Annotated in this window: 63 protein-coding genes (1 of these 63 only partly in view); 42 read left to right on the forward strand and 21 right to left on the reverse strand. The window is 42.6% G+C overall.

The window, feature by feature from the left end:
- Nucleotides 1-1,250, forward strand: the 3' portion of a protein-coding gene (gene ade, locus NYE53_RS07900; RefSeq protein WP_339248071.1) for an adenine deaminase. 484 nt of this gene lie to the left of the window's left edge; only the last 1,250 of its 1,734 coding nucleotides appear in the window; its start codon lies off the left edge, out of view; the stop codon is at nucleotides 1,248-1,250.
- A gap of 33 nt (nucleotides 1,251-1,283) precedes the next feature.
- Here ade and rnjA read toward each other — a convergent pair whose 3' ends face one another.
- Together rnjA and rnpZA are read right to left on the reverse strand one after the other, a co-directional pair.
- Nucleotides 1,284-2,951 (reverse strand): ribonuclease J1, encoded by a 1,668-nt coding sequence (gene rnjA / locus NYE53_RS07905; RefSeq protein WP_003245660.1) that lies wholly within the window; start codon nucleotides 2,949-2,951, stop codon nucleotides 1,284-1,286.
- Between the two features lie 5 nt (nucleotides 2,952-2,956).
- Nucleotides 2,957-3,166, reverse strand: a complete 210-nt coding sequence (rnpZA, locus tag NYE53_RS07910) for an RNA polymerase subunit omega 1 (protein ID WP_003222303.1) — start codon at nucleotides 3,164-3,166, stop codon at nucleotides 2,957-2,959.
- Between the two features lie 385 nt (nucleotides 3,167-3,551).
- Here rnpZA and NYE53_RS07915 point away from each other — a divergent pair, with 385 nt between their 5' ends.
- Nucleotides 3,552-4,325 carry a Cof-type HAD-IIB family hydrolase gene (locus NYE53_RS07915; protein WP_339248074.1) on the forward strand — a complete coding sequence of 258 codons (774 nt, stop codon included), beginning with the start codon at nucleotides 3,552-3,554 and terminating at the stop codon, nucleotides 4,323-4,325.
- 35 nt (nucleotides 4,326-4,360) lie between these two features.
- Here NYE53_RS07915 and def read toward each other — a convergent pair whose 3' ends face one another.
- Nucleotides 4,361-4,915 carry a peptide deformylase gene (gene def, locus NYE53_RS07920; RefSeq protein ID WP_003245474.1) on the reverse strand — a complete coding sequence of 185 codons (555 nt, stop codon included), beginning with the start codon at nucleotides 4,913-4,915 and terminating at the stop codon, nucleotides 4,361-4,363.
- A gap of 109 nt (nucleotides 4,916-5,024) precedes the next feature.
- On the reverse strand, nucleotides 5,025-5,183 hold the full coding sequence (locus NYE53_RS07925) for a YjcZ family sporulation protein (protein ID WP_014476697.1): 159 nt from the start codon (nucleotides 5,181-5,183) through the stop codon (nucleotides 5,025-5,027).
- Between the two features lie 213 nt (nucleotides 5,184-5,396).
- Here NYE53_RS07925 and NYE53_RS07930 point away from each other — a divergent pair, with 213 nt between their 5' ends.
- From NYE53_RS07930 to lpdA, 5 genes are all read left to right on the forward strand, one after another.
- Nucleotides 5,397-6,068: a YkyA family protein gene (locus NYE53_RS07930; protein ID WP_339248077.1), complete on the forward strand. Its 672-nt coding sequence runs from the start codon at nucleotides 5,397-5,399 to the stop codon at nucleotides 6,066-6,068.
- Nucleotides 6,069-6,491: 423 nt separating this feature from the next.
- Nucleotides 6,492-7,607 (forward strand): pyruvate dehydrogenase (acetyl-transferring) E1 component subunit alpha, encoded by a 1,116-nt coding sequence (pdhA, locus tag NYE53_RS07935; RefSeq protein WP_003222294.1) that lies wholly within the window; start codon nucleotides 6,492-6,494, stop codon nucleotides 7,605-7,607.
- Nucleotides 7,608-7,610: 3 nt separating this feature from the next.
- On the forward strand, nucleotides 7,611-8,588 hold the full coding sequence (gene pdhB / locus NYE53_RS07940) for a pyruvate dehydrogenase complex E1 component subunit beta (protein ID WP_014113660.1): 978 nt from the start codon (nucleotides 7,611-7,613) through the stop codon (nucleotides 8,586-8,588).
- 114 nt (nucleotides 8,589-8,702) lie between these two features.
- On the forward strand, nucleotides 8,703-10,031 hold the full coding sequence (gene pdhC / locus NYE53_RS07945; protein ID WP_003232311.1) for a pyruvate dehydrogenase complex dihydrolipoyllysine-residue acetyltransferase: 1,329 nt from the start codon (nucleotides 8,703-8,705) through the stop codon (nucleotides 10,029-10,031).
- Nucleotides 10,032-10,035: 4 nt separating this feature from the next.
- Nucleotides 10,036-11,448 (forward strand): dihydrolipoyl dehydrogenase, encoded by a 1,413-nt coding sequence (lpdA, locus tag NYE53_RS07950; protein WP_003232309.1) that lies wholly within the window; start codon nucleotides 10,036-10,038, stop codon nucleotides 11,446-11,448.
- Nucleotides 11,449-11,492: 44 nt separating this feature from the next.
- Here lpdA and slp read toward each other — a convergent pair whose 3' ends face one another.
- Nucleotides 11,493-11,867: a peptidoglycan-associated lipoprotein Slp gene (slp, locus tag NYE53_RS07955; protein WP_003245672.1), complete on the reverse strand. Its 375-nt coding sequence runs from the start codon at nucleotides 11,865-11,867 to the stop codon at nucleotides 11,493-11,495.
- A gap of 418 nt (nucleotides 11,868-12,285) precedes the next feature.
- Here slp and NYE53_RS07960 point away from each other — a divergent pair, with 418 nt between their 5' ends.
- Nucleotides 12,286-12,405, forward strand: a complete 120-nt coding sequence (locus NYE53_RS07960) for a GapA-binding peptide SR1P (protein ID WP_003232305.1) — start codon at nucleotides 12,286-12,288, stop codon at nucleotides 12,403-12,405.
- A 38-nt stretch (nucleotides 12,406-12,443) separates the two neighbouring features.
- Here NYE53_RS07960 and speA read toward each other — a convergent pair whose 3' ends face one another.
- Nucleotides 12,444-13,916 carry an arginine decarboxylase gene (speA, locus tag NYE53_RS07965; RefSeq protein WP_014479695.1) on the reverse strand — a complete coding sequence of 491 codons (1,473 nt, stop codon included), beginning with the start codon at nucleotides 13,914-13,916 and terminating at the stop codon, nucleotides 12,444-12,446.
- A gap of 184 nt (nucleotides 13,917-14,100) precedes the next feature.
- Between speA and NYE53_RS07970 the strand changes: the two genes are divergently transcribed.
- Nucleotides 14,101-14,367 (forward strand): UPF0223 family protein, encoded by a 267-nt coding sequence (locus tag NYE53_RS07970; protein ID WP_339248080.1) that lies wholly within the window; start codon nucleotides 14,101-14,103, stop codon nucleotides 14,365-14,367.
- Nucleotides 14,368-14,399: 32 nt separating this feature from the next.
- On the opposite strand, the gene NYE53_RS07975 is transcribed toward NYE53_RS07970, so the two are convergent.
- Nucleotides 14,400-15,038, reverse strand: coding sequence for a YktB family protein (locus tag NYE53_RS07975; protein WP_014479697.1), 639 nt, complete (start codon nucleotides 15,036-15,038; stop codon nucleotides 14,400-14,402).
- 239 nt (nucleotides 15,039-15,277) lie between these two features.
- Here NYE53_RS07975 and NYE53_RS07980 point away from each other — a divergent pair, with 239 nt between their 5' ends.
- The 3 genes from NYE53_RS07980 to NYE53_RS07990 all read left to right on the forward strand — a co-directional run bounded on the left by NYE53_RS07980 (nucleotide 15,278) and on the right by NYE53_RS07990 (nucleotide 16,857).
- Nucleotides 15,278-15,466, forward strand: a complete 189-nt coding sequence (locus NYE53_RS07980) for a hypothetical protein (protein WP_009967148.1) — start codon at nucleotides 15,278-15,280, stop codon at nucleotides 15,464-15,466.
- Nucleotides 15,467-15,605: 139 nt separating this feature from the next.
- Nucleotides 15,606-16,403 (forward strand): inositol-1-monophosphatase, encoded by a 798-nt coding sequence (suhB, locus tag NYE53_RS07985; RefSeq protein ID WP_339248082.1) that lies wholly within the window; start codon nucleotides 15,606-15,608, stop codon nucleotides 16,401-16,403.
- A gap of 25 nt (nucleotides 16,404-16,428) precedes the next feature.
- Entirely contained in the window at nucleotides 16,429-16,857 is a 429-nt protein-coding gene (locus NYE53_RS07990; protein ID WP_128738609.1) for a GNAT family N-acetyltransferase, read from the forward strand.
- Nucleotides 16,858-16,934: 77 nt separating this feature from the next.
- Here NYE53_RS07990 and NYE53_RS07995 read toward each other — a convergent pair whose 3' ends face one another.
- The 3 genes from NYE53_RS07995 to nprE all read right to left on the reverse strand — a co-directional run bounded on the left by NYE53_RS07995 (nucleotide 16,935) and on the right by nprE (nucleotide 21,078).
- Entirely contained in the window at nucleotides 16,935-17,849 is a 915-nt protein-coding gene (locus tag NYE53_RS07995) for a class I SAM-dependent methyltransferase (protein WP_339248085.1), read from the reverse strand.
- Nucleotides 17,850-18,218: 369 nt separating this feature from the next.
- Nucleotides 18,219-19,408 (reverse strand): IS3 family transposase gene (locus NYE53_RS08000; protein ID WP_339245518.1). Its coding sequence is split into 2 segments (ribosomal slippage): nucleotides 18,219-19,108 and nucleotides 19,108-19,408, totalling 1,191 coding nucleotides; the frame shifts between segments, so codons are not numbered across the junction.
- Between the two features lie 104 nt (nucleotides 19,409-19,512).
- Nucleotides 19,513-21,078, reverse strand: a complete 1,566-nt coding sequence (gene nprE, locus NYE53_RS08005; RefSeq protein WP_339248087.1) for a neutral metalloprotease NprE — start codon at nucleotides 21,076-21,078, stop codon at nucleotides 19,513-19,515.
- 284 nt (nucleotides 21,079-21,362) lie between these two features.
- On the opposite strand from nprE, the gene NYE53_RS08010 reads away from it, so the two are divergent.
- Genes NYE53_RS08010 through sigQ form a run of 4 tightly spaced genes read left to right on the forward strand, consistent with a single transcriptional unit; the run spans nucleotide 21,363 to nucleotide 24,376 of the window.
- Nucleotides 21,363-23,303 (forward strand): hypothetical protein, encoded by a 1,941-nt coding sequence (locus tag NYE53_RS08010; RefSeq protein WP_339248090.1) that lies wholly within the window; start codon nucleotides 21,363-21,365, stop codon nucleotides 23,301-23,303.
- On the forward strand, nucleotides 23,293-23,562 hold the full coding sequence (locus tag NYE53_RS08015; protein ID WP_003232287.1) for a hypothetical protein: 270 nt from the start codon (nucleotides 23,293-23,295) through the stop codon (nucleotides 23,560-23,562). The genes NYE53_RS08010 and NYE53_RS08015 overlap by 11 nt, the downstream gene beginning before the upstream one ends.
- Nucleotides 23,562-24,083, forward strand: coding sequence for an RNA polymerase sigma factor YlaC (gene ylaC / locus NYE53_RS08020; RefSeq protein ID WP_015252163.1), 522 nt, complete (start codon nucleotides 23,562-23,564; stop codon nucleotides 24,081-24,083). Before NYE53_RS08015 ends, ylaC begins: the two co-directional genes overlap by 1 nt.
- Nucleotides 24,080-24,376, forward strand: a complete 297-nt coding sequence (sigQ, locus tag NYE53_RS08025; protein ID WP_015252162.1) for an anti-SigP sigma factor SigQ — start codon at nucleotides 24,080-24,082, stop codon at nucleotides 24,374-24,376. Before ylaC ends, sigQ begins: the two co-directional genes overlap by 4 nt.
- Before the next feature lie 39 nt (nucleotides 24,377-24,415).
- On the opposite strand, the gene NYE53_RS08030 is transcribed toward sigQ, so the two are convergent.
- Nucleotides 24,416-25,027: a hypothetical protein gene (locus NYE53_RS08030; protein ID WP_015252161.1), complete on the reverse strand. Its 612-nt coding sequence runs from the start codon at nucleotides 25,025-25,027 to the stop codon at nucleotides 24,416-24,418.
- Between the two features lie 271 nt (nucleotides 25,028-25,298).
- A complete protein-coding gene (locus NYE53_RS08035; protein WP_003245500.1) occupies nucleotides 25,299-25,487 on the reverse strand; it encodes a YlaF family protein in 189 nt (62 codons plus the stop codon).
- A 112-nt stretch (nucleotides 25,488-25,599) separates the two neighbouring features.
- On the opposite strand from NYE53_RS08035, the gene typA reads away from it, so the two are divergent.
- Nucleotides 25,600-27,438, forward strand: coding sequence for a translational GTPase TypA (gene typA / locus NYE53_RS08040; RefSeq protein WP_251187076.1), 1,839 nt, complete (start codon nucleotides 25,600-25,602; stop codon nucleotides 27,436-27,438).
- A gap of 56 nt (nucleotides 27,439-27,494) precedes the next feature.
- Nucleotides 27,495-27,812, forward strand: coding sequence for a YlaH-like family protein (locus NYE53_RS08045; RefSeq protein WP_003232274.1), 318 nt, complete (start codon nucleotides 27,495-27,497; stop codon nucleotides 27,810-27,812).
- A 55-nt stretch (nucleotides 27,813-27,867) separates the two neighbouring features.
- Here the strand turns inward: NYE53_RS08045 and NYE53_RS08050 are convergent, their stop codons facing one another.
- Nucleotides 27,868-28,077: a YlaI family protein gene (locus tag NYE53_RS08050; protein ID WP_003232271.1), complete on the reverse strand. Its 210-nt coding sequence runs from the start codon at nucleotides 28,075-28,077 to the stop codon at nucleotides 27,868-27,870.
- Nucleotides 28,078-28,159: 82 nt separating this feature from the next.
- On the reverse strand, nucleotides 28,160-28,789 hold the full coding sequence (locus NYE53_RS08055; RefSeq protein ID WP_003232269.1) for a YhcN/YlaJ family sporulation lipoprotein: 630 nt from the start codon (nucleotides 28,787-28,789) through the stop codon (nucleotides 28,160-28,162).
- Nucleotides 28,790-28,943: 154 nt separating this feature from the next.
- Here NYE53_RS08055 and NYE53_RS08060 point away from each other — a divergent pair, with 154 nt between their 5' ends.
- A complete protein-coding gene (locus NYE53_RS08060) occupies nucleotides 28,944-30,272 on the forward strand; it encodes a PhoH family protein (protein WP_003245272.1) in 1,329 nt (442 codons plus the stop codon).
- 3 nt (nucleotides 30,273-30,275) lie between these two features.
- Here the strand turns inward: NYE53_RS08060 and NYE53_RS08065 are convergent, their stop codons facing one another.
- Nucleotides 30,276-30,761 carry a hypothetical protein gene (locus NYE53_RS08065; protein WP_015383578.1) on the reverse strand — a complete coding sequence of 162 codons (486 nt, stop codon included), beginning with the start codon at nucleotides 30,759-30,761 and terminating at the stop codon, nucleotides 30,276-30,278.
- A 102-nt stretch (nucleotides 30,762-30,863) separates the two neighbouring features.
- Between NYE53_RS08065 and glsA the strand changes: the two genes are divergently transcribed.
- From glsA to pyc, 4 genes are all read left to right on the forward strand, one after another.
- On the forward strand, nucleotides 30,864-31,793 hold the full coding sequence (gene glsA / locus NYE53_RS08070; RefSeq protein ID WP_003232263.1) for a glutaminase A: 930 nt from the start codon (nucleotides 30,864-30,866) through the stop codon (nucleotides 31,791-31,793).
- A gap of 97 nt (nucleotides 31,794-31,890) precedes the next feature.
- On the forward strand, nucleotides 31,891-32,172 hold the full coding sequence (locus tag NYE53_RS08075; protein ID WP_003245286.1) for a YlaN family protein: 282 nt from the start codon (nucleotides 31,891-31,893) through the stop codon (nucleotides 32,170-32,172).
- A gap of 205 nt (nucleotides 32,173-32,377) precedes the next feature.
- Nucleotides 32,378-33,589: a cell division protein FtsW gene (gene ftsW, locus NYE53_RS08080; protein ID WP_251187077.1), complete on the forward strand. Its 1,212-nt coding sequence runs from the start codon at nucleotides 32,378-32,380 to the stop codon at nucleotides 33,587-33,589.
- 74 nt (nucleotides 33,590-33,663) lie between these two features.
- Nucleotides 33,664-37,110: a pyruvate carboxylase gene (pyc, locus tag NYE53_RS08085; protein ID WP_019712514.1), complete on the forward strand. Its 3,447-nt coding sequence runs from the start codon at nucleotides 33,664-33,666 to the stop codon at nucleotides 37,108-37,110.
- 403 nt (nucleotides 37,111-37,513) lie between these two features.
- Here pyc and ctaA read toward each other — a convergent pair whose 3' ends face one another.
- On the reverse strand, nucleotides 37,514-38,434 hold the full coding sequence (gene ctaA, locus NYE53_RS08090; RefSeq protein ID WP_014476717.1) for a heme A synthase CtaA: 921 nt from the start codon (nucleotides 38,432-38,434) through the stop codon (nucleotides 37,514-37,516).
- A gap of 354 nt (nucleotides 38,435-38,788) precedes the next feature.
- Here ctaA and cyoE point away from each other — a divergent pair, with 354 nt between their 5' ends.
- From cyoE to ctaG, 6 genes are all read left to right on the forward strand, one after another.
- A complete protein-coding gene (gene cyoE, locus NYE53_RS08095) occupies nucleotides 38,789-39,706 on the forward strand; it encodes a heme o synthase (protein WP_003232250.1) in 918 nt (305 codons plus the stop codon).
- Between the two features lie 239 nt (nucleotides 39,707-39,945).
- Nucleotides 39,946-41,016, forward strand: a complete 1,071-nt coding sequence (gene coxB, locus NYE53_RS08100) for a cytochrome c oxidase subunit II (RefSeq protein WP_014663859.1) — start codon at nucleotides 39,946-39,948, stop codon at nucleotides 41,014-41,016.
- 32 nt (nucleotides 41,017-41,048) lie between these two features.
- Entirely contained in the window at nucleotides 41,049-42,917 is a 1,869-nt protein-coding gene (gene ctaD, locus NYE53_RS08105; RefSeq protein ID WP_021479350.1) for a cytochrome c oxidase subunit I, read from the forward strand.
- The gene (ctaE, locus tag NYE53_RS08110; RefSeq protein WP_003232244.1) at nucleotides 42,917-43,540 is read left to right on the forward strand and encodes a cytochrome c oxidase subunit III; all 624 of its coding nucleotides are present in this window, start codon (nucleotides 42,917-42,919) and stop codon (nucleotides 43,538-43,540) included. Before ctaD ends, ctaE begins: the two co-directional genes overlap by 1 nt.
- Before the next feature lie 2 nt (nucleotides 43,541-43,542).
- Entirely contained in the window at nucleotides 43,543-43,875 is a 333-nt protein-coding gene (gene ctaF, locus NYE53_RS08115) for a cytochrome c oxidase subunit IVB (RefSeq protein WP_003232242.1), read from the forward strand.
- A gap of 26 nt (nucleotides 43,876-43,901) precedes the next feature.
- On the forward strand, nucleotides 43,902-44,795 hold the full coding sequence (ctaG, locus tag NYE53_RS08120) for a cytochrome c oxidase assembly factor CtaG (protein WP_339248093.1): 894 nt from the start codon (nucleotides 43,902-43,904) through the stop codon (nucleotides 44,793-44,795).
- A gap of 31 nt (nucleotides 44,796-44,826) precedes the next feature.
- Here the strand turns inward: ctaG and NYE53_RS08125 are convergent, their stop codons facing one another.
- Nucleotides 44,827-45,189 carry a YugN family protein gene (locus NYE53_RS08125; protein ID WP_003232238.1) on the reverse strand — a complete coding sequence of 121 codons (363 nt, stop codon included), beginning with the start codon at nucleotides 45,187-45,189 and terminating at the stop codon, nucleotides 44,827-44,829.
- A gap of 139 nt (nucleotides 45,190-45,328) precedes the next feature.
- On the opposite strand from NYE53_RS08125, the gene NYE53_RS08130 reads away from it, so the two are divergent.
- From NYE53_RS08130 to coaD, 8 genes are all read left to right on the forward strand, one after another.
- The gene (locus NYE53_RS08130; protein ID WP_003221362.1) at nucleotides 45,329-45,775 is read left to right on the forward strand and encodes a CBS domain-containing protein; all 447 of its coding nucleotides are present in this window, start codon (nucleotides 45,329-45,331) and stop codon (nucleotides 45,773-45,775) included.
- An 83-nt stretch (nucleotides 45,776-45,858) separates the two neighbouring features.
- Complete coding sequence (locus tag NYE53_RS08135) at nucleotides 45,859-46,899, forward strand: CAP domain-containing protein (protein WP_339248095.1); 1,041 nt, start codon at nucleotides 45,859-45,861, stop codon at nucleotides 46,897-46,899.
- A 230-nt stretch (nucleotides 46,900-47,129) separates the two neighbouring features.
- Nucleotides 47,130-47,528, forward strand: coding sequence for a YlbD family protein (locus NYE53_RS08140; protein WP_032725642.1), 399 nt, complete (start codon nucleotides 47,130-47,132; stop codon nucleotides 47,526-47,528).
- A gap of 15 nt (nucleotides 47,529-47,543) precedes the next feature.
- Entirely contained in the window at nucleotides 47,544-47,783 is a 240-nt protein-coding gene (locus NYE53_RS08145) for a YlbE-like family protein (protein ID WP_003232231.1), read from the forward strand.
- 115 nt (nucleotides 47,784-47,898) lie between these two features.
- Nucleotides 47,899-48,348, forward strand: a complete 450-nt coding sequence (ricF, locus tag NYE53_RS08150) for a regulatory iron-sulfur-containing complex subunit RicF (protein ID WP_003221370.1) — start codon at nucleotides 47,899-47,901, stop codon at nucleotides 48,346-48,348.
- Between the two features lie 54 nt (nucleotides 48,349-48,402).
- Complete coding sequence (locus NYE53_RS08155) at nucleotides 48,403-48,675, forward strand: YlbG family protein (protein WP_015715839.1); 273 nt, start codon at nucleotides 48,403-48,405, stop codon at nucleotides 48,673-48,675.
- Nucleotides 48,676-48,997: 322 nt separating this feature from the next.
- The gene (rsmD, locus tag NYE53_RS08160; protein ID WP_339248097.1) at nucleotides 48,998-49,552 is read left to right on the forward strand and encodes a 16S rRNA (guanine(966)-N(2))-methyltransferase RsmD; all 555 of its coding nucleotides are present in this window, start codon (nucleotides 48,998-49,000) and stop codon (nucleotides 49,550-49,552) included.
- Between the two features lie 4 nt (nucleotides 49,553-49,556).
- Complete coding sequence (gene coaD, locus NYE53_RS08165) at nucleotides 49,557-50,042, forward strand: pantetheine-phosphate adenylyltransferase (RefSeq protein WP_003245283.1); 486 nt, start codon at nucleotides 49,557-49,559, stop codon at nucleotides 50,040-50,042.
- Between the two features lie 9 nt (nucleotides 50,043-50,051).
- Here coaD and spoVV read toward each other — a convergent pair whose 3' ends face one another.
- Nucleotides 50,052-51,278, reverse strand: a complete 1,227-nt coding sequence (spoVV, locus tag NYE53_RS08170; RefSeq protein ID WP_187956126.1) for a dipicolinic acid transporter SpoVV — start codon at nucleotides 51,276-51,278, stop codon at nucleotides 50,052-50,054.
- Between the two features lie 180 nt (nucleotides 51,279-51,458).
- Between spoVV and NYE53_RS08175 the strand changes: the two genes are divergently transcribed.
- Together NYE53_RS08175 and ddcP are read left to right on the forward strand one after the other, a co-directional pair.
- Nucleotides 51,459-52,241: a patatin family protein gene (locus tag NYE53_RS08175; protein WP_003232221.1), complete on the forward strand. Its 783-nt coding sequence runs from the start codon at nucleotides 51,459-51,461 to the stop codon at nucleotides 52,239-52,241.
- Nucleotide 52,242: 1 nt separating this feature from the next.
- Nucleotides 52,243-53,268, forward strand: coding sequence for a protease DdcP (gene ddcP / locus NYE53_RS08180; RefSeq protein ID WP_326224034.1), 1,026 nt, complete (start codon nucleotides 52,243-52,245; stop codon nucleotides 53,266-53,268).
- A 16-nt stretch (nucleotides 53,269-53,284) separates the two neighbouring features.
- Here ddcP and NYE53_RS08185 read toward each other — a convergent pair whose 3' ends face one another.
- Together NYE53_RS08185 and NYE53_RS08190 are read right to left on the reverse strand one after the other, a co-directional pair.
- Nucleotides 53,285-54,532: a nucleotidyltransferase gene (locus tag NYE53_RS08185; protein ID WP_326224035.1), complete on the reverse strand. Its 1,248-nt coding sequence runs from the start codon at nucleotides 54,530-54,532 to the stop codon at nucleotides 53,285-53,287.
- Complete coding sequence (locus NYE53_RS08190) at nucleotides 54,529-54,714, reverse strand: hypothetical protein (RefSeq protein ID WP_014476732.1); 186 nt, start codon at nucleotides 54,712-54,714, stop codon at nucleotides 54,529-54,531. The genes NYE53_RS08185 and NYE53_RS08190 overlap by 4 nt, the downstream gene beginning before the upstream one ends.
- Nucleotides 54,715-54,741: 27 nt before the next feature.
- On the opposite strand from NYE53_RS08190, the gene NYE53_RS08195 reads away from it, so the two are divergent.
- The 3 genes from NYE53_RS08195 (at nucleotide 54,742) to gerR (ending at nucleotide 56,188) form a co-directional block, all read left to right on the forward strand.
- On the forward strand, nucleotides 54,742-55,260 hold the full coding sequence (locus NYE53_RS08195) for a DUF177 domain-containing protein (protein WP_014479718.1): 519 nt from the start codon (nucleotides 54,742-54,744) through the stop codon (nucleotides 55,258-55,260).
- A 21-nt stretch (nucleotides 55,261-55,281) separates the two neighbouring features.
- A complete protein-coding gene (gene rpmF / locus NYE53_RS08200) occupies nucleotides 55,282-55,461 on the forward strand; it encodes a 50S ribosomal protein L32 (protein WP_003154457.1) in 180 nt (59 codons plus the stop codon).
- 145 nt (nucleotides 55,462-55,606) lie between these two features.
- The gene (gene gerR, locus NYE53_RS08205) at nucleotides 55,607-56,188 is read left to right on the forward strand and encodes a sporulation specific transcriptional regulator GerR (protein ID WP_015715842.1); all 582 of its coding nucleotides are present in this window, start codon (nucleotides 55,607-55,609) and stop codon (nucleotides 56,186-56,188) included.
- A gap of 56 nt (nucleotides 56,189-56,244) precedes the next feature.
- Here the strand turns inward: gerR and NYE53_RS08210 are convergent, their stop codons facing one another.
- Nucleotides 56,245-56,727 carry an N-acetyltransferase gene (locus NYE53_RS08210; protein WP_014476736.1) on the reverse strand — a complete coding sequence of 161 codons (483 nt, stop codon included), beginning with the start codon at nucleotides 56,725-56,727 and terminating at the stop codon, nucleotides 56,245-56,247.
- Nucleotides 56,728-56,854: the final 127 nt, after the last annotated feature.

Here is a 56,854-nt window from a genome sequence, read left to right on the forward strand (position 1 = left end):
AAGAAGTATTAGGGCTGGCTGAAGTTATGGATTATGTGTCGGTTCAGCAGGCTGAAGAAGACATGGTTCAGAAACTGCTCGATGCCCGTGTGGCAGGAAAAAGGATAGACGGTCATTTAGCTGGTTTATCAACAGACCTCATTAACATTTACAGAACCGCCTTTGTCTTAAACGACCATGAAGTAACATCGAAGGAAGAAGCCCTTGATCGAATCAGAAGGGGCATGTATGTCATGATGCGTGAAGGATCAGTCGCCAAAAACACGCTCAATGTGCTGCCGGCGGTGAATGAAAAGAACGCACGCCGGTTCTTTTTTTGTACGGATGATAAGCATGTGGATGATTTATTGTCAGAGGGAAGTGTAAACCATCAGGTAAAAATGGCGATTCAAGCTGGACTTGATCCGTTTTTAGCCTATCAATTAGGAAGCCTCAATGCGGCCGAATGCTACGGATTAGATACAAAGGGAGCGATTGCCCCGGGTTTTGACGCTGATTTGCTCTTTGTATCTGATCTGGAAAATGTCACTGTCACAATGACGATGGTAAAAGGGCAGACTGTTGCTGAAGACAGCAAAGCGGTCTATCAGGATCATGCTTCAACTGCAGCACCAGATCAGGCACTGCTTGATTCTGTTAAGCTTGCTGCTCCTCTTAACAAACAGGATTTTCATATGCCAATCGATTCAGAGCAGCAAATCAATGTCATTCAAATCATACCAAATCAGCTTGAAACACGATTAGTACAAGTTCCGGCTCCTGATGCCCGCGAATTTGAGCCAGACACTGGGCTTGATTTGTTAAAGATAGCAGTTGTTGAGCGGCATAAAGGATTAAAAGAAACCGGACTTGGTGTTGTGAAAGGTTTTGGATTCAAGAGCGGAGCGATTGCCACAACCATTTCACACGACTCCCATAATATTATTGCCGTCGGAACGAATGATGAGGATATCGCGGCGGCAGTTAATAAGCTGCAGGAAATTGGCGGAGGATTAACGATTATAAAAAATGGGGAAGAGCTCCATTCAGTACCGCTGCCGATTGCAGGGTTATTATCCGACCAATCTGCAGAACAAGTGAATCAAAGCTTGCTGACGCTGCATGATAAATTGCCGTTAATCGGTTTCACAGGCGGATTTAATCCATTTTTGACATTGTCGTTTTTAGCGTTGCCTGTCATTCCTGATATTAAAATGACGACAACGGGCTTATTCGATGTAAAATCATTTCAACACATATCACTGCAATAAAAAGAGGCACTCCCTAAGGGAGTGCCTCTTTTTTTAAACCTCCATAATGATCGGCAGGATCATTGGACGGCGCTTTGTTTTTTCGTACAAGAAAGGTGCAAGCGTGTCTGTAATCTCGTTTTTGATTTCAGACCATTGAGTCGTTTTTCGTTCCATTACTTTTTGTAAGTGATTTGAAATGAGCTCTTGAGCGTCGTTGATCAAGTCACCAGATTCTCTCATGTACACAAATCCTCTGGAAATCAAATCAGGACCCGCTGAAATCTTGAAGTCGTCCATGTCAATGCTGACAACAACGATGACAAGTCCTTCTTCAGAGAGAATTCTGCGATCACGAAGTACGATATTGCCAATATCACCGATACCGCTTCCGTCAATGTACACTGAACCGGACGGGATTTTTCCTGCAACTGAAGCCTCATCGCCTTTAAGCGCTAATACTTCACCATTATCCATGATAAAGCAGTTTTCCTCTGGGATGCCACAATCTGTTGCAAGCTTGACATGCATCTTTTGCATTCTGTACTCACCGTGAATCGGCATGAAGAATTTAGGCTTGATTAAACGAAGCATCAGCTTCTGTTCTTCCTGTCCGCCGTGACCGGATGTATGGATATCGTTAAGAGGGCCGTGAATAACCTCAGCACCCGCACGATACAGCTGGTTGATTGTTCGACTCACGCTGATTGTGTTGCCTGGGATAGGGGATGAAGAAAATACGACTGTATCCCCAGGATTGATTGAAATTTGGCGGTGTGTCCCGTTTGCAATTCTTGATAACGCCGCCATTGGTTCCCCTTGGCTTCCTGTACATAAAATTGTTACTTTATTAGCAGGCATACGATTGATTTCGTTATGCTCAATAAACGTATTTTTAGGACAGTTAATATAACCGAGTGTCTGTCCAATTTCGATAGCCGATTCCATACTGCGTCCAAATACGGCAACTTTTCTTCCATTTTGTACAGCAGCTTCAATTACCTGCTGCAAGCGGTGAATATTCGACGCAAATGTAGCGAAGATAATTCGGCCGTCCACCTTGCGGAAAATGTCATGAATGCTTTCTCCTACACGGCGCTCAGACATGGTAAACTCCGGATTTTCACTGTTTGTGCTGTCTGAAAGAAGGCACAAAACGCCTTCTTTACCGATTTCGGCCATTTTCGTTAAGTTTGCCGGCTCGCCGACTGGAGTAAAGTCGAATTTAAAATCCCCAGTATGTACGATGTTTCCGGGCGGCGTTTTTACAACAATGCCGTAGGAATCCGGAATACTGTGTGTTGTTCTGAAGAATGACACAGCCGTTTTGCGGAACTTTACAATATCATCCTCACCGATAATGTTCAGTTTTGTCTGTCTTAATAATCCATGCTCTTCAAGTTTATTCCGAAGTAAGCCGATCGCGAGTTTTCCGCCGTATACAGGAATATTCACTTGTCTGAGCAGGTATGGAATACCGCCGATGTGGTCTTCGTGCCCGTGGGTGATAAAAAGCCCTTTAATTTTATCTTCGTTTTTGACTAAATACGTATAATCAGGGATGACGTAGTCAATTCCGAGCAGTTCGTCCTCGGGAAACTTGATCCCCGCATCAATCAGTACAATTTCATCCTGGAATTGCACCGCGTACGTATTTTTACCGATTTCGCCCAAACCTCCGAGGGCGAAAACAGCAGTCTGATCATTTTTTACAAATTTCATACCGCTCATAACTCCAATACTTTAAAATTTTCGCTCTGTTGTTCATATTCTAAGAATGCACCATCAACAGGTGTAATAAACTCAATATTAAATTTCTTTTCTTTCAGCTTTGTTCTGACGTCACGCTCAGATACGCCTTCAATATAAAGTGAATCTGTCTTTTCCCGAACAGGTACTTCGTCAGCCTTCTCTTGATAAAATACCTTATAAATCATTCCAAATCTCTCCTTAAATGCCGTATGTTAGACTCGCTCATTCTATTATATTCGAAAACGGAATATAAGGAAAGCCTTGAGCAAAATAAGGATCTCTCAAAAAGTGAAAGATCCCTTGTCAGGCAATTGCTTTCTTGCGGAGCATTCCGTTCCATTGTCTTCTGAGTTTTTTTCTTAATTTACGCAGCATTAGCCAGTTCCTCCTTTATTAAAATATTTGTCCCAGAGTTCTTTTATACAAATAGTATACGGAGATTGAGGAAGACTTTTCGTGGTTATTAATGGAATTTAATATGATTTTTGAACGAAATAGTTTGCTGAATGACAATCTTTTTGTATGATGAGGGTGGGAATTGCAGACCAAGACGATAAAGGGGAAGTTGCGATGGATTCAAAATTAATCTTTTTTGATATTGACGGCACAATATATGATCATGATAAGAATATACCGGAAAGTACGAGAAAAACCGTGGCGGAGCTGCAGCGCCAAGGGCATCATGTGTTTATTGCCAGCGGTCGGTCTCCATTTTTGGTTAAGCCGATTTTGGAGGAGCTGGGCATCCACTCATTTATTTCCTACAATGGACAGTTTGTTGTCTTTGAAAATCAAGTGATTTATAAAAATCCGCTGCCTGAAGATGCAATCAGACGATTATTAAAGCAGGCGGATGAAGGCAAGCATCCTGTTGTGTTTTTGGCCGAGGACACGATGAAAGCGACTGTTGCGGATCACCCTCATGTACTCGAGGGAATCGGCAGCCTTAAAACCGATTACCCAGAGACCGATGACCTTTTTTATGAAGGAAAAGAAATTTTTCAGCTTCTTTTATTTTGTGAGGATGAAGAAGAAAAAGCTTATGCCGCTTTTCCTGAGTTTGATCTAGTTCGCTGGCATGAGCTATCGACTGATGTTCTGCCGCACGGAGGTTCGAAGGCAGAAGGAATCAAAAAAGTGATTGAGCGTCTTCCGTTTGATATCGGCGATACATATGCTTTCGGCGACGGATTAAATGATCTGCAAATGATTGAATATGTAGGGACAGGCGTTGCTATGGGAAATGCTGTTCCCGAACTGAAAGAAATCGCGGACTTTGTAACAAAGCCGGTGGACGAGGATGGAATTGCATACGCTGTCAAAGAATTGGGCCTTTTAAAATAAAGAAACGGCTGGCATTGTGCCAGCCGTTTTTTCTTTTAGCGCTCAATTGCGATTGCATTTTCAGGTTCTTTGAAAGGATTTTCCTTATCAATATGATCATAGAACATAACGCCGTTCAAATGATCGATCTCATGCTGAAACACAATAGCCGGAAATCCTTTTAAACGAATATCAATATTTTCGCCTTCTAGTGTTGTTCCTTTTACTCTGATGCGAGCATAGCGGGGAACATAACCGGGAATCGCTTCATCTACAGAGAGGCAGCCCTCGCCGCTTGTTAAGTAGCTTTTTTCAACTGAATGGCTCACGATCTTAGGATTAAACAGAGCATAGCTGTATAATTTACCGGAAGCATCTTCCGCATGAACGGCGATCATTCGTTTTTTGATATTAATTTGAGGAGCTGCGAGCCCTACGCCAGGGCGCAGCTTGTATTTTTCGGCTAATTCCGGATTTTGGCTGTTTTTAACAAATTCGATCATGTCGGCCAGCTGCTGTTTTTCTGCATCAGTTGGAGGCAGCTCAACAGGTTCGGCAGTCTCTCTAAGGGCTGGATGGCCGTCACGTACGATGTTTTCCATAGTAATCAAGAAACTTCACTCCTAAAGCTTAATATGTAAATTATATCGGATTTCTTCACAAAGGTGCAACGAAACGAATGACCAGCCGTATATGGCTGGTCAATTTCATGCTGTGTGGTTAGCAACAGCCTCCGCCTAAATAAGCAGCTCCGACAATGATTAACAGAATGAATAAAACAACGATTAGCGCAAAGGTGCGACCGTAGCCATATCCGTAGCCACCATATCCGTAACCACCATAACTGCAGCAGCCTCCGCCGTAACCATATCCATACATATTACATAACCTCCTCTTTTAATTACGCCAGAGCCTTTATAAGTAGGCATAGCGTCTAATATAACCTATGTAAAAACAAAAAAGTTGTATGGTCATCTGTCCTGATTTTTCACTTTTTTGATTTAATTTCAGTATTGCATTAATACAGCACGGCTATTGCCAAATGTCCCCATGGATTCTATAGTAGAAATTGTCAAGATTGGGGGATTTAACGTGAAAGACGCAATAAAACGGCGGCCTGGAATGAAGATCGGAGCTTTTTGTGCCATGGCACTGATATTAACAGGATGCATGGGACAGGACCCGGTTGATTCACTTCATCATTCATTAGAAAAAGCCGCGGAATCGGAAAAGCCGTTTCAAGAAGAACAAAAAACACTCAAAGAATTAGAGGCCAAAGAAAATCAGCTTTACGATAGTGTTATGAAGCTCAATATGGATGATTATAAAAAAATTGTTGCTTTATCTGATGAGGCGCTTGAAAATGTCAGCAAGCGCGAAGAACACCTAAAGCTTGAAAATGAAAGCATGAAAAAATCGGAAACGGAATTTGAGGAAGCAAAAACGTCAGCGGAACATATTAAGGAAAAAGACATAAAAGAAAAGGCCGATGCCGCAGCAAACCATATGGAGAAAAGATATACATCATATGGCACCATGTATAAAGAGTATAAAAAAGCGCTTGAGCTTAATAAAAAACTGTATATGCAGCTGAAAGACAAAGATTTGACAAGAGATGATCTGGATCAGCAGATCGATAAAGTCAATGCTTCTTATGAAAAGATCCTTAAATATAGCGGAGAATTTAATGAACAAACCGAAAAATATAATAAAGCCCGGGAAGATTTATATGATGCTGCAGGCTATCGTGTGAAAAAGAGCTGACTCGATCAGCTCTTTTTTTGAATGAAATGCGATTCGGATTTCGTTCAAAATTTTCATTTCTATTGTAGTACAGCATAGTAAGGTATACTAGTACAGTTTTGGGTGCGGTTGGCATCTGTTTTTTTGTTGAAAATGTAAAGCGAATACATTTATTGAAAATCAGCGATGAAAACGATTGACGGTTCTTCTTTATTTGGTGTAAACTAATCCATGTTAAGCGGTGTTGTATTAGTTTTTTACAACTTCGAAATAATACAGTTCAAAGCAGAGTGTAACTATCCTACATAAAAGGTTTTGGCAAACTGGGGATCGGCTAAAATATAATACGACTTACTGCTGATACTTTAGGGTACCCTAAGTTTGTATGTATAAAAGGAATGCACGTCTAATGACTGTTTAAAAGAAAGGAAGAGGTGACTTAGTATGGCTGCAAAAACGAAAAAAGCTATCGTTGACAGTAAGAAGCAATTTGATGCCATTAAAAAGCAGTTCGAAACGTTCCAAATTTTAAATGAAAAGGGAGAAGTCGTGAATGAAGCGGCGATGCCTGATTTAACTGATGATCAATTAAAAGAGCTAATGCGCCGCATGGTATTTACGCGTGTGCTTGACCAACGCTCTATCTCATTAAACCGTCAAGGACGTCTCGGATTTTACGCTCCTACTGCGGGTCAAGAAGCTTCTCAGATTGCAACGCATTTCGCGCTTGAAAAAGAAGACTTTGTTCTTCCTGGATACCGTGATGTGCCTCAGTTAATTTGGCACGGCCTTCCATTATATCAAGCGTTTCTTTTCTCTCGCGGACATTTCAGAGGAAACCAAATGCCTGATGATGTGAATGCCCTTTCTCCACAAATCATTATCGGTGCTCAATACATTCAAACTGCCGGTGTTGCGCTAGGTCTTAAAAAACGCGGTAAGAAAGCTGTCGCAATCACTTACACTGGTGACGGCGGAGCTTCTCAAGGGGACTTCTACGAAGGAATTAACTTTGCCGGAGCTTATAAAGCACCTGCAATCTTCGTGGTGCAAAACAACCGTTACGCGATTTCAACTCCTGTTGAAAAACAATCTGCAGCTGAAACAATTGCACAAAAAGCTGTAGCTGCCGGTATTGTCGGCGTACAAGTAGACGGAATGGATCCGCTTGCTGTATACGCAGCAACTGCTGAAGCACGCGAGCGCGCAATCAACGGCGAAGGTCCAACACTAATTGAAACACTTACATTCCGTTATGGCCCGCATACAATGGCTGGTGACGATCCTACTAAATATCGTACAAAAGAAATCGAAAATGAGTGGGAACAAAAAGATCCGCTTGTACGTTTCCGTGCGTTCCTTGAAAACAAAGGCTTATGGTCTGAAGAAGAAGAAGCAAAAGTAATTGAGGATGCGAAAGAAGAAATTAAGCAAGCGATCAAAAAAGCTGATGCTGAACCGAAGCAAAAAGTAACTGATTTAATGAAAATCATGTACGAAAAAATGCCTCACAACCTTGAGGAGCAATTTGAAATTTATACACAGAAGGAGTCGAAGTAAGCCATGGCGCAAATGACAATGATTCAAGCAATCACGGATGCGTTACGCACAGAACTGAAAAATGACGAAAATGTCTTAGTTTTCGGAGAAGACGTTGGTGTAAACGGCGGCGTATTCCGTGCGACAGAAGGATTGCAAAAAGAATTCGGTGAAGACCGTGTGTTTGACACGCCACTTGCTGAATCTGGTATCGGCGGTCTTGCCCTTGGTTTAGGCTTAAACGGCTTCCGTCCGGTAATGGAAATCCAATTCTTCGGATTTGTTTATGAAGTAATGGATTCAGTTTCTGGCCAAATGGCTCGTATGCGCTACCGTTCTGGCGGACGCTGGACTTCACCTGTAACAATTCGTTCTCCATTCGGCGGCGGTGTTCATACTCCTGAACTTCACGCTGACAGCTTGGAAGGTCTTGTTGCACAACAGCCTGGTATCAAAGTTGTGATTCCATCAACTCCTTACGATGCCAAAGGACTTTTAATTTCTGCGATCAGAGACAATGATCCTGTTGTCTTCTTAGAGCATATGAAGCTTTACCGTTCTTTCCGTCAGGAAGTTCCTGAAGAAGAATACACAATTGAGCTTGGAAAAGCTGACGTGAAACGTGAAGGTACTGATCTTTCAATCATTACTTACGGCGCAATGGTTCATGAATCATTAAAAGCTGCTGAGGAGCTTGAAAAAGACGGCATTTCTGCTGAAGTTGTCGACCTTCGTACAGTAAGCCCACTTGATATCGATACAATTATCGCTTCTGTAGAAAAAACAGGACGCGCGATTGTCGTTCAAGAGGCACAAAAACAAGCCGGTATTGCTGCAAACGTAGTAGCAGAAATTAATGACCGTGCGATCCTGAGCTTGGAAGCACCTGTACTTCGCGTGGCTGCGCCAGATACAGTATTTCCTTTCTCTCAAGCGGAGAGCGTATGGCTTCCAAACCATAAAGACGTTCTTGAAACAGCAAGAAAAGTGCTTGAATTTTAATCAAACTGCATAATCGAGAGGGAAGCTGAACGTTTTCCCTCTATTATATATCTGTTTTCAATGCTTACGATGTAAACTTTAAAATTGCTTAATCAAACTAGGAGGTCGAGAACTGTGGCATTTGAATTTAAACTTCCAGATATCGGGGAAGGTATCCACGAAGGCGAAATCGTAAAATGGTTTGTCAAGCCTAACGACGAGGTAGACGAAGATGATGTACTGGCTGAAGTCCAAAATGATAAAGCAGTAGTAGAAATTCCTTCACCTGTTAAAGGAAAAGTATTAGAATTAAAAGTTGAAGAGGGAACGGTTGCAACTGTTGGACAAACGATTATTACGTTTGATGCACCTGGTTACGAAGATCTTCAATTTAAAGGCAGCGACGAGTCTGACGATGCGAAAACTGAAGCACAAGTTCAGTCAACTGCAGAAGCTGGACAAGACGTTGCGAAAGAAGAGCAAGCTCAAGAGCCTGCAAAAGCTACTGGCGCAGGACAGCAGGATCAAGCTGAAGTTGACCCGAACAAACGCGTGATCGCTATGCCTTCCGTACGTAAATATGCTCGTGAAAAAGGCGTAGACATCCGTAAGGTTACTGGTTCAGGCAACAACGGACGTGTTGTAAAAGAAGATATCGACAGCTTTGTAAACGGAGGAGCGCAAGAAGCTGCACCGCAAGAAACAGCTGCACCACAAGAAACAGCTGCTAAACCGGCTGCTGCACCAGCTCCAGAGGGCGAATTCCCAGAAACACGCGAAAAAATGAGCGGTATCCGTAAAGCAATTGCAAAAGCGATGGTTAACTCTAAACACACTGCTCCTCACGTAACGTTAATGGACGAAGTGGACGTAACAAACCTTGTTGCACATCGTAAACAGTTCAAACAAGTTGCTGCTGATCAAGGAATCAAGCTGACTTACTTGCCTTACGTTGTAAAAGCTCTTACATCTGCACTGAAAAAATTCCCTGTTTTAAACACGTCAATTGACGATAAAACAGATGAAGTCATCCAAAAACATTACTTCAACATCGGTATCGCTGCTGACACTGAAAAAGGCTTGCTTGTACCGGTTGTGAAAAATGCAGATCGTAAATCTGTCTTTGAAATTTCTGATGAGATCAATGGCCTTGCAACAAAAGCTCGTGAAGGCAAGCTTGCTCCAGCTGAAATGAAAGGCGCATCTTGCACAATTACAAACATCGGTTCTGCCGGCGGACAATGGTTCACTCCGGTTATCAACCATCCAGAAGTTGCGATTCTTGGTATCGGACGCATTGCAGAAAAAGCGATTGTTCGTGATGGCGAAATCGTAGCAGCTCCAGTCTTAGCTCTTTCTCTCAGCTTCGACCACCGTATGATCGACGGAGCAACTGCGCAAAATGCATTAAATCACATCAAGCGTTTACTGAACGATCCACAATTAATTTTAATGGAGGCGTAATGTTATGGTAGTAGGAGATTTCCCTATTGAAACAGATACTCTTGTAATTGGTGCGGGACCTGGCGGCTATGTAGCTGCCATCCGCGCTGCACAGCTTGGACAAAAAGTAACAGTCGTTGAAAAAGCAACTCTTGGAGGCGTTTGTCTGAACGTTGGATGTATCCCTTCAAAAGCGCTGATCAATGCAGGTCACCGTTATGAGAATGCAAAACATTCTGATGACATGGGAATCACTGCTGAGAATGTAACAGTTGATTTCACAAAAGTTCAAGAATGGAAAGCTTCTGTTGTCAACAAGCTTACTGGCGGTGTAGCAGGTCTTCTTAAAGGCAACAAAGTAGATGTTGTAAAAGGTGAAGCTTACTTTGTAGACAGCAATTCAGTTCGTGTTATGGATGAGAACTCTGCTCAAACATACACGTTCAAAAATGCAATCATCGCTACTGGATCTCGTCCTATCGAATTGCCAAACTTCAAATATAGTGAGCGTGTCCTGAATTCAACTGGCGCTTTGGCTCTTAAAGAAATTCCTAAAAAGCTCGTTGTTATCGGCGGCGGATACATCGGAACTGAACTTGGAACTGCGTATGCTAACTTCGGTACTGAACTTGTTATTCTTGAAGGCGGAGATGAAATTCTTCCTGGCTTCGAAAAACAAATGAGTTCTCTTGTTACACGCAGACTGAAGAAAAAAGGCAACGTTGAAATCCATACAAACGCGATGGCTAAAGGCGTTGAAGAAAGACCAGACGGCGTAACAGTTACTTTCGAAGTAAAAGGCGAAGAAAAAACTGTTGATGCTGATTACGTATTGATTACAGTAGGACGCCGTCCAAACACTGATGAGCTTGGTCTTGAGCAAGTCGGTATCGAAATGACGGACCGCGGTATCGTGAAAACTGACAAACAGTGCCGCACAAACGTACCTAACATTTATGCAATCGGTGATATCATCGAAGGACCGCCGCTTGCTCATAAAGCATCTTACGAAGGTAAAATCGCTGCAGAAGCTATCGCTGGAGAGCCTGCAGAAATCGATTACCTTGGTATTCCTGCGGTTGTTTTCTCTGAGCCTGAACTTGCATCAGTTGGTTACACTGAAGCACAGGCGAAAGAAGAAGGTCTTGACATTGTGGCTGCTAAATTCCCATTTGCAGCAAACGGCCGCGCGCTTTCTCTTAACGAAACAGACGGCTTCATGAAGCTGATCACTCGTAAAGAGGACGGTCTTGTGATCGGTGCGCAAATCGCCGGAGCAAGTGCTTCTGATATGATTTCTGAATTAAGCTTAGCGATTGAAGGCGGCATGACTGCTGAAGATATCGCAATGACAATTCACGCTCACCCAACATTGGGCGAAATCACAATGGAAGCTGCTGAAGTGGCAATCGGAAGTCCGATTCACATCGTAAAATAATTTTCATATCAAAAACAGCCCCGCTTTGAGCGAGGGCTGTTTTTTTATTTTGACAGCACATGCTGTAATGGTTTAATGATGTCTTCTTTCTTTTTCACACATCCCTCGATTTTCACCACGACATGGCGCTGATCAACAACCATAAGGGTAGGGACAGTTTCAATCTCATCTTCCCAGCCTTCTTTTTTATCATAGACCTTCATTTTATCTATTTGCTCGGGATAATCTTTTTCTAAATCAAGCAGTGCATCGTAATAAGGCGCTTCCTGGTCTATTTGGTTCTCATCAGAAAAAAACAGGATTTGTGTATGATGAATGTTGTCAATCCGGCTTTTTTTCATCGGATTGATGGTGGAAAGCGTACAGCCCGATAAAGCAAATACTATTATCAGCATGGGGAATACCGCGCGATATCGCATCTATCTTCTCCTCTGTATAAACAGTAGTAAACTAGCTTTAGTTTATCACGAGAGGCGGCTTAATCTGCTTCTTGTTACCTAATTGTTATATAATTGAAACCGTTTTTAAAGTGAGATTACATATTATATCAATCGTTTAAAATAGCAACCTGGGGTATATTGAATTTTTTGCTGCATTCTTGGATGAAAGTTCAAGAAAACGTGAAATTACATCATGTGCTGTGGCATATATATCGAGTAAAGCTTCTGTATGAAGAAGATAGTGTATGATGAAAAATGGAAAAACAAGGTGAATATGATGAGATGAAATAAAATGTGTTATACAGTTTGTTGTTGACATTTTAAATGTGACATATTAATATAATAACAACAAAAGAAATTAAGCGTTTTCAAATTTCAAAGAAATGGGGAATAAGAGATGGGTACGATTGTTTGCCAAGATTGCAACGAAGCCATTCATTACTTTGAAGATGAGAAAGTGACAACATTATACGGAACATGCTGCGGACAATGTCAATGTCCTGTTGATGAAGAGTAAAAAAAGCATGCGGCTTTAAGCCGCATGCTTTTTATTTTTTATTGAATTGCTTTTTGTTCTTTGATGACCCGGATCATATGTAAAGTCGAGTCCTCAGGTCCTTGAACAGGGAGGCCTGCGTCAAGGTTTTTAAAAATGTAGCTGATGTTTTCTTCTGTAATAATTTCTCCTGGGATGAAGATTGGAATACCAGGCGGATATACCATGACAAATTCAGCAATAATCCGTCCGGATGCTTCTTTTAATGGGATGACTTCCGTATTTGCATAGAAAGCATCACGCGGAGTCATTGCCAATAAAGGTATTTCTGGAAGCAGAACCTCAGTTTGCTGATGTGTTACATCTTGTTCTGACATTTGCTGTGCGATCTCAGTTAAAGCCTCTACAAGCCGGTCTGCATCATTTTGGCTGTCACCAGGAGTGAAAATACACAAAATATTGTACAGATCAGAAAGCTCAACCTCAATATTAAAGGATTCACGAAGCCATTTTTCCACGTCATGTCCTGTCAGGCCAAGACTTTTCACAGAAATAATCAATTTTGTCGGATCATAGCTGTAAGCTGCTTTCGAACCAAGAATCTCAGAACCGACACAATAAATGCCTTCAATCTGGTTGAGGCGATCTCTCGTCTGATTGGCAAGCTTTAGTGTTTCCTCAGCAAGCTGGTGGCCTTCTGTTGCAAGGCGTTTTCTGGCAACATCCAAAGAAGCAAGAAGCAAGTAAGAAGTTGACGTAGTTGTCAGCATGCTCAGGATGGATTGCACTCTGTCTTTTGATACAAGGCCCTCTCTCATGTTTAAAATCGAACTTTGCGTGAGTGATCCGCCCAGCTTGTGTACACTTGTCGCTGCTATGTCCGCTCCTGCCTGCATAGCCGATAGCGGCAATTCGTCGTGAAAATGAATGTGAACGCCGTGTGCTTCATCCACAAGCACTGGCACATCAAACGAATGAGCGAGTTCTACGATGCTTTTTAAGTCGGCTGCAACACCGAAATATGTCGGGTTGATGACGAGAAGCCCTTTTGCATCCGGATGTTCGGTAAGCGCCCGTTTAGCAGATTCAAGTGTAATGCCGTGGGAGATGCCCAATTCATTGTCAATTTCAGGATGAATAAAAATTGGAACCGCTCCGGAAAATACAATAGCTGTCATAATTGATTTATGAACATTTCTTGGAATAATAATTTTATCGCCAGGTCCGCAAACAGCCATTACCATTGTCATGATGGCGCCGCTTGTTCCTTGAACAGAAAAAAATGTATGATCCGCTCCAAATGCTTCAGCGGCCAGATCTTGTGCTTGTTTAATAATGCCTTTTGGCGCGTGCAGATCGTCTAATGGTTCAATATTAATCAAATCTATGCTTAACGCGTTTTCACCGATAAATTGTCTGAATTCTGGGTCCATTCCTGCCCCTTTTTTATGGCCGGGAATGTGGAATTGAACAGGCTGTCTGCTTGCATGCTTTTTCAGTCCTGTGTATAAGGGTGTTTCATGTTGCGACAATTGTTTTCCCACCTTTGTAATCATACCTATGCATAATAGTGTGTATTAAAATCAGTTTCTCAACCGTTTTTTAGACGTAAAACAAATGAATTATATTATGAACTTGAAAGAATGTAAAGAACAATTTATGATCAAATGAAGATGCTTTCTCTTAAGGGAAGTAAATCTATAAGGAGTGAAGAAAATGGAGTATCAATATCCGATGAATGAAGATTGGACAACCGAAGAAGCAGTGGATGTGATTGCATTTTTCCAGCAGGTTGAGCTTGCATATGAAAAAGGGGCGGATCGTGAAGAACTGCTTAAAGCTTACCGCCGTTTCAAAGAAATTGTACCGGGGAAGGCCGAGGAAAAAAAGATATGCGACGAGTTTGAGGAACAAAGTACATATTCTCCTTATCGCACGGTCAAACAGGCGAAAGAATCTGATCACGCGAAGATTAAGATGTAAGAAAAAGAGCCGGGGGGTATCCCGGCTCTTTTTTATGCTTGTGATACTTTTTGGGTGAGACGGTACAGAAAAGCAAGCTGCTTAAAGGCATCGTCGATACGCTGAAGGAATTCCTGGTTATTCATATTCAGCACTTCTTCTTTTTGGAGCTGGATGCCGCATAACAGCTCAGCTTTCTTTACAGTCTGCAAACGCTCAAACAGTGTCTTCAGCTGTTCCTTGTCCATTTCAGACTGTTTATGTACTCCCGGTTTTGTGTGATCTGCAGACCAAACGAAGCTGTCAGGGATATTTTTCGTAATGGTTTCTTGGTTCATTTCAAGCAATTTGCCGTATTCTTCTTTGATAGGGGATTCATAAATAATCGCAAACCACACAAAGACGTGGCTTTCCCATAAACCAATTTGGAAATGCGGCAGTTTTTTATAGCCTCTTTTGCTGTTTGCGAACGCCACCCAGCTGTCAGCAGGGGGATTGACGGATCTTCTTGCATGCTTTGCCACATGCGGAAACATTTCATCTCCGGTTAAAGCTGATAAAGTTGGGGCAAAATGTTCGCCTAGAGCTGTAAGCTTCGGACGGACCGTCTCTTTTAATACTTCCATGCGCGCGTCTAAGCCTTCTATTGTAAACGTGTTAAAGTCCTCTTCAGTGAAACGCATTTGTGTCATGATTTTCCTCCTTCATGCTAAGTATACATATTTTATCACAGTTCATACGAGCTTCAAAAAGATTGAGTGCGTTTGAAGTAAGGGGAAATGTGGTAATAAACGAATAGGTAAACACACAATTTTCAGAATCATGTTGCGCGTAAATAGAACAATCATACGATATAAGAAGTAATCATTGTTGAATGGCAAAATGGGATGCTTTTTTACAAACAAATGATCTCTGGAAGGGGCGAAAGACAATGAGGCAAGTTGTAAAAGAGGGATTTAAGGAAGAGAAAAACAATCGTGTTGCTGTCTGGAGACTAGAGGTTGATTATGAATTGGCAACCCTATATGAAGCAATGCAGAAAGAAAATGAAGAGCAGATTGAACAAAGCAAAAACAAACTTGAGCGACTTAGAAAAGAATGGATTCGTCTTAACGGGTAAAAAAGCGATAGTGAAAACGAACCGCATGAATGGTTCGTTTTTACGTGAGAAGGGATATTTTTCATTTTCCTTGCTTTTTCATTGCCGTTATCAGTATCCTATAAAATAAAAGGTCTACATAGAAGAGAGGTACGAACGAATGACAAATTGGACGGAAATTGATGAGATTGCAAAGAAATGGATAAGAGAAGCAGGCGCGAGAATTAAACAATCCATGCATGAAAGCCTGACAATTGAAACGAAATCAAATCCGAATGATTTAGTCACCAATATTGACAAAGAAACCGAAAAGTTTTTCATTGATCGAATTCAAGAAACATTTCCGGGACATCGGATACTCGGTGAAGAGGGGCAAGGAGACAAAATCCACTCACTTGAGGGAGTCGTATGGATTATTGATCCGATTGATGGGACGATGAATTTTGTGCACCAGCAAAGAAATTTTGCGATTTCCATTGGGGTTTTTGAAAACGGTGAAGGGAAAATCGGTTTAATTTATGATGTGGTGCACGATGAGCTGTATCACGCATTTAGCGGCAGAGGGGCTTATATGAATGAAACGAAGCTGGCTCCTTTAAAAGAAACCGTCATTGAAGAAGCGATTCTTGCCATTAATGCAACATGGGTAACGGAAAACAGAAGAATTGATCAAAGTGTGTTAGCGCCACTTGTGAAAAGAGTCAGAGGCACACGTTCCTACGGTTCTGCCGCTTTAGAGCTGGCAAATGTCGCGGCAGGAAGAATAGATGCTTACATCACGATGCGGCTTGCGCCATGGGACTACGCAGCTGGCTGTGTGCTGTTAAATGAAGTAGGAGGCATCTATACGACCATTGAAGGAGAGCCGTTTACCTTTTTAGAAAACCACAGTGTGCTAGCCGGAAACCCATTTATACATAAAACGATATTTGAACAGTATCTTCATGCTGGTAAGTAGGCCATTTGAACAGGATGATCTCAGCTTGTTAGAAAAGCTCGCGGAGGCTCATCCTGTATGGAAAGAGGAGGAGTTTGGAGATAAAGATGCAGAAGACTATATCATCTCCTATTCCATGTACAACGGGTCATGGCTTGTATGGGAAAAAGACGGTCTGCCTGTTGCCGTCAGCTACCATCTCGAGTGGTCTCCTTCAAACGGTAAGCCGTGGCTCGGAACGGTCCTGATTGACCCGGCTGAAGAAAAAAAGGGACATGCGAAGATGATCATTGAACAGATCAGCAAATTGCTTAGAGCCAAACACAAAGCGATGTTTGCGGGAGTTCCCATTGAGCGCAGTGAATGGATACTGTTTTTAAGCCAATGCGGCTTTGAACAGCTGAAAACGGAAAAAGATGAGAAAGGCAAATCATTTATGATCTTGGTGAAGCCTTTAGCAGAAGCTGCCGTATGATAACGGCAGCTTATTTGCTGCATGCGGGTTCAATAAAAAGCCTCTCAAACATTGAGAGGCTTCTGATGATTTGAAAATTATTTTTTTACCGCATGAATATAATGAATCGTTTCAAACGCTGACAAATTGTCTTTTCGATTACTAAAGTAAAGGTCATTGATGTCGTCTGGTGATAGATGTTCATAGATCAGTAAACCAGATGACTCTAACAGATGTTCAATCTCTTGATAAGTGAAACATGATTTCATCGGTTCCCCGCTTGCGGCAGCCATCTTCACCATATGTTCAACTCGATTCGACGTCCCTTTTGCTGTAAAAAGTGTTTCGTCCGCATAATCAAAAACAATAGAGCTTCCAGGCGGGACATGAGAAAATAAATTGCTTATCAAGCTTGCATTTTCTTCCTGTGTTACATAATAAGACACTCCGAGAAGGCTGAAGAATGTTTTTGTGTTCTTAAATCCTTCATCTAAAAGAGGATCATATGAAAACGTTTTGGTGAAATCCATAGGAACAAAATGAAGATGACCCGGAATTGTCAGATTTGCATCCTTCAGCTTATTTTTTTTGAATTGCTGTGTAGCCGGATGGTCAACCTCGAAAACCTGTAAGCTGTTTTCTAATTCTGGATGCCGAAAGCAGAAAGTATCCAGCCCCGCTCCAAGAATGACATACTGTTTTGCTCCCAGCATTAATTCGTTGTGCAAGACTTTTTCACAATAAGAAGCACGTGCTAGGGGCGTGGGAGACAGCTGGATTTGTGCAACCCATTTTAATATTTTTTCAGGATCATTTTGAAGACGTTCGGCGATCTCTTTGTTGAAAAACGATATTCCTTGAATCATATTTTTACTGATGTCGATAAACTCTTTTTCGTTAATGAGATCTTTTGCGATAAAATCATCAAAAATAAGAGGTGTGTCATATCGGCTGTGATATGCACGGGCAAAAGCTGAAATTAGAGACGTTAAGCTGGACTCATTTTTCCTCATGAAATGATCCTCCACAAAAAATAAGATTCCCCTGGCCAGGAGAATCTTATTATACATACAAATATATTAATAGTAAATTTTAGCATAAATAAATTTTTTTGTCAATGTTTTTGCTCTTAACTGGACGTGCGATCCTTCACATAGCCACGTGACCTGTAGCAGAATTCGTCTATCAATTATGTGGACTGAATCATTAGCTTTTATAAAATGCGCACTTGCGGCTGCATCCCTCTTTTTGCAAATCAGAAGCGGTTGCTGTCTCATGACAGCATCTTTTCGTTGTTTCTGCTGAAGAGAGAAATCAAGATATGTAACAAAAAAGCCTGAGGGATTGGTCTTACCCCTGTCAAGTAGACAGCCATAAAAAGCCTAAGCAACCAGTGTGTTACGGTATTCTACCGGAGCACACTGGTTTAATTTTTTCTGGAATCGTTCGTGATTATAGAACTGGATGTAATCTTTAATGCTTTTGTGGAGCTCTTTTTCAGTTTGGCATGAAGAAAAGTATGTATTCTCTGTTTTGAGGTGCGAGAAAAATGATTCGATACAGGCGTTATCCAGGCAGTTTCCCTTACGGGAATGGCTGCCCTTCAAACCAACGGTTTCAAGTCGCTTTTGATATGCTTTTGTTGTGTATTGGAATCCTTGATCAGAGTGGAGAATGGCCCCTTGGACATCCCGTTGAGTTGTTAAACTTTCCACTGTTTTCATCACCAGTTCAAGATCATTTCGCTTTGACAGTTTCCATGCGACAACCTCATTGTTGTAAAGATCTTGTACTGCAGAAAGATAATAGAATCGTTGTCCGCAAGCAATATAGGTAATATCGGTTACATATAACTGATTAGGCTGATTGGTTTGAAATTCTCGGTTAAGCCGGTTTGGCAGGACAACCGATGCCTTTCTTCCAAAATAACGACGCTTTTTTCGAATAATCGAGTGGATGTTCATCTCTCTCATCAATCTGTAAACACGCTTATGGTTGACGCAGAAACCTTCTTTCTTTAAAGCGACAGTAATCCGAGGATAGCCATAGAAAGGGCGTGAATGATGAATCGCCATGATGTGCTCTTTTATGATCTGATCTCTCTGTTGCCTTGCCATTCGAAACCTTTGAGCCTTGCGCCATTTATAGTACCCTGACCGTGACACTTTGGCGATACATACCAGCCACGTAATCGGATAACGGTCCTTCAATTCGTGAACAGCTTCAAATCGTGCTGCCTTCAAAATCCGTCCTCCCCATGCAGATTTGGATAGCGCTTTTTTAGGTATTCGACCTGTGCCTTTAAATAATCTCGTTCTTCCTCAACACTTTTAAACGTTGTTTTAGGGCGTCCAATAAAAGGATTGTCTGACTTTGTATCTTTTCCCCTTTGATCATCAAAAGACTTGCCTTCCCGATATGTTTTCACCCAATTTTTGAGCTGGGTTGAACTTCGAAGCCCTAATTCTTCAGCTAACGTGTTATAGCTTTTGTTTCCTTCCTCGTACATTTTGACAGCTTTCATCTTAAATTCTTTCGTATAGTTTTGAAAGTGTTGCCCTTTTCTCGCCATAAAAAATCCCCTCCACGTATAGTGTAACAGCCACTTTTGAAAAGCGGGCTTTTTACACTGTCTACTTAGAGGGGATAATATCAGATCTCAGGCTTTTCCTAATATTACAATCCAACAGCATTCCAGGCTGCTTCAACTTTAGCCGCATCAGTTGAGCCGTAGAGGTCACGGGCAGACTGAATGAGAGCTGCCTTGGCATCTTTGAACGTGGAAGAAGGCGTGAGGTACGTTGTTAACGCACGGTAATAGATTTGCTGTGATTTAGATACACCAAGTTTTGTGATGGTGTTGTAAGCGGCTTTGTTTGGAATTCCGCTGTTTGTGTGTACACCGCCATAATCGCCTTCATCTGTGTTTGGAAGGTTTCTGTAATTGGCGTAATTGTCAGGCTGGTTGTATTTTGTAGGGTTGGACAGGCTGCGAAGAGCAGGCTGGCTGACCGTAATGTCTTCACCGATGTCCCAGTCTTCTGTATCGTTAAAATACCCGAATATGTCAGAGAAAGACTCGTTTAATGCACCTGGCTGATTTTCATAAATCAAGTTGGCTGTTTCTTGGGTGACGCCATGTGTCATTTCATGCGCTGTCACATCTAATGAGCCGGAAAGCGGAGAGAAGAATGAACCGTCGCCATCACCGTAAATCATCTGGTCTCCTGTCCATGCAGCGTTATTGTATTGAGTGCCGTAGTGAACGGAAGAAACGATTTTACTGCCTCTGTTATCATAGCTGTTTCGTTTAAAGTTTGAATAAAAATAATCGTACACTTTACCGAGGTTATAGTGTGCGTCAACGGCTGCCCGCTGTGATGAAGATGTAAATGTTTTCGTTGTGCTTGAGACAAGCGTGCCCGGAAGGCGGCTTTGTCTGTTTTGCAAATCATATGTGATGATTTGGGTGCCTGTTGGTTTTGAAAGATCTCTTAGAACATATTTTCCGCCTTCATAAGAGATGTTCAAAGGAACAGTTGCGCCCTTTAGAGTTGTTCCGCTTCCAGTGGCGGCGGCATGTTCTACTTTATTTTGCTGTTTTAAAATGCTGCCTGTTTCAGCGTCAACTAAGACTTCCCAGTTTGCAGGTTCAGGCTCGACATAGCGAATCGTCACGTCGTAAGCAAGACGATAGCTGCCGTCTTTTGTTTCTATCGCTTTCAATTCGGCTTTATTGCTGTTTTTGGCCGCTCCGGTAGAAACAGCGTCTGGTGATTTGCCGATAGCTTTGAAAGCGAGTGCCAGCGCTTTTTCAGAAGAGACTTTTTGGCTGTTATCTGTTTTTGCAGCAGATTGATTGTGTAATTCACCATTGACCGCATAGACATTATCGGATTTATCGACGTGAACGATCACTTGCGAATCTTTAATTGGCACTCCGTTAACGACAGGCGCATATCGAAAGTGCTTGTATCCAAGGGCATCAGTCGTGCTTTCAACAAGCTTCAGCCTTTTGGAAGGGTCACCTTTAAAAATGTTGCTGTTCTTTTTCAAAAACTGCTTGACAGCCTTGTCATTTGGTGCAGAGAGTTCTGATTGCGCAATCGCGTTTTTGGAGAGGAAATTTGTTTGATTCTCTTTAAGCTGATGACCTTCAGCAGCCTGAACACCAGGAAGGCTGATTGATAAACTCATAAACGAAGCAGCGACAGCAACAGACAATTTCTTACCTAAACCCACAATAAATCCCCCTTTTTGAAAATACTGAAAACTTTATATTGTTATATTAAACTAGCATTCTGGAATACTCAACAAAAACTAACATAACTAGACAAAATTGATAGTATTGTCCTGTGTTTGTTTTTGTTGAATAATATCAAGATGAGTCAAGTGTCATGTGATGGTTCACTCAAGAGTTATGTTTTTTACATATCAAGGGGAAGATGAGATATTTTTGTTTCATTTTGAAACTTTTTGAAAAGTCCGCTGTCTAACCGAATGAGGCCTTAATAAGAAGTAAAGGATTGTTGTTCGTGTTGGAGTTATTCAGTCATTATGTATTGCATTTCGAACGTTATTTTATATTAAGCAGACAAAGCACCCTGCTGATTCAATGGTCAATTGTTGTTCTGGCGGGCTTATATCTTTTGGTGCATCATCCCAAAATAAACCGGCAGCGCACAATGTTCATGGCGGGTGTTATATTGCGGATTGTGCTGCTGGCGGGAGTGTCTGTTGAACTTATTCACCAGGTGCAATCAACAAACTTCACCAGCGCTTACTTAAGAGAGGACGGAAAAGAACTGCTGCCGCTGCTGCATTTTTTGTTATACGGATATGTGCTGCTGACGGCTTTTCACTATATGCTGATGCCGCGTGATCATGGCGGAAAGGGTAAGTTTTATACGTTCGACCTTGCCGTTGTCAGTTTGCCAATCGTACAAATGATATTCAGTTTCTTTACGTATTGGAAGGAAAATCCGGATGGAGTCGAGCCAATTGCATTCGTGTTTCTGTTTTTCATTATTACTCTTCCTATTGTGTTGAATGTTGTGTTTTTTAAGCTGTATTGGAGAACAAATAAGATTTTACTAGGCTTATTTTATACGCTGATTATCGGAATGCTTGTCTTGCTGCTTGCGCCATATCCCAATCAAATCTCAAAAGATTATGGTGCAGTAATGCCATATACGATTTATTTGGCAATGGCGGGATTTTTGATGAGCTATCATCTGTTCCAAAAGTCAGGCAAGTTTTTTATGCGTGTGAATAAGTGGGTGACGATGGCTGTCCTGGTGTTTTTTGTCCTGCTGTTAAATCCGATATATAACATAGGAACGGCTGCTTTCACTGTATCAAAGCCAGCAAATGTCCATGATTCATTCAATTTTGTCGGGGAGCACATTTCATCAGAAAAAGCGGAACAGATACTAAAGTCATTTTTTCCTACGGATGAAACACTTTATTTGCACGATACAAACATGGATGTGCATTATTTCTACTCATTTGAAAGCAAGAGTTATAAAGCTGAGGTAGATGAAGTATCGCAGCTGATTCGTAATTATGAATACCTACAAAAAGCACATGGGAAAAAGCTAACGAATCAGGAGTACAAGCGAAAGTCCATCGCTTTCCTTGAGCGACACGGACGTGTGTTACATAAGGATCATATCGAAACAAAGGTATCTCAAGAAGACGGCCAGACAGTCGTACGTATTTACCTGAAAAATCAACTTCATAAAAAAGATCCTGCTGATGATGGCACGGTATTTTATTGGGAAAAGGAAACCTTAATGGGGTTTAGTGAAGATCCATCGATTTACCAGCTTGACTCTCTTCTGCATGTTCATATAACGGAACAAGACATTCAAGACAAAGTGGAACAAATGTTTAGAGCACTGAACATCTCAAAACAGCCTTATCAGATCACTGATATTGAAAGCAATAGCCTGCTCGGAAGCATGGTGAGAGTTGAAACAAAAGGTGGAATTGTTTTGGAATTTGAGGGCGAATCCGGTTGTTTACATAGTCTTTCGCTTCCGATGAAAAAGAATATTTCAATGGCTAACAGCCGGATGCAGCATCAGATATTATCGATCTTCGATGCTCGTGGATCAGAAAAGAAGAAAAAAAGCAGTCAGGGTGACATGGTGATGTATACTGATTCTTCTAAAACATATGAGTTTTTTGAAGATCAAGGTCAGCTAAACGTTTATGTATACAGCGATACACCTGATCAGTCATTCCCTTATACGTATCGTAATGGAACATTGGCTTACGAAAAGGTAGCTTCTCTATATCAGGATGTTATTTACAAAAAGCGTATGCGTCCGATTATCGTTCAAAGAGGGGATGAACGGCATTATGCATGGCTGATCATTATTCAGCCGTTTGGTTCAAATCGCCATGATGCCTATGTAGTGGATGGAGAAACACAAGAGGTGAAAAGTCTTTATGAATCATAAAGAAAAAGAGTCTGTTTTTGTAGACTTATACGACCTGTATAAAGAAGGAGAGCTAGAGGATGAATCAATGGAATGGATGAAACAGCATGAATCCCTATTTCAAAAGAATGCGGAAGACTTAAAGAGTAAAACTTGTTTAAAGAGAAGTCCCGGTGCTGAAGAAGAAAGCCAAATCAGATATATGAAAGTATACCTGTCTTCCATGTATATCTGTTTCATTTTATTGGCCATTTGGATGACGGTGTGGTTTTACTTTTAATGAAGCATAGGGATTCCATTGAGGACTTGTATCGGCAGTATTATCAAGAAATTTTAAATTATTTATTCAGAAGGACTCATCATCTTGAAACAGCCAAGGACTTAGCGCAGGACACGTTTGTAAAAGCTCTTAACGGTCTGGCTTCGTTTAGGGGGCATTCTTCCATCAGAACATGGCTCTACACCATTGCGCATCATACCTTTATCAATTGGTACCGAAGGGATGTCAAATACCAATTTACTGAAATCAGCAAAAATGAAGGGTTAACGCAAACAACTTATGAGCAGCCTGAACAGTATCTGTCACGAACGGTGAAAAGCGAAACACTGCGGCAGGAGCTCCTGAAGTTAAAAGATCAGCATCAATCCGTTTTGATTTTAAGAGAATTCCAAGAGCTTTCTTATGAAGAAATCGCTGAGATATTGGGATGGAGTCTTTCTAAGGTGAAAACCACATTGCACCGGGCTAGATTAGAACTTAAGAAACACATGACGAAAAGTAGAGAGGAGGAGCGGATATGACCTGCTTTCTAGTAAGAGACCTGCTTCCTCTGTATCTTGAAGGTGATTGTAAAAGAGAAACGGAACACGTTATAGAAGAGCATTTAAAAATGTGCAGCAGCTGCAAAGACATGTATGACACGATGGCTGAGCCATTTGAATTGGAAAGCGAGCAGGCCGTTGTTGAGGAGGCTTTTCTGCCGGAAGAAGAACTGCGTTTTAAACAGAGGTACTATGGATTACTGATCATGAAAGCTGCCTGCTGGTTTGGAGCGGCGGTTGCCATGATGCTGATCATCAAACTGCTGATATAAAAAAAGCGCTTGTCCGATTCCGGCAAGCGCTTTTTTACATTAAGCCTGGGGATGAATCATATCGTAAATAGCGGCAAGCTGTTCTTGTGACAGGGCACTGAAGAGTTTTTCATAAACGTCAGCTTGCAGTGGCGTTGCACCTGCTTGTAGCGCTGCGTCTTTATCATAGCTGTACACATCATCTTGTAGCACAATGGCTGCTTGAAGAATGTGAATCTTGAGAGAAACAGCGGAGAAAAATTGTTCAAGTGCAAGTGCTTCTTTTTCTGTGAAGCCAAGTTCAACTGCTTTTTCTGTATCAAATTTGTAATTTCCATCCTCGAGATACACACATTGTGAAACAATGCTGAAAAATTCTGATGTCGATTCCCAGAGTGTAGCAATTACCTGAGCCTCTTCTTTTGTCATTCCTAACTCGACAGCTTTGTCGCTGTCAAAATAATATACACCGTCTTGTTCGTATATACATTGATTTAATATATCAATGAATGTATTGAGATCTTCGTTAGTGCTCGCCTGATGCTGGAGTTGAACAGCAGTGTTATCAACCGGTGTTTTTGCGCTGGCTGCATCAGGACCGAACGTTAATAGAGCAGCTGAGGTCATTGCGGCAGTCGTTAACATAGCTTTTTTTACAAATGTTTTCTTCATGTTTCTTCTCTCCCTTTTATGAATTGTGCTACAAATTCCATTATAGGGAGTAGTTTCCGGTGGAGGAATAGGCGCTATGGTATTTTATGTGTATCGTTGCCGAACTACTTTTTGAAGGCTGCACGTGTGATCGTTAGAACGATTGTCTATGTATGAAGGCTGTTTTGCATCTTCCTGACTAAGAAACAGGGGAGATAAGGCTTAAGAAATGAAAAACACCGCCTTCTTTGCGGTGTTTTTTGATTACAATGTCGCCGGCGGGGCAATGCTTTTAATCAAGCAAGCCTTGTTCGCGCATTTTCTTTTTTAATGTAAATCCGCCGCCCATGACAGCGCAAACAAGTACAATGCTGGCGATAATGCCTGCAGGGCTTTTTTCAGCGATAAAGACGCCGATCAGCATAATGCTGAAAACCGCTGCAAATGCAAATAATAGTAAAAGCCAATTCATTTTTTTCATAAATTCCATCCCCTTTTACGTCTTATATTAAGTTTACAGAAAAACGTGACGCTTTTAAAGAGAATGTGTGATATAATATGAAAGTTATCTAATTTTTTTAGGAGATGAAAAAGTGAAACTTCGAAATGATCTTCGCAACATCGCGATTATTGCCCACGTTGACCATGGGAAAACGACTCTAGTCGATCAGCTTTTACATCAGGCTGGTACGTTCCGTGCCAACGAACAGGTTGCTGAACGCGCAATGGACTCTAATGATCTTGAACGCGAACGCGGCATTACAATATTGGCGAAAAATACTGCGATTAACTATAAAGATACACGTATCAATATTTTGGACACCCCTGGACACGCAGACTTTGGGGGAGAAGTAGAACGGATTATGAAAATGGTTGACGGCGTAGTGCTTGTCGTTGACGCATATGAAGGCTGTATGCCTCAAACTCGTTTTGTTCTGAAAAAAGCTCTTGAGCAAAACCTGAACCCTGTTGTTGTTGTAAACAAAATTGACCGTGACTTTGCTCGTCCAGAGGAAGTTATCGATGAAGTTCTGGATCTGTTCATTGAGCTTGATGCCAATGAAGAGCAGCTCGAGTTCCCAGTGGTATATGCTTCCGCGATTAATGGAACAGCGAGTCTTGATCCGAAACAACAGGATGAAAACATGGAAGCTTTATATGAAACCATTATTAAGCATGTTCCGGCACCTGTTGATAATGCAGAGGAGCCGCTTCAATTCCAAGTTGCCCTTCTTGACTACAACGACTATGTAGGCCGTATCGGAATCGGACGCGTATTCCGCGGCACAATGAAAGTCGGACAGCAGGTTTCTCTTATGAAGCTTGACGGAACGGCAAAGTCATTCCGTGTTACAAAGATTTTTGGTTTCCAAGGCTTAAAGCGTGTGGAAATTGAAGAAGCAAAAGCGGGAGACCTCGTTGCGGTTTCCGGGATGGAAGATATCAACGTTGGTGAAACAGTATGTCCTGTAGACCATCAAGATCCGCTTCCGGTGCTTCGCATTGATGAGCCGACACTTCAAATGACATTTGTCGTGAATAACAGTCCGTTTGCAGGCCGTGAAGGCAAATATGTAACGGCCCGCAAAATCGAAGAGCGTCTTCAATCACAGCTTCAGACGGATGTGAGCTTGCGTGTTGAGCCAACAGTTTCTCCTGATGCTTGGGTTGTTTCAGGACGCGGTGAGCTGCACTTGTCAATTTTAATTGAAAATATGCGTCGTGAGGGCTATGAGCTTCAAGTGTCAAAACCTGAAGTTATTATCAAAGAAATCGACGGCGTACGCTGTGAGCCTGTTGAACGTGTGCAAATTGATGTTCCTGAAGAGCATACTGGCTCTGTCATGGAATCAATGGGTGCCCGCAAAGGCGAAATGGTTGATATGATCAACAACGGAAACGGCCAAGTCCGTCTCATCTTTACAGTTCCTTCCCGCGGATTGATCGGTTACTCTACAGAATTCCTATCATTAACACGCGGATTCGGTATTTTGAACCATACGTTTGACAGCTACCAGCCGATGCAGGCGGGCCAAGTCGGCGGACGCCGTCAAGGTGTACTTGTGTCAATGGAAAACGGAAAAGCAACATCATACGGTATTCAAGGAATTGAAGACCGCGGTGTCATCTTCGTTGAGCCGGGTACTGAAGTATACGAAGGAATGATCGTTGGAGAGCATAACCGTGACAATGACCTTGTTGTTAACGTCAGCAAAATGAAACAGCAAACAAACGTCCGTTCTGCGACAAAGGATCAGACAACTACAATTAAAAAAGCGCGCATCATGTCTCTTGAGGAGTCTCTAGAGTACTTAAACGAAGATGAATATTGTGAAGTAACACCTGAATCCATCCGTTTAAGAAAGAAGATCCTCAATAAGAACGAACGTGAAAAAGCAGCTAAAAAGAAAAAAACAGCAGGATTGTCTTAATCTCGTGCAGAATTTGAAAAGATAGAACCCGTACGTTTACAGGGGAGGGAATCTTTTTGAATGACGTAAGCGAACGTCTGTCGTTCTTCGCCGCTCTATATCAAGTAGACCGGCAGCCTGCGGCAGGCATGTGGCTGCTGTACGGCACGATTTTTGTGTTGGCCGTTATTGTATTTAAGCTTGGATTTGCTAAACGGCTTCCTGTATTAAAATCTGCAGTGGTGTATGTATTTTTGGCTTTGGGCTGCACTGTTTTGACTTTTTTAGGGGTGTTTTTGCCCGTGGCAGAAGGATTGGTCGTCGCTGCGCTGATTTTAATCATTTACAAAATCCGGCTGTATCAGTCGAAAAAAGGACAGTCTGCAAAATCATAAAAGACTCAGCTGAAAGCTGAGTCTTTTATGTGTTCTGTATGGTTAAGCGGCCGCTTTATTTTTTGACTTTTTCTTTTTTCTGCTGTCCCGGGTGAAAAGTAAATTTTCCCGTTTTCAGCCGTTCCTCTGTTTTTTTGGCAATCCGATCGTGGCATTCCTGGCACATATATGTATGGATCGGGCGGTTTCGAAGCCGTTTCGCGATCAGGGTATCATCATCAATTGTTTCAATTTTATCGCAAATAGAACATTTGACCCTCATCATATCACCTCTTTCACTAACATGTATTATAGCACGGATCAGAAGCTGTCCAAAATAAGAAAAAGCTAAAGCGCAAGGCTATAGCTTAGTCATTGTTGTTCTTTTTCATATGATGATCAGATTGATCGTTTTGCTCCTTCTCCATTTCCTGCTGCTGTTTTCTATTTAATTGGTCATTTTGCTGCTTTGTTTGCGGTTCGTCTTCATTGTCAATCACGTCGTTAGGCACTTCGGGAAGCACTCGGCCGACAATTGCAGCTAATTCATCCAGTATGCCTGTTACCGGATGGCCCTCGCTGATTTCTCTGCTCATTTCACGAAGGCGGCTGACCGTATCGGGATCAGCAATGACCACTGCGTTAGCGCCATATCGATCATTCTTTAGCGCCTGAGCTACAGAATATTTAATGGTTTCCACTTTGCTTCTGTCCAAAGTATCATCGACATCAATCCCAACAACAGCATAACCCCCCAGCACAACGGCTGTTGCATCCTTGACGTCGGGGTTTTTTTCAGCAACGCTGACAAGATGCTTGGCAATATCCGTTCTTGTTCCATTGTCTTTTGTTTCTTGAGTTGTGTCCTTTACGTGAATCGGTTTAGTCTCCTGCTGTCTTGTTGATTCTTTTTCAACATTCTGGCCCTGTTTTCCTTGTTGATAGGCACAAGCGGACAGGATAAGTGTCAGCTGTATGATAATGAAAAGAATTCGCACTTGCGGGTTCCCTCCTTGAAATGCTTTCATTAATTTTATTGTTGAATTAACCTTCTATCTTTATGCACAAAAACATATATTTTAGCAGGCATTCACCTTTTTCATCAAAAGAGAAGCAGGAAGAACTTTGACCCTTATATCAGGAGGCTGAGACTTGAGTAAAATTTATGTGTTAGATACGAATGTGTTATTACAGGATCCTAACGCGATATTTTCTTTTGAAGAAAATGAGGTTGTCATCCCTGCTGTCGTTTTAGAAGAGGTTGATTCAAAAAAACGGTATATGGACGAAGTTGGGAGGAATGCAAGGCACGTATCTAAGCTAATTGATGCGCTAAGACAAAAGGGCAGGCTGCATGAGCATGTACCGCTTGACACCGGGGGCACACTGAGAATTGAACTGAATCATCGTTCGTTTCACCAGCTGCAAGAGATCTTTATTGAAAAGACGAACGATAATCGCATATTAGCCGTAGCGAAAAACTTAAGCCTCGAGGAAGAAACCAAGGAAAATGGCAGGCCGGTTATCCTCGTCAGTAAGGATGTACTGGTCAGGGTTAAAGCCGACGCAATCGGACTGCTTGCTGAAGATTTCTTGAATGACCGGGTTGTGGACAATGATGAAATGTACAGCGGCTATAAAGATTTATATATCAGCCAGCAGCTGTTCAGCTCTTTTTACGGGAAAAATCAAATTTCAGTAAACGATGTGAAACAGCATGCGTTTTATCCGAATCAGTTTGCTTTAATGAAGGATGAGCTAGGAGGATCCTCTTCGGCAGTCGGAATTGCAGACAAAACCGGAACGGTATTAAAAAGACTCGTATTTGATGATGAACATATATGGGGAATCAGGCCGAAAAATGTACAGCAGACAATGGCATTAGAGCTTTTGCTGCGGGAAGATATTCCGCTTGTCACCCTGATCGGAAAAGCGGGAACCGGCAAGACGCTCTTAGCTTTGGCAGCGGGGCTATTACAGACAGAAGACTTGGGAATATATAAAAAGCTGGTCGTCGCAAGGCCGATTGTTCCTGTTGGCAAGGACATCGGGTATTTGCCAGGCGAAAAAGAGGAAAAGCTAAAGCCTTGGATGCAGCCGATTTTTGACAACTTAGAGTTTCTGTTTAATGCGAAAAAACCTGGGGAGCTTGATGCTATTTTGGCGGGAATTGGCTCAATTCAGGTAGAGGCGCTGACTTATATCAGAGGGAGAAGTATTCCAGATCAATTTATTATCATTGATGAAGCGCAAAATTTGACCAGGCATGAGGTGAAAACTTTGCTGACGAGAGTCGGTGAAGGCAGTAAAATTGTCTTAATGGGTGACCCTGAACAAATTGATCACCCATATTTAGACAGTCTGAACAATGGTTTGGCCTATGTGGTTGAGCGGTTTAAAGGACAACCCATCTCAGGCAGCGTGAAACTGTTAAAAGGTGAGAGATCAGGTCTCGCCCAGCTCGCAGCTGATTTGCTGTAACGTTTAAATGATTTCGATCTCTTTTACATCGGTAATCGGCTGTTTGTGATGAATTGGATCTTCAAAGTAAATATGCACGGGGCCGCCTTCTTGAATCGGCTTGCCTGCCTCACTGAAATGGACAATACTGTTCAGAGCGGTTTCCAGAGAAACGGCGGCCTTTCCCGAACTTGTGACAAATACACATTGCGTCGCAGAGCTGTTCGGCTCAGCATTCTTCAGGACAGTCCCAAGTCTCATTGCGAAACTGCCGTTCATCAGTTTTTGCTTCTCATATTGTTTTTCCGTCTTTAATGTAGGCGGCGCAATTCGCCCCTCTCTGATGACGCGTTCCGGATCAAGGTCGGATTCATCCCCGGCTGATTGTAAATATGTGTCTTGACTGTCCCCTTTGCGGTCAAACGAAAATTTGCGATCATCAAAAATCCATACGCTTGGATCAATGGTAATTGGATATGTAACATTGCCTTTTACTTGGATAACGCTCATGATATGACCCCCTTCTCTCAAAATTATAAAAGTTTTCGCATGAATTGTCACTTTGTGTACAAATTATGTGTATTGAAATGCTGAGGGAACGAGGGTGTTTGCATGGTATGCCGGCATAATGATGAGCTTGAAGCCTTAGTGAAAAAGGCGAAAAAAGTAACGGACAAGGGGGAGGTAGCCAGCTATATTCCCGCCTTGGCAAAAGCTGATAAACACGACCTGTCAGTGGCGATTTATTATTCCAATAATGTTTGTCTGTCAGCAGGTGACGTAGAAAAAACATTTACGCTTCAAAGTATATCGAAAGTCCTTTCCCTTGCTTTGGTGTTAATGGAATACGGCAAAGATAAGGTCTTCAGTTATGTTGGACAGGAGCCGACCGGTGATCCGTTTAATTCAATTATCAAGCTCGAAACAGTGAATCCGAGCAAGCCGTTAAACCCTATGATTAATGCCGGGGCATTGGTAGTGACAAGTCTGATAAGAGGAAGAACGGTGAAAGAGAGACTTGATTATTTGCTTTCTTTTATCAGAAGGCTGACAAACAACCAAGAGATTACATACTGCCGGGAAGTGGCTGAATCTGAATACAGCACTTCAATGATTAATCGGGCGATGTGTTATTATATGAAGCAGTACGGCATTTTTGAAGATGATGTAGAAGCAGTAATGGATTTATATACGAAGCAATGCGCGATTGAGATGAACAGCTTGGATTTAGCGAAAATCGGATCTGTATTTGCATTGAACGGCAGACATCCAGAGACTGGGGAGCAAGTCATCTCAAAAGATGTCGCTAGAATTTGCAAAACGTTTATGGTGACGTGCGGAATGTACAATGCAAGCGGGGAATTCGCAATTAAGGTCGGAATTCCTGCGAAAAGCGGCGTATCCGGCGGGATTATGGGCATTTCGCCTTACGATTTCGGGATCGGCATATTCGGCCCCGCATTAGACGAAAAAGGGAACAGCATTGCAGGTGTAAAGCTTTTGGAAATAATGTCTGAGATGTACAGGCTGAGTATTTTTTAATTTATGTCATATGCTTAAATCCTCTTGCATTTTCTGTTGATACCCTTTATGATAAATAGAAGAATTAGGTACTCGCCTGGGGAACGGAGGGATACTTTTGGCTTCAGAGATGATAGTTGACCATCGGCAAAAAGCTTTTGAACTCTTAAAAGTGGACGCTGAGAAGATTTTGAAGCTGATCCGAGTACAAATGGATAACTTAACGATGCCTCAATGTCCTCTATATGAAGAGGTTTTAGATACTCAAATGTTCGGGCTTTCGAGGGAAATCGATTTTGCTGTCCGCCTGGGATTGGTTGATGAAAAAGACGGTAAAGACCTTTTATACACATTGGAACGCGAATTGTCTGCTTTACATGACGCGTTTACAGCTAAATAAATGATAAAACTCAAACTTATTAACAGTTTGGGTTTTTTTATAACCGCTATTTTTCTCTCATCTCATAAAAGACGGTCTTTTTTTACACATTCCTTCCGAATCGTATAGAGATTCTTCGTCTCGTTTGATAAATTGTAGTAAAATAAAAAAGATAAATACATAAAAACCATAGATAATGGAAGTTAGAAGCAGGGAAGAGGATGTTATGTTAAAAAAAATGCTAAAATCTTATGATTACTCACTGATATTCGCAATCGTTTTATTATGCGGATTCGGTTTAGTGATGGTATACAGCTCAAGCATGATTACGGCTGTCTCCCGGTATGGAGTAAGCAGTAATTTTTTCTTCATGCGGCAGCTGTTTGCTTTAATTGCGGGTGGCGCTCTATTTATTCTCATGGCGTTGTTTCCTTATAAAGCACTGGCCCATCAAAGGTTTCAGAAGGGGATACTGCTTGTATCTGTTCTTGCGCTTATCTCACTGTTTGTATTCGGGCATGTTGCCGGAAACGCGCAAAGCTGGTTTAAAATCGGCGGAATGAGTATTCAGCCGGGGGAGTTTGTGAAACTGGTCGTGATTTTATACCTCGCAGCCGTATATGCCAAAAAACAAAGCTATATTGACCATCTATTAACGGGTGTAGCTCCTCCCGTAGTCATGACGCTTGTGATTTGCGGGTTAATTGCCATGCAGCCTGATTTCGGTACAGCCATGATTATAGGGTTAATTGCGACGTGCATGATCTTGTGCTCCGGATTCAGCGGAAAGACGCTGGTGAGGCTGCTTTTGCTCGGCGGAATTGTTTTAATTTTAGTCAGCCCGATTCTCTATTTTAATCAGGATCAAATTTTAACTAAAGGCCGTTTGGCGCGTTTTGAGAGTCTTGAAGACCCATTTAAGTATGCAAATTCATCAGGTTTGCAAGTGATCAATTCTTATTATGCGATCAGCTCAGGCGGCATTTTCGGCCTGGGGCTCGGTGAAAGTATCCAAAAATACGGATATCTGCCTGAATCACACACTGACTTTATTATGGCTGTCATTGCTGAAGAGCTCGGCATTTTTGGGGTTTTGTTTGTGATTTTCCTATTGGGTTTTGTCGTCATTAAAGGTTTTTATATAGCCAGAAAGTGCGAGGACCCGTTTGGAAGTCTTCTGGCGATCGGCATTTCAAGTATGATTGCCATCCAGTCGTTTATTAACCTTGGCGGTGTCAGCGGATTAATTCCGATTACAGGGGTTACGCTGCCATTTATCAGTTACGGGGGCTCTTCTTTGGTGCTGCTGCTGGGGAGTATGGGGATATTAGCGAATATCAGCATGTTTGTGAAATATTCAGAGAATAAGAAAAAGAAAGAGCCCTTGGCGCCGAAGGGAATGAAAAAGAAACAGCTCAAAAAAACTGTTTATCAGTAAAAAACAAGTGTGTACAGGGGAAGGATATTCCGCTATGATAGATTATATTCCATTCGGGTAAGGGGGAGAAAAGTTTGTCTCAGCAATCGATACAAAAAGTATTAGTAGCAAACAGGGGAGAAATTGCAATCCGAATATTCCGGGCGTGTACCGAGTTGAATATTCGTACAGTTGCGGTCTATTCAAAAGAAGATTCCGGTTCCTACCATCGGTACAAAGCGGATGAAGCATACTTGGTCGGTGAAGGGAAAAAACCGATTGATGCTTACCTGGATATTGAAGGTATCATTGATATTGCGAAAAGAAACAAAGTCGATGCAATTCATCCGGGATACGGTTTCTTATCTGAAAATATTCATTTTGCGAGACGATGTGAAGAAGAAGGCATCGTATTCATAGGGCCAAAATCCGAGCATCTCGATATGTTTGGTGACAAGGTAAAAGCGCGTGAGCAGGCAGAAAAAGCGGGAATCCCCGTGATTCCGGGAAGCGACGGTCCTGCCGAAACGCTTGAAGCCGTCGAACAATTTGGACAAGCTAACGGTTATCCGATCATCATTAAAGCCTCGCTTGGCGGCGGCGGCCGCGGTATGCGGATTGTCAGATCTGAAAGTGAAGTCAAAGAAGCATATGAGCGTGCTAAATCAGAGGCGAAAGCAGCCTTTGGCAATGATGAAGTTTATGTAGAAAAATTAATTGAGAATCCAAAACATATTGAGGTTCAGGTCATTGGAGACAAGCAGGGCAATGTCGTCCATCTTTTTGAGAGGGATTGTTCCGTTCAAAGACGCCATCAAAAGGTCATTGAAGTGGCGCCGAGTGTCTCGCTGTCACCTGAATTAAGGGACCAAATTTGTGAGGCGGCAGTTGCGCTTGCCAAAAATGTAAACTATATAAATGCGGGGACGGTCGAATTCCTTGTTGCAAACAACGAGTTCTACTTTATTGAAGTAAACCCTCGCGTACAAGTTGAACACACGATAACAGAAATGATTACTGGTGTCGATATTGTTCAAACTCAGATCCTTGTTGCCCAAGGGCACAGCCTTCACAGCAAAAAAGTAAATATTCCTGAGCAAAAGGACATTTTTACAATCGGCTATGCCATTCAGTCACGGGTTACGACTGAGGATCCGCAAAATGATTTCATGCCTGATACAGGAAAAATCATGGCTTACCGCTCAGGCGGCGGTTTTGGTGTCCGTCTTGATACCGGAAACAGCTTCCAGGGCGCCGTGATCACACCTTACTATGATTCACTTCTCGTTAAGCTTTCAACTTGGGCTTTAACGTTTGAACAGGCAGCTGCCAAAATGGTGCGAAACCTTCAGGAGTTTAGAATCAGAGGCATAAAAACGAACATTCCATTCCTTGAGAACGTTGCAAAACATGAGAAGTTCCTGACAGGGCAATATGATACGTCTTTCATTGATACAACGCCTGAATTATTTAATTTCCCTAAACAAAAAGACCGCGGAACGAAAATGCTCACTTACATCGGCAATGTGACAGTGAACGGCTTCCCTGGAATCGGGAAAAAAGAAAAACCGGCGTTTGACAAACCGTTAAGCGTAAAGGTAGACGTTGATCAGCAGCCTGCCAGAGGAACAAAGCAAATTCTCGATGAAAAAGGTGCAGAAGGGCTTGCAAATTGGGTTAAGGAGCAGAAATCTGTCCTATTAACTGATACGACATTCAGGGATGCCCACCAATCGTTATTGGCAACTAGAATCAGATCACATGATTTGAAAAAAATCGCAAATCCGACGGCTGCGTTATGGCCTGAACTATTCAGTATGGAAATGTGGGGAGGCGCGACCTTCGATGTAGCCTACCGATTCCTGAAAGAAGATCCGTGGAAGCGTTTGGAAGATCTACGCAAAGAAGTGCCGAATACCTTATTCCAGATGCTGCTTCGCTCATCAAATGCGGTCGGCTATACGAATTATCCGGACAATGTGATTAAAGAATTTGTGAAGCAATCAGCTCAATCCGGTATTGATGTGTTTCGTATTTTCGACAGCTTAAACTGGGTAAAAGGGATGACGTTAGCCATTGATGCCGTTCGGGATACCGGAAAAGTGGCAGAAGCTGCGATTTGTTATACGGGAGATATCCTTGACAAGAACCGGACGAAGTACGATCTTGCTTATTATACATCGATGGCGAAGGAGCTTGAGGCGGCCGGAGCCCATATTCTCGGGATTAAAGATATGGCAGGGCTGTTAAAACCGCAGGCTGCATATGAACTTGTTTCTGCGTTGAAAGAAACGATCGACATTCCGGTTCACCTTCATACACATGATACGAGCGGAAACGGTATTTATATGTATGCGAAAGCTGTTGAAGCCGGCGTTGATATCATAGACGTGGCCGTCAGCTCAATGGCGGGATTAACGTCACAGCCTAGCGCGAGCGGATTTTATCATGCGATGGAAGGCAACGACCGCCGTCCGGAAATGAATGTCCAAGGCGTTGAATTGCTGTCCCAATATTGGGAGTCGGTGCGTAAATATTATAGTGAATTTGAAAGCGGAATGAAGTCTCCGCATACTGAAATATATGAGCACGAGATGCCAGGGGGCCAATATAGCAACCTGCAGCAGCAAGCCAAGGGAGTAGGCCTTGGCGACCGCTGGAACGAAGTCAAGGAAATGTACAGACGCGTGAACGATATGTTTGGTGACATCGTCAAGGTAACGCCTTCCTCAAAAGTAGTCGGAGATATGGCACTCTACATGGTGCAAAACAATCTGACTGAAAAAGACGTTTACGAAAAAGGTGAATCTTTAGATTTCCCTGATTCTGTCGTGGAGCTTTTTAAAGGAAATATCGGCCAGCCTCATGGCGGATTCCCAGAAAAACTGCAAAAGCTGATCTTAAAAGGGCAGGAGCCGATTACAGTCAGACCGGGCGAACTGCTTGAGCCGGTGTCATTTGAAGCGATTAAACAGGAATTTAAAGAGCAGCATAACTTGGAAATTTCAGATCAGGATGCTGTGGCATATGCCCTTTATCCTAAAGTCTTCACTGATTATGTGAAAACGACAGAAAGCTACGGAGACATTTCGGTATTAGATACACCGACATTCTTCTACGGTATGACATTGGGTGAAGAGATCGAAGTTGAAATTGAGCGCGGCAAAACGCTGATCGTTAAGCTGATTTCAATTGGTGAGCCTCAACCTGACGCCACTCGCGTCGTTTATTTCGAACTGAACGGGCAGCCGCGCGAAGTAGTCATTAAAGATGAAAGCATTAAGTCTTCCGTTCAGGAAAGGCTGAAAGCAGACCGGACAAATCCAAGCCACATCGCAGCTTCCATGCCTGGAACCGTTATTAAGGTATTGGCTGAAGCAGGCACAAAAGTCAATAAAGGTGATCATTTGATGATTAATGAAGCGATGAAAATGGAAACAACGGTTCAGGCGCCTTTCTCAGGAACAATCAAGCAGGTTCATGTGAAAAATGGCGAGCCGATCCAAACGGGAGATCTGCTTCTCGAAATTGAAAAAGCATAAAAAAAACAAGAGTGTATATCAATGATATACACTCTTGTTTTTTATATAGAAAATGTGGAGTGAAACAGATGGTTAGAAGAGATATAAGGGGACTTCAGAGATTATACAGTACTGTCACAAGCCCAAAATAAATAGAGGCTTATACAGCGAATATTTTAGATGCTTTGTAGTATGCCGTGCATATTTCTTTAAGCACTATCTGATTTAAAAGGCTTTAATACTTATGTTCGCGGGCAATAGATCCATATGAAATTTCTATAATCACGATAAGAAAGGGGACAGACTGAAGTGAGCTGCTCACTGATCATCAAGTTCAGCGAAGGCTGGCGATTGAAACGCATAAAGCGCCAAAAACAAGACATGAAAAAAGACCAAAGCTGCCTAAGGCTTTGGTCTTGAGTCCTTATGATTGCCTGGATTCATAACGGAAACGAGCAATCAATAATAAGAAGTAACATAAAACGCCAAACAGGCAGGCTATAAAGAACGAGTGGGCAAGTGCAAAACCCAGAGCGAGTTCAGTGTATACGATCATAATACCGGACAGTGCCTGTAATGTAATAAAAATAAGACATGAGATCCATCCCCAAAAGATCTGTTTTTGATCTTTATAGGAAGTAATAGCATGAACAGCGGCAACGATAATCCATACAAATAACAGTAAGGCTGCTGCTCTGTGGCCCATTTGCACCCATTCATGGAATTGGGTCGGAAGTCCATTGTTCAGCGGGCTGCACAGCGGCACATCAGGACATGCCAGACTTGATTCAGTGTGTCTTACATATGCGCCTGTATACACAACGATATAGGAATATATTAAAATTCCTATCATGTGAAATTGCATCTTTTTGCCAATTTGAAGCGGCTTAACCAGTGTTCTAACTGATTTATCAGCTTCAAATATGAGCAATGTCAAAATAAGCACTGAAGCAAAAGAAATTAATGAGATGCCGAAGTGAAGCGCCATAATCAGCGCGTTCGAACCGAATACGACAGCCAATGCGCCAAGCAAGGCCTGAAGAAATAAAAAGATAATTGACATGATCGCGAGAAACGTTGTTTCACGGAAAATCGGCGTGATTTTTCTCCATGACCAAAACGCAAGGCTTAGCACAAGGATAATAGAGATTCCGCTTGCGAATCGGTGGCTCCATTCAATAATTGAGGCCGGATTCAGTTCAGGGAAAAAACGGCCGTGACACAGCGGCCACTGTCTGCCGCATCCTTGGCCGGAACCTGTTTTTGTAACGAGGGCACCCCCGATTAAAACAATTAGCATGACAAATGTCGTCAGAACACCGAGAGCTTTTAATGCTTTATTCATACAATATTCACCTTCTCAACATACTGCTGCAATTTTATATACGTTCCAAGTGTAAGCGAATATGTGTTTTGTGGCAATTCCCAGAGCCTTTTGTTCACAAAAATATAATAGAATGACGGCTTCTGGAAAATGTACACTTGATTATTCATGCCGGGTCTGATAGAAATAAGGTAAACGCAATGCCGATTTGGAGATTGCCTTCATCTTTGGTAAAATTCATAAAAAGTTCACAAATAAATTCCTGTTTGTCGTTTAATATTTAATAGGATGTTTTTTTACAAGATGTTATCTTGTATGATAGAGTTGCAGGTTATTTTATTCTCCTGCGTTAGGTTTGTAAGGGAGGTTTACGTTATGGCTAACTCCAGAATCTTAAATGATACAGCTATAGACGGACAAATTGAAGAAACAACGGCATGGAAAGATTTTCTGTCCCTTATTAAAATAGGGATCGTCAATTCTAACCTCATCACGACTTTCACTGGAATGTGGCTTGCACTGCATATTTCCGGTTTGAGTTTTTTAGGCAATATAAACACCGTTCTTCTTACGTTAATCGGGTCTTCACTGATTATTGCGGGCTCCTGCGCGATCAATAACTGGTATGACCGGGACATTGACCATCTTATGGAGCGTACGAAAGTAAGACCGACGGTTACGGGTAAAATTCAGCCGAGTCAGGCGTTATGGTCTGGAATTTTGCTGGTTGCTTTAGGATTGATCATGCTGCTGATGACAACTGTCATGGCTGCTGTTATCGGTTTTATCGGAGTCTTTACGTATGTTGTATTGTACACAATGTGGACGAAACGCCGCTATACGATTAACACAGTAGTAGGAAGCGTTTCCGGTGCAGTGCCGCCGCTTATTGGATGGACGGCAGTGGAAGGGAATATCGGTGTCGTAGCATGGGTGTTATTCATGATTTTATTTATTTGGCAGATTCCTCACTTCTTAGCATTGGCTATTAAGAAAACTGAGGATTACAGAGCTGCAAATATTCCGATGCTTCCTGTCGTATACGGTTTTGAAGTGACAAAAAGACAAATTATTGTGTGGGTTGCGTGCCTGATGCCGCTTCCGTTTTTCCTTGGTAGCCTGGGTCTTCCGATTGTCATTCTCGGCTTGCTGTTAAATATCGGCTGGCTGATTCTTGGCTTAATGGGATTCCGCTCCAAGAATATCATGAAGTGGGCAACGCAGATGTTCGTTTACTCGCTTAACTACATGACAATCTATTTCGTTGCCATGGTTGTCTTGACGCTTTTCTAAAAAATAGATATGATGCTTGTTTTATCGCTTCAAAATAAACGATGACAACTAGTAAATGCCGCCTTGACCTCTTGTTTAATCAGGCGGCTTTACTTTTATACATAGATGGCATTTTGAGTAAAAAAACTCATAATTTAAGAGAAGAGGAAATGTAAGTGCTTTATTGGTGATAGGTTGGATGGCGATAGATTTCGATCCGCTTTCCGCCTTTGTATTGACCAGAAAAGGGGTTGGGTGAAATGGTAAAGCATTGGCGTCTTATTTTATTATTAGCCTTAGTGCCGCTTCTATTAAGCGGATGTGGAAAACCTTTTTTATCCACGCTCAAGCCTGCTGGCGAGGTGGCTGATAAACAGTATGACCTGACAGTGCTCAGCACATTGATTATGGTTGTTGTTGTTGCAGTAGTATCTGTTATCTTCTTTTATGTGATTGTGAGATTCAGAAGATCACGGGTCGGTGAGAACACGATACCGAAACAGGTAGAGGGGAATAAATTTTTAGAAATCACATGGACCGTGATCCCGATTTTGCTGCTCATTATTCTTGTGATTCCTGTTGTATTATATACGCTGGAGCTAGCGGACACATCACCAATGGATAAAAAAGGCCGCAAAGCTGAGGATGCTCTTGTAGTCAATGTTAGGGCAAATTTATACTGGTGGGAGTTTGAGTACCCTGATTACGGCATTATCACAAGCCAGGAGCTGATTGTACCGACAGATCAGCGTGTATATTTTAATTTAAAAGCCTCTGATGTAAAACATTCCTTCTGGATTCCTTCAGTTGGAGGAAAACTTGATACGAATACGGATAATGAAAATAAGTTCTTCCTGACATTTGATTCAAAACGAAGCAAAGAGGCAGGAGATATGTTTTTTGGGAAGTGTGCAGAGCTTTGCGGCCCTTCACATGCCCTGATGGATTTTAAGGTGAAGACGATGTCTGCAAAGGAATTTCAGGGCTGGACAAAAGAAATGAAAAACTATAAATCTACAGCAGAGAGCGATTTGGCTAAGCAGGGTGAAGAACTGTTTAAAGAGAAAAACTGCCTGAGCTGCCATGCGGTAGAGCCGAATGATAAGCGTGCAGAAGCCGCTAGAACGGCACCTAACTTGGCGACCTTCGGTGAAAGGACAAAAGTGGCAGGGGTGAAAGAGGCCAACAAAGAAAATGTGAAGGCTTGGCTGAAGGACCCTGACAGCATAAAGCCGGGGAACAAAATGACAGGCACATATCCAAAGCTCTCAGACAGCGAAACAGATGCGCTTTATGAATACTTAAAAGGCTTAAAAGCGGAAAGCAAGTAGGGAAGAAAGGGAGATATTGGGGGAGGTCACATATGTTGAATGCGCTTACAGAAAAGCGGACGCGCGGATCTATGCTTTGGGATTATTTGACGACGGTGGACCATAAAAAAATCGCGATTCTTTATTTAGTAGCAGGGGGATTCTTCTTTCTTGTCGGGGGAATTGAAGCGATGTTTATCAGAATTCAGCTTGCAAAGCCGGAAAATGCGTTTCTCAGTGCTCAAGCGTACAATGAAGTAATGACTATGCACGGAACGACGATGATCTTTCTGGCTGCGATGCCGCTCTTATTTGCCTTGATGAATGCGGTTGTGCCTTTGCAGATCGGGGCTCGGGACGTTTCGTTTCCATTTTTAAACGCGCTTGGTTTTTGGCTCTTCTTTTTCGGGGGCATTTTCTTAAATCTAAGCTGGTTTTTGGGCGGAGCGCCAGATGCGGGCTGGACGTCATATGCCTCACTTTCGCTTCATTCTAAAGGGCACGGCATAGACTTTTTCGTCCTCGGACTCCAAATATCGGGGCTCGGGACGCTGATAGCCGGGATTAACTTTTTGGCCACGATTATCAACATGAGGGCTCCGGGCATGACGTATATGAGGCTGCCTTTGTTTACATGGACGACATTTGTGGCCTCGGCATTGATTTTGTTCGCGTTTCCGCCGCTTACGGTTGGATTGGCTCTCATGATGCTGGATCGGCTGTTCGGAACCAATTTCTTTAATCCGGAGCTTGGCGGAAATACGGTCATTTGGGAACATTTATTTTGGATCTTCGGCCACCCGGAGGTTTATATCCTAATTTTGCCTGCATTCGGTATTTTTTCTGAGGTCATCCCTGTGTTCGCCAGAAAGCGTTTGTTTGGCTATTCTTCAATGGTTTTTGCAATCGTGCTCATCGGCTTTCTGGGCTTTATGGTTTGGGTGCACCACATGTTCACGACTGGTCTCGGCCCGATTGCAAATGCGATTTTTGCGGTTGCAACAATGGCTATCGCGATTCCGACCGGGATTAAGATTTTTAACTGGCTGTTGACGATTTGGGGAGGAAATGTGAAGTATACAACCGCTATGCTGTATGCTGTCTCATTTATTCCATCCTTTGTGCTCGGCGGTGTGACGGGAGTCATGCTGGCAGCTGCTGCGGCTGATTATCAGTTTCATGATACGTATTTTGTGGTTGCGCACTTCCACTACGTCATTATTGGTGGCGTTGTATTCGGCCTTTTAGCCGGTGTTCATTTCTGGTGGCCGAAAATGTTCGGTAAAATTCTGCATGAAACGATGGGGAAAATTTCATTTGTATTGTTTTTTATCGGCTTTCACCTCACGTTTTTCATTCAGCATTTTGTCGGCTTAATGGGGATGCCGCGCCGGGTTTATACGTTTTTGCCAGGACAGGGTCTGGAAACCGGCAACTTGATCAGTACAATCGGGGCGTTTTTTATGGCGGCAGCTGTTATTCTTCTGCTGGTCAATGTCATATGGACATCGGTAAAAGGTGAATATGTAGGTGCTGATCCATGGCATGACGGACGTACGCTGGAATGGACCGTTTCTTCACCGCCGCCGGAGTATAACTTTAAACAGCTTCCTTTTGTCAGAGGACTTGATCCGTTTTGGATTGAGAAGCAGGCAGGACACGAATCAATGACGCCGGCGGAACCGGTTGATGATATTCATATGCCAAACGGTTCAATCCTGCCGCTCGTCATTTCCTTCGGCCTTTTTGTCGCAGCGTTCGGGCTGCTGTACAGAAGTGATTACGCTTGGGGCCTGCCGGTGATCTTTATCGGGCTCGGCATCACATTTATTACGATGCTGCTTCGTTCAGTAATTGATGATCACGGCTATCATATTCATAAAGAGGAACTGCCGAACGATGATAAAGGGGTGAAGGCATAATGCAAGTTCAAGAAAAATTCACCGCAGAAACCTTTCCAGCTTCTCCTGAAAAAGTAACACTGGAAGGGAAAAATAAATTTTTAGGCTTTTGGCTTTTTCTTGGCGGAGAGACTGTTCTGTTTGCGTCTCTCTTCGCCACGTTTCTTGCGCTTCGGAATTCAAATGCCGGTGATCCGCCTACGACGGAAATGTTCGATGTGACACTTGTATTCATTGCCACAATGCTTCTATTAACGAGCAGTTTAACGAGTGTGTACGCGATGTACCACATGAAGAACTTTTCCTTCGGCAAGATGCAGCTTTGGCTGGGAATTACGATTTTATTGGGGGCGGGCTTTTTAGGACTGGAAATCTATGAGTTCAAGCATTACACCCATGAATTTGGCTTTACCATCACAAGCTCTGCCCTTGGTTCTGCGTTTTACACGCTTGTCGGTACACACGGCGCCCACGTGGCATTTGGGCTTATGTGGATCAGCACGCTTATGATCCGCAATGCCAAGAGAGGGCTGAATCTGTATACGGCGCCTAAGTTTTACGTTGCCAGCCTTTATTGGCACTTTATTGATGTCGTGTGGGTCTTCATCTTTACCGTTGTATATTTAATGGGGATGGTGGGATAAACATGGTCGATAAAAAAAGCAGAGGGCATATCAATAGCGACCTTGAATTTAAGAAAAAAAAGCATGCCCGAGAGATGAAATATCAAGTCCTGTCTTTTGGTTTAATGATCGGTCTTACGATTGTTGCATTTCTGACTGTGGCCACGGACGGTGTCGGCAGCTGGTTTACGATTCCTTTCATTATTTTGCTAGCTGCAATTCAAGTCATCTTTCAGCTGTATTATTTCATGCATATGAATCAGAAAGGGCATGAGGCGCCGGCACTGTTTTTGTATTCAGGGGTGTTTGTCGCGTTTATCACTGTGCTTGCGTTTGTGACAATTATATGGTGGTAATTTGAACAGCCGCCGGAGGTGAAGAAATGAATCAGTTGGAGATATTTGGGTTTCGCGCGATGTGGAGCCCTTATCTTTTTTGTATCCTGTTAGGCATTACGGCGCTTTATCTCTATTTTTACAGGCGAATGTCTTCAAAGCCAAATCGAATAACTGGTAAAGAGATGGTATGCTTTCTGTCGGCGATGCTGTTTTTATATGCAGCCGAGGGAAGCCCGGTTGATCTGCTCGGACATATTATGTTCAGCGCACATATGGTGCAGATGGCCGTCCTGTATTTGGTTGTCCCGCCGCTGTTAATCGCGGGAATTCCTGCATGGCTCTGGGAAAAAATCATTTTCAGGCCTTCAATCAAACCGTTTTTTTCCTTTTTTACGACGCCTTTAATTGCTTTGCTTTTGTTTAACGGCATTTTTTCTTTATATCATGTACCGCTTATATTTGATACTGTCAAAACGGATCCGTTTTACCATACATTAATCACTTGGCTTATCTTTGTGCTTGCGTTCTTCATGTGGTGGCCGCTTGTTCATAAGGTTGAGCGTCTACGGCAGCTCAGCGGCTTGATGAAGCTGGGTTATATTATGGCGGACGGTATGCTGCTCACACCTGCTTGCGCCTTGATCATGTTCAGCGGTGAACCGTTATACGCCACCTATACAGATCCGGCTTTATGGGCTGAGGCAATGAGGCTTTGCGTGCCAGCGGATATGATGGGGCAGGTCCCATTAACAGGGCCAGAGATGTTGAATACACTGCCTTTGTTAGAGGATCAGCAGCTCGGAGCAGTCATGATGAAAATCATTCAGGAAATTGTGTACGGTACTTTTTTGGCCATTATTTTTTTCCAATGGGTGAAGAAAGAAAGGGAAAAGGACGGGCAGGAGGAGCCGCCGTATATTCAGCAGACGATATCATAAAAGGTACAGCGAAATATGCTGTACCTTTTCGTTACATTTGAACTGTTTTTAACATGTTGGCTATGTCCTGAATCAGTGCCTTGCTTTTTGTCACAACCTGTACGGGAAACTCTTCCGTTTCTCCATATTCTACTCCATGAGGGTAGTAATGCTTTCCTAGGAGAGGGGACATTAATTGAATCACGGCGCGCCCGCTTCCGACATCGCCTTCTGCCGCAATACCTTGTATCCGCAGGTAAAACGTACCCTCAATCGTCGAAAACTTCTTGTCATAGGTGACTCTCTCGTAATCCCATTGACCCGCTCTGATAAGACCTTTGCTTTCCATTAAGTCGTCTAGCCAGCTGAGCTCAGCCTTAACCCCTTCAAGTCCGCTTTCAGTAAACTTCAACACTGACCCCTCCTTATAAAAATTACCTTTCCTGACAATCATAGTATGAAAGCGTTAAACTTTCAATGAATCTTCTTCTTTTGAAAGTATGCAAAAATTAAATTTTGACGACAATAGCACTAGACTAAAGGAGGTTAAACGGATGACAAAAATAAAAGATCTGATGACAGCCGACTTGCAATATTGCACGGTATTAGATAATGTATATGAAGCTGCAGTAAAGATGAAGGACGCAAATGTAGGAGCGATTCCGGTAGTTGATGAGGACGGGGAAACATTGGTCGGCATCGTAACCGACCGCGATCTCGTATTAAGAGGAATCGCCATCAAAAAACCGAACTCGCAAAAAATCACTGACGCGATGACTGAAAAACCTGTCAGTGTGGAGGAAGATGCTTCAGTCGATGAGGTTCTTCATTTGATGGCATCGCATCAGCTCAGAAGGATACCAGTTACAAAAAATAAAAAACTGACTGGAATTGTCACGCTTGGTGATCTTTCTTTATCTGAGCAAACGAATGAACGTGCCGGCAGCGCCTTATCGGATATTTCCGAAGGTGATAATAGAGAAGAAGGCTTTTTTCATTAACACATAAATCTTTGACATGTTAAATAGGCTGTATTGTAATGGGATGTAAACAAGAGATTGTGAATCGCCACGGGGGTGATAGATTGAAAAATATATTGAGAGCAATGGTTATCCTTTTGATTATCTGCGGAACTTATGTTCTGTTTATTCAATATGGATCTGTTCCTGAAAAGAAATCAAATGACAGCGAGCCTCAGGTGTCGAATGAGGAAGCGCAAAGCGGCAAACGAATACATATGCCGACTTCAGGGTTATTGTCCTTCATAGGCAAGCCCGCCGATGAAGTAACGAAAAAGCTTGGGGAACCTGAACGTATTGACCCTTCGGCTTATGATTACGATTGGTGGGTATACAATCAAGGTAAGGATCAATATATCCAAATCGGGGTATTAAACAATAAAGTGGTCACATTATTCGCGTCGGGTAATGATATTAACGCCAAGCCTTTCAAAATTGGAGAATCAACTGGCGATGTATTCAAGACCACCCAGGTGGCACCATTTGTGAATGTAGAGTATAAAGGAAATTCCTATCGGTTTGAATTTTCTGAAGAAGATATCAATACAAGACCGACTGTAAAGGTAGGAAAGATGTATGTCCAGCTGTATATGGACAAATTTGAGGGGAAGCTATCCAGCATTAGGGCGTTTGATGCGCAGACCTTTGTAAAGCAAAGACCTTATGAGGTAGTGTACCGCGGGGAATTAATTAAACCGAAAGCCGTTTCAGATGAGAAATGGAAAAAGATCCAAACGACGAGCGAAAAGCAAATACTTGATTTGACGAATGTCATACGTGTTAAACATGGGCTTGCAAAGCTTGAGTGGGATCAGCCGACGGCGGAAGTGGCCTTCGGACATAGTGAGGATATGAAAGAAAATAATTATTTCTCCCATGTCTCCAAAAAATACGGCACGCTGAAAGACCGCTTAGAAGAAGGGCATGTTGACTTTCAGCAAGCGGGAGAAAATATCGCATACAATTATGTGGACGGTCCGGCCGCTGTAGAAGGCTGGCTGAATAGCGAAGGCCATCGAAAAGCGCTTCTGAATTCAGATTATACGCATCTTGGAGTCGGAGTAGAACGAAAATATTACACCCAAAATTTTATTAAACGATGGTAATGAAAGCCGCGGACGAATGGTCCCGGCTTTTTCTATTTCCATACAAACTGGTCTGAATGAATGTGCTGATAGCTTACAGATAAGGCCGTTTCCAATTCCTTCAGTCAGGCTTTTTCACCAGTGTATAGGGATATCGGTTAAAATTCATTTGGGAATGAATATAGGCGAACACAATGCCCGACAAAACGATACATTGTAGTAGGTAACGATTTTCGGAGGGGGTGAGGATTGTGGCGAATCAACATGCCAATCATTCAATCAATGACTTTAAACAATTCGTCAAAAAGCATCCCAAGCTGATAAAAGAAGTGCGCAAAGAACAAAGAAGCTGGCAGGACGTATATGAAAATTGGGTCCTCTTCGGGGAGAGCGACCCGATTTGGGATCCGTATCGGGAACCGGAAGCAGCTGCTGAAGCTGTGCCTGAAACACCGCAAAAAAATGATTTTGTCTCGAAAATGGTGACAGCGGTGAAAAAGATGGATGTCAATCAAATGAACGAACAAATCAATAAAATGAGCCAGTCGATCTCATCGTTGCAAAGCCTTCTTAATACATTTTCCGGAAGCGGACAGAAGCATTCTCAGCCAGGTTCTGGACAGCATCCTTTTTCTTTTCGAAAGGATTAAAAAAGGGGAGCTCATATGCGCAAAGAGGTTCAGGAATATATTTTAGCAAACGAAGAACGGAAACGATTCATCAGAGAACAGCCGATATGGTACCGCAGGCTTTCAAGAAAACCGGATGATCTGTCCTCCTTTCAGCTTGAAATGATGAATTTTTATGAAAAAACCATTCCGCATCGGGTGAATCAGTTTACGAACGGGATTCAAATGGCGCAAATGATGATGCAAATGTTTCAAGCGATGCGGACAAAAGATTAAAAGACCCTGAAAAAGGGTCTTTTTTCATGCGGTCATAAGGTTTTGTTGGCGGCTGCGGTTAAGCATTTTCCAATTGGCTGGTTTCATGGTAAACTAACAACTGGAGGTGCATGTTATGTATGCGACGATGGAATCCGTGCGGCTTCAAAGTGAAGCTCAGCAGCTTGCCGAGATGATTCTGCAGTCGGAGACGGCTGAGAACTACCGCAATTGTTACAAGCGTCTCCAGGAAGATGAAGAGGCAGGTCGGATTATTCGTTCTTTTATCAAAATAAAAGAGCAGTATGAGGATGTACAGCGTTTTGGCAAATATCATCCTGACTATAGAGAAATATCCCGGAAAATGAGGGAGATCAAACGTGAGCTGGACCTGAACGACAAGGTGGCTGACTTCAAGAGAGCTGAAAATGAGCTCCAGTCCATTCTTGATGAGGTCAGCGTTGAGATTGGGACAGCTGTTTCGGAGCATGTGAAAGTTCCGACTGGGAACCCTTATTTTGACGGTTTGTCTTCATGCGGAGGCGGCTGCGGTTCAGGCGGAAGCTGCGGATGTAAAGTGTCCTGACGAGACTGGCCGTCTCGTCTTTTACATATAAGAGAAAACAGGCAGGTGATTGTATTGGAGAATAGGCGCCAGGGCATGGTTGTGTATCTGCACTCCCTAAAGCAGAGCAAAATGCTGAGGAAGTTCGGGAATGTGCACTATGTATCAAAACGATTAAAATATGTCGTACTATACTGTGATATGAACCAAATTGAAAAAACAATGGACAAGATTGCGTCTTACTCATTTGTGAAAAAAGTGGAGCCTTCTTATAAACCGTTTTTAAAATTGGAATTCGAGTCAAAGCTTGATAAGGCAAAAGAATACGATTATAAAATCGGCATATAGCTATAAAAAAATCCCCGCAGGCATCTGCGGGGTCCTTCTATTCCTTAATATGTTAAGGAGAAGGCAAAGGGAGAGGAGAAACCGGAGGAAGAACTTATGGGGAAACGTAAGTCTTCTCCGCGGTTGGCAACAACATCCTCTAGATGCTGTTGCTTATAGTATGGACAAGGATCATGCTGCCTATACACCTGTTTATCAAGATTAGCGTTCATTGTTTGGAAGAATGCTTTATGTTAAGATAGGATTGATTTTTTTCTATGTACATAGCGGCGTCCGGCCGAATAAAGAAACAAAATAGCTTTTAGAAAAAGTGGTGTGGAACATGAGAGTAATTTCTGGATCAAAAAAAGGCCGTTCACTAAAGGCTGTACCCGGAACATCAACAAGACCGACAACCGACAAAGTGAAGGAATCCATTTTCAATATGATCGGCCCTTATTTTGACGGGGGCAGGGGACTTGACTTATTCGCAGGGAGCGGAGGTCTTGGAATCGAAGCGCTTTCACGCGGGTTTGAGCATTGTATATTCGTTGACCGTGATTTTAAAGCGATTCAAACGGTAAAATCTAATTTGAAAACGCTGGAGCTTACAAAACAAGCACAGGTATACCGCAATGATGCGGAACGTGCTTTGCACGCTGCTGCTAAAAGAGAAACCGGCTTTCGCGGAATTTTTCTCGATCCGCCGTATAAGGAACAAAAGCTGAACGTGCTTTTAACGATGATTGACGAATATCAAATGCTGGAAGAAGACGGCTTTATCGTCGCTGAGCATGACAGAGAGGTCGAGCTTCCCGAAACCGTAGGAGATCTTGTGATGACAAGAAAAGAAACCTATGGGTTAACAGGTGTGGCGATTTATAAAAAGAGGGGGTAGTGAGGTGGCGAGTATAGCTGTCTGTCCCGGCAGTTTTGATCCGGTGACCTACGGGCATTTGGACATCATCAAACGCGGGGCGCATATTTTTGAACAAGTGTATGTATGTGTGCTGAATAATTCTTCAAAAAAGCCTTTGTTCAGTGTGGAAGAACGGTGTGAGCTTCTGAGAGAAGTGACAAAAGACATTCCGAACATAACAGTTGAAACATCGCAAGGCCTGTTAATTGATTATGCAAAAAGAAAAAATGCGAAAGCGATTTTAAGAGGCTTGAGAGCTGTATCTGATTTTGAATACGAGATGCAGGGGACATCAGTAAACCGTGTGCTTGATGAATCCATTGAGACGTTTTTTATGATGACAAACAATCAATATTCGTTTCTAAGTTCAAGTATCGTTAAAGAAGTGGCGAGATACAACGGCTCGGTATCAGAGTTTGTACCGCCGGAAGTAGAGCTGGCGCTTCAGCAAAAATTCAGACAAGGATGAGGTTTTCACTCATCCTTTTTTTGTTCCGTTTGTCAGTCTGTAAGAAAAAATAATAATGTACGTAAACAGCGCGCATAGTGTGACAGCAGGTCCGATCTGCACAAGCAGATTCCAGCCGTTTATGAAGGCGGTTGGCATTTCACTGCTGTTAAGAGATTTAAATACATATTGATATGAATCATCCCATGCCGTGTAAAGTGGTTTCCATAAAAGCATGACGAAGACAGCGGCATAAACGCCCTGCAGCAAACGTGCGATAAAGAATGGTTTAAATCGAATGTCGGTTTCCGATAAAATACCTGCCACCTGAGCTTGTACGGAAAAGCCGCTAAACCCGAGAATAAAGCTGACGATAATGGCTTTTTGCAGAAGAGAAACATCTGTCTCGCTGACAAGCTTGCTGCCTAATGTAATTTCAAACATCCCTGATAAAAGCGGAATGTCCAATTGAGTCGGAAGCTGAAACAAAGTCAGTGCTCCTTTTGTGAAAACAGACAAAACATCAGTCAGCTGGACCACTGACAACAGCCGATTGAAGACAGAAAATAAAATAATAAAGCCGCCTACCATAAGAAGCGTTTGAACAGAAGACGTCACGGCGTCGCCTAAAATTTTACCCAAGGGCCGTTTTTCTGCAAGTCTGGCGGTATGAAGAGCGTGTAAAGCATCTTTGACTGAAGGGAAAGGTATCGTTTTCTTTCTTCTGAGGTGCTGCTCTTCCTTGCGGCCATAGGAACGCATTGTTAAACCGACAGCCAGATTCCCCAAATAGTGTGCAGAAGCTAATAAAATGCCTAGTGACGCGTTTTGAAAGAAACCGACGGCAACAGCGCCGAAAATAAAGAGCGGGTTTGAAGAATTGGTAAACGACGCGAGCCGTTCTGCCTCTACTCTTGAAATCTGATTTTCCTGCCGCAGACGGGCAGTGAGTTTTGCGCCCGCTGGGTTTCCTGATGCCATTCCCATAGCAAGAACGAAGCCGCCGACACCCGGCACGCGAAAGATCGGCCGCATAAAAGGCTCAAGCAAAACACCGACAAATCGCACAATGCCAAAGCCGATTAAGAGTTCGGACAGAATAAAAAATGGCAGCAATGACGGAAACACAACCTCCCACCACATAGACAGCCCGGTTTTAGAGGCTTCGAATGAGGCCTGTGGATGTGAGATGACAGTCGCTGTTAAAAAAAGAAAAAACGAGGCAATCAAAAGTGTATTAATCTTCGACAAGTTCATTCTTACCTCCCCGATGCTAAAAATGCCCAATGACATGTATATCATGATAAAATAATGTATGATGTAAAACGGCCAAGCAGTACCTGTCCTCTTGATTCTTTGTACTAATATACGAGCATAGGGGTTCAGTTTAGACCATAGAATTCGGTATACAGGGAATTCAGGCAGGAGGTTAACGCTTTGGCCAAACCTAAAATCGGGTTAGCGTTAGGATCGGGAGGGGCCAGAGGGCTCGCTCATCTCGGTGTGCTTTCCAGTTTACATAAGCACCAAATTGAAGTGGATATGATTGCAGGAAGCAGCATGGGCGCTTTGGTGGGCAGTTTTTATGCCGCCGGACATGACGTGGCAACGATGAAAAAAGTAGCCAAAGCCTTTAAACGAAGGCTTTATGCTGATTATACGGTTCCGAAACTCGGTTTTTTAAAAGGTGACCGCGTCAGACAGCTTGTGCATGCTTATACATTCGGAAAACCGATTGAAGAGCTCCAAATCCCGCTGGGCATTGTTGCGTGTGATCTACAGACGGGAGAAAAGATTGTGTTCCGAAAAGGATCAGTGTCAGATGCAGTGAGGGCCAGCATCAGCATCCCGGGTATCTTTATTCCGCAGCGGCTGGACGGACGCCTTCTTGTAGACGGCGCGGTCGTCGATCGAATTCCGGTTTCTGTTGTGAAAGACATGGGAGCTGATATTATCATCGCTTCGGATGTTTCCAGGGTTCGAAAAACTGAAACAGCAGTGCATATTTTTGATGTGATTATGCAAAGTATGGATATACTGCAAAATGAATTAGTGCGGCATCAAACAATTGCCGCAGATATCATGATTCGCCCTTCCCTTGAAACATACAGCTCAAGCTCGTTTGCCAATATTGAAGAAATGATATCGGCAGGCGAAGAGGCGACAAACCGAATGATCAGCAAGATAAGAAAAGAAATAGAGAATTGGGAGGGCTCATAATTTGCTACGTAAAAAACATTTTAGCTGGATGCTCGTCATCCTCATACTGATCGCCGTTTTATCATTTATAAAACTTCCATACTATATTACAAAACCGGGAGAAGCGACAAAGCTTGCTTCATTGATAAAAGTGGAGGGAGGCTACCCGGAAAAAGGAAGCCTGTCCTTAATGACTGTCAAAGTGGGACCGGCTAATCCGTTTACATATGTGTGGGCAAAGATGCACCCTTATTATGAAATTGTTCCTGATGAGAGCATTAAGGAGGAAGGCGAGTCAGATAAGGAGTATATGAAAAGACAGCTCCAAATGATGAAAAGCTCGCAAGAAAATGCGGTTATAGCCGCCTATCAAAAGGCAGGGAAAAAAGTCAGCTATTCCTTTAACGGCATATACGCAAGCTCAGTTGTAGAAAACATGCCGGCAAAAGGGAAAATAGAAGTCGGTGATAAAATCATCAGCGCAGACGGCAAAAACTATCAGTCTGCTGAAAAGCTGATTGATTATATCAGCAGCAAAAAAGCGGGAGATAAAGTCACGTTAAAGATCGAAAGAGAAGAAAAAGAAAAGCGTGTCACCCTTACGTTAAAACAATTTCCTGATGAGCCGGATCGGGCAGGAATCGGAGTTTCGCTTTATACAGACAGAAACGTGAAGGTAGAGCCTGATATTGATTTTGAAATCGAAAATATTGGCGGCCCGTCAGCAGGGTTAATGATGTCTCTTGAAATCTATAATCAGCTGACAAAACCAGACGAAACAAAAGGCTACGATATTGCCGGAACAGGTACGATTGATGTTGACGGAAAAGTAGGCCCGATCGGCGGCATTGATCAAAAAGTCGTCGCCGCAGACAAAGCCGGAAAAGACATTTTCTTCGCGCCAAATCAAAACGGCGCCAGCAATTCCGATTATAAGAACGCAGTAAAAACAGCAAAAGATATTGATTCAGATATGAAGATTGTGCCTGTAGATACCATGCAGGATGCGATTGATTATTTGAATAAGCTGAAAGCGAAAAGCACCTGATTCTCAGGTGCTTTTTCTATACATTTAAAAAGTGTTGTTCAGCTTCGTCATATCGAATCGGTGCATGTCCGTATTCCTGCAGGTCAAACTCAGTTCTCAGCGGCTCTTCTATCGGCAGGCTGTAAATCCTGCTTGCTTTTACGTCCAGATCGAGAGCTGGATGGGAGAAAGAGGACAGTTTGCTGACAAGCGGAACAGACAGTGCTTTTTTCTTTTCGGATAAATAAGCCTGTCCTTTTTTCGTCATGCCGAGAAGCCTGATATACGGCACCTTATCATCGTCAAGCAGCTTTTGCATATCCTGTTTTTTTGTTCTGGTTAAAATGTGCGTATTCATCCGCTGGAGCCTTGTCCACGTATAGCGCTTTGTTTTCAGCAGCTCCATAAATTCCTGATAGGAGCGGGATTTTCTGATCGAACGAAGAATTCTGTGCTCTAAACCTTCCTCCACCTCGTATACTTGCTGTAATTCCTGTGCTGTTACAGTTGAAAGGCTGTATTTTAAGTAAGAAAAGTAGCTCTCAGGTGTATGCCACAATCCGAAAGATTTGCGGTAAGCTGCTAATTCACGTGCAGATGCAGCAGGGAGAAAACGAAGGCAGGCTTCGAGATTCTGGCCAGTAATTGCTTTTCTGATGCTTGTAGCGCTTGCGATATGGTTTTCGCCTTCAGGGAGATCGGCATCATGATAGTCCGAAGAGATCCGTGCCGTAGTATAAGGTTTCATAGGATATCCCCCGGTTAGAATCGAGGTCACATACTGGTATCCCAAAATGTTATTTGGTTTTGACAAGTCAAGTGCACTTTCAGAATGCAAAATGGAGCTGAAGGCGCTAGCCGCCGCTGCTGGGTAACTGGCCCCCTTTTTAAGTTCTTCTTTAATTCGGTCATTCAATATATGTTTATGCTCATCAATAAGCTGTGCTGTTTCTAAAAAAGGCTTGATATCCCCATTTTCACTCCCGAAAAACAGCGCCTCACATTCAAGTTCGTTCAGGATGGAAACACTGCCGCGTGCAAAAATGTCTGCTTTTTGCACGGCATAAAGATAAGGCAGCTCAATAACGAGGTCAACTCCGCTTTGCAGGGCCATTTTTGTTCGGGCCCATTTTGATACAACAGCGGGTTCCCCGCGCTGTAAAAAATGCCCGCTCATGACCGCGACAGCCGTGTCACATCCGGTTTGCCGCTTTGCTGTTTGGGCATGATAAAGGTGACCGTTATGAAAGGGATTATATTCAACCACCAATCCGACAGCTTTCATATTTTTTCCGCCTTTCTTGCTATGTTTAAAAACGTATGGTACATTTGCAAATGAAAACTCTTACGCCTTATTTTTGTTTTAAGTGTATGCATAGCATTTTCCGCTGTCAACGATACTTCAATGGCAGCATTATGCTGTAAAGAAAAAATATTGACAAAAACAATCTTAAAAGCTATAATCATGTTTGTTGCTTTCCTGAGGTGATACAAATGAAATGGACGATTTATCAGCTGCATCAAATGCCAAAACAAAGTTTTGAATTTGATGAAACAGTTGAGTTAAATGAGCTGACAAAGCTGAATTCTGACATTCGCCGCATTTCTCCCGTCCGGGTGAAGGGCAGAGCGGATATCAAATCCAAACAGGTTTCGTTTGATTTTACAATTTCAGGCGAAATGATTTTGCCATGCTCAAGAACACTCGTTGATGTCCCGTATCCATTTGAAATTTCAACAAAAGAACTGTTTATATTTCATCACACGGATGATATAGAAGATGATGACGTTCACATTGTTGAGGACGATACTATCGACTTAACTCCGATCGTGAAAGAAGAAATTCTTTTAGAAATCCCTATGCAAATCTTTTGTGAATCTGAACAAGAAAAAGGAGCTGCTCCTCAAGAAGGAAAGGATTGGCAAGTCATTTCGGAAGAAGACAAGAAGAATCAAGTTGATCCGAGACTTGCAGCCCTTGAAAAGCTCTTAAAACAAGATGATGAATCTTAACTCTTTAAGGAGGTGGGAATAATGGCTGTACCTTTTAGAAGAACTTCTAAAATGAAGAAAAGATTGCGCCGTACACATTTCAAACTTAATGTACCTGGTATGACAGAATGTCCGTCATGCGGAGAGATGAAGTTGTCTCACCGTGTATGCAAAGCATGCGGATCATACAACGGCAAAGACATAAATGTAAAAAGTAACTAATAAGAAAAGCGCGGGGTGAAAGCCCTGCGCTTTTTCTTTTTCTCTTCCTGTCAGCTTGCGGAAAATTTGTGAGTGCAAATAGTCTATCTAATCTATTACCGGCATATGTATGAGATAAATAAGCTGACATGGAGGGAGATTGAATTTGACCATTACAAGACAAGATGCTTGGACTCAGGATGAGGATTTACTGCTGGCAGAAGTGGTGCTTCGTCATATTCGAGAGGGAGGAACACAGCTTTCAGCCTTTGAGGAGGTTGGAAGGGCGCTGACCAGAACCGCGGCAGCCTGTGGTTTCAGGTGGAACTCGTATGTGAGAAAACAATACCAGTCAGGTATAGAGCTTGCAAAAAAGCAAAGGAAAGAACTGAGAAAGCAAATCGGCGTTCATTCGGTCAATATGCCGAATTCCATGAAGCAGACTGCCTCGGCATCGTCAGAAGGAAAACGAGATTTGTCCATTCAGGATGTCATTCAATTTCTCGAACAATTCAAAGAAGCACCGTCTGCACAAGAATTTCAGCTTGAAAGGGAAAAATTGAGGGAGCAAATCCAATCGCTGCAAAAAGAGCTTGAGGATTTGCGGAGTGAAAATCAGACATTGCGGAATCAGCTAGAGATGACAGAAGAGGATTACAAGGCACTGATCGATATCATGGATCGGGCCAGAAAAATGGTTGTTTCGAAGGAAGACGGAAGAATGAAAAAAGCGGCTCAAGAAACGTAAAGAAACGCCTGAAATGAACCGGCCCTATAGTAAGAATAGGCCGGTTGTTTTGATTTCTATGCAGACTCTCCCGGTGTCATTTCATGGTCCATATCAGGATGCCAGATGAGCGGGTTTTCCCCTTTGTCCCGCGCCATATCATACTTAACAGTTTTAAAGTTCATTTTGTTCCAAAATTCCGCTGATTTCATTCGCGGATTTGTTCGGATCGGCATTTTGAATGATTTTGCAAATTCAACCAAGGCTCTTCCGTATCCCCTGTTCTGGTAGCCCGGAAGAACCTCAAGCTTCCACAGCTCCAAATAATCCTGGCGGTTGTCAAAATAGGGATTCGATTTGCCGTTAACTTGATACAGACTCATTCGTGCTACAAGTTTATCGCCAAAATAAATCCCGTAAAAAGGCGAGGTGCTGTCATTTTCAATAATATTATCCTGAAGTTCTTCAAGCATTGAAAGCTCCTGAATGCCGTATTCTTTGAATTTCTTGAATTCTTCCAGCGTTTTATAGTTGATAAGCAGACGTTCTACCTTTGTCAAACAAATCTCCCCCTTTGTTGTTTCTACATATATTGTAAACGCTTTATTTAAAAAATCCAAATATTTAAACTTTAATTTTAAGCACATGGGATCTTTGAGAAGTAATTTCTTCTTACTTCTGCTATGA

The organism is Bacillus sp. FSL R5-0523, from assembly GCF_037975295.1.
Taxonomy (GTDB): Bacteria; Bacillota; Bacilli; order Bacillales; family Bacillaceae; genus Bacillus; species Bacillus subtilis.

Bases quoted from the DNA above. Each gene is read 5' to 3' on its own strand.
- ylaC (WP_015252163.1), top strand. From the start codon at position 23,562: ATGAAGCATAGGGATTCCATTGAGGACTTGTATCGGCAGTATTATCAA.
- NYE53_RS08065 (WP_015383578.1), bottom strand. From the start codon at position 30,761: ATGAGCGTTATCCAAGTAAAAGGCAATGTTACATATCCAATTACCATT.
- ctaF (WP_003232242.1), top strand. From the start codon at position 43,543: ATGGTCGATAAAAAAAGCAGAGGGCATATCAATAGCGACCTTGAATTT.
- ctaD (WP_021479350.1), top strand. From the start codon at position 41,049: ATGTTGAATGCGCTTACAGAAAAGCGGACGCGCGGATCTATGCTTTGG.
- pdhA (WP_003222294.1), top strand. From the start codon at position 6,492: ATGGCTGCAAAAACGAAAAAAGCTATCGTTGACAGTAAGAAGCAATTT.
- rpmF (WP_003154457.1), top strand. From the start codon at position 55,282: ATGGCTGTACCTTTTAGAAGAACTTCTAAAATGAAGAAAAGATTGCGC.
- ricF (WP_003221370.1), top strand. From the start codon at position 47,899: ATGTATGCGACGATGGAATCCGTGCGGCTTCAAAGTGAAGCTCAGCAG.
- slp (WP_003245672.1), bottom strand. From the start codon at position 11,867: ATGCGATATCGCGCGGTATTCCCCATGCTGATAATAGTATTTGCTTTA.
- NYE53_RS07995 (WP_339248085.1), bottom strand. From the start codon at position 17,849: ATGAGGAAAAATGAGTCCAGCTTAACGTCTCTAATTTCAGCTTTTGCC.
- NYE53_RS07975 (WP_014479697.1), bottom strand. From the start codon at position 15,038: ATGACACAAATGCGTTTCACTGAAGAGGACTTTAACACGTTTACAATA.
- ctaE (WP_003232244.1), top strand. From the start codon at position 42,917: ATGCAAGTTCAAGAAAAATTCACCGCAGAAACCTTTCCAGCTTCTCCT.
- cyoE (WP_003232250.1), top strand. From the start codon at position 38,789: ATGGCTAACTCCAGAATCTTAAATGATACAGCTATAGACGGACAAATT.
- NYE53_RS08195 (WP_014479718.1), top strand. From the start codon at position 54,742: ATGAAATGGACGATTTATCAGCTGCATCAAATGCCAAAACAAAGTTTT.
- rsmD (WP_339248097.1), top strand. From the start codon at position 48,998: ATGAGAGTAATTTCTGGATCAAAAAAAGGCCGTTCACTAAAGGCTGTA.
- NYE53_RS07970 (WP_339248080.1), top strand. From the start codon at position 14,101: ATGGAGTATCAATATCCGATGAATGAAGATTGGACAACCGAAGAAGCA.
- ftsW (WP_251187077.1), top strand. From the start codon at position 32,378: ATGTTAAAAAAAATGCTAAAATCTTATGATTACTCACTGATATTCGCA.
- NYE53_RS07925 (WP_014476697.1), bottom strand. From the start codon at position 5,183: ATGTATGGATATGGTTACGGCGGAGGCTGCTGCAGTTATGGTGGTTAC.
- ctaG (WP_339248093.1), top strand. From the start codon at position 43,902: ATGAATCAGTTGGAGATATTTGGGTTTCGCGCGATGTGGAGCCCTTAT.
- NYE53_RS07960 (WP_003232305.1), top strand. From the start codon at position 12,286: ATGGGTACGATTGTTTGCCAAGATTGCAACGAAGCCATTCATTACTTT.
- NYE53_RS08145 (WP_003232231.1), top strand. From the start codon at position 47,544: ATGCGCAAAGAGGTTCAGGAATATATTTTAGCAAACGAAGAACGGAAA.
- coxB (WP_014663859.1), top strand. From the start codon at position 39,946: ATGGTAAAGCATTGGCGTCTTATTTTATTATTAGCCTTAGTGCCGCTT.
- NYE53_RS08190 (WP_014476732.1), bottom strand. From the start codon at position 54,714: ATGATTATAGCTTTTAAGATTGTTTTTGTCAATATTTTTTCTTTACAG.
- lpdA (WP_003232309.1), top strand. From the start codon at position 10,036: ATGGTAGTAGGAGATTTCCCTATTGAAACAGATACTCTTGTAATTGGT.
- NYE53_RS07915 (WP_339248074.1), top strand. From the start codon at position 3,552: ATGGATTCAAAATTAATCTTTTTTGATATTGACGGCACAATATATGAT.
- ctaA (WP_014476717.1), bottom strand. From the start codon at position 38,434: ATGAATAAAGCATTAAAAGCTCTCGGTGTTCTGACGACATTTGTCATG.
- glsA (WP_003232263.1), top strand. From the start codon at position 30,864: ATGGTATGCCGGCATAATGATGAGCTTGAAGCCTTAGTGAAAAAGGCG.
- NYE53_RS07980 (WP_009967148.1), top strand. From the start codon at position 15,278: ATGAGGCAAGTTGTAAAAGAGGGATTTAAGGAAGAGAAAAACAATCGT.
- spoVV (WP_187956126.1), bottom strand. From the start codon at position 51,278: ATGAACTTGTCGAAGATTAATACACTTTTGATTGCCTCGTTTTTTCTT.
- rnjA (WP_003245660.1), bottom strand. From the start codon at position 2,951: ATGAAATTTGTAAAAAATGATCAGACTGCTGTTTTCGCCCTCGGAGGT.
- sigQ (WP_015252162.1), top strand. From the start codon at position 24,080: ATGACCTGCTTTCTAGTAAGAGACCTGCTTCCTCTGTATCTTGAAGGT.
- NYE53_RS08030 (WP_015252161.1), bottom strand. From the start codon at position 25,027: ATGAAGAAAACATTTGTAAAAAAAGCTATGTTAACGACTGCCGCAATG.
- NYE53_RS08050 (WP_003232271.1), bottom strand. From the start codon at position 28,077: ATGATGAGGGTCAAATGTTCTATTTGCGATAAAATTGAAACAATTGAT.
- NYE53_RS08185 (WP_326224035.1), bottom strand. From the start codon at position 54,532: ATGAAAGCTGTCGGATTGGTGGTTGAATATAATCCCTTTCATAACGGT.
- NYE53_RS08035 (WP_003245500.1), bottom strand. From the start codon at position 25,487: ATGAAAAAAATGAATTGGCTTTTACTATTATTTGCATTTGCAGCGGTT.
- rnpZA (WP_003222303.1), bottom strand. From the start codon at position 3,166: ATGATTTATAAGGTATTTTATCAAGAGAAGGCTGACGAAGTACCTGTT.
- suhB (WP_339248082.1), top strand. From the start codon at position 15,606: ATGACAAATTGGACGGAAATTGATGAGATTGCAAAGAAATGGATAAGA.
- NYE53_RS08130 (WP_003221362.1), top strand. From the start codon at position 45,329: ATGACAAAAATAAAAGATCTGATGACAGCCGACTTGCAATATTGCACG.
- NYE53_RS08015 (WP_003232287.1), top strand. From the start codon at position 23,293: ATGAATCATAAAGAAAAAGAGTCTGTTTTTGTAGACTTATACGACCTG.
- pdhB (WP_014113660.1), top strand. From the start codon at position 7,611: ATGGCGCAAATGACAATGATTCAAGCAATCACGGATGCGTTACGCACA.